The organism is Nitrobacter sp. (assembly GCF_051535235.1).
Taxonomy (GTDB): Bacteria; Pseudomonadota; Alphaproteobacteria; order Rhizobiales; family Xanthobacteraceae; genus Nitrobacter.
The window spans coordinates 1-56,211 of record NZ_JBPPLZ010000014.1 but is presented as its reverse complement, the minus strand read 5'-3'; the positions used below and the strand labels follow the sequence as shown (position 1 = coordinate 56,211).

Genomic DNA, 56,211 nt, shown 5'->3' with positions numbered 1-56,211 from the left:
TTGGAGCCGGCGGCGGCGCGGCCGCGTCGGTATCGATCGCGGGCTTTAACGGCGGGCGTGCTGTCGCGACCTGCTTGGGCTTGCCTGACTTGTCAGCCGTTTTTTCCGTCGTTCCGTGCGCGGGGCGCTTTTCCGCCACGGCCGGACGAAGCGGAGCGGTATGCGCCGCGGCAGCAGCTGTCTTCGGCTTGGCCGGAGCCGGCTGCCTGGTTGCGGTGGCGGTCGTTGCGGTGGCGGTCGTTGCGGTGGTGTCTGCGGTGCCGAAACCGATCTTGCGCGCAAGGTTGCTGAAAATATTGCTCGACGGCGAGGGGGCGAGCAGCGACGAGGACGGTCTCGTGGCTTCGGCCTCCGGTTCGAACGGGGTTGCGACCGTCGCCGCTGCCGAATCGCGCGGCGGATTGACGGTCGGTGGAATGGTCCCCGGCGCCGTCGAGTACGCCGTGAGCTTCAGCCCGGGTTCGGCCGGATCCGACAGCCCCGTCTGACCCTCCGGGATTTTCGCGGCGAACACGCGGTTCATGCCGCCGTCGATCCCGGTGTTGAGCCTGGCCACCGGCGTTCCCTTCGAGATCAGCCTGGCGAGTTCGGTATTGTCGCGCTCCTGCTTTTCGCGCACGGCGCTCGCGATGTCGTCGGGGATCACATAGGCCGGGCACTGCGCGGATGCGTTGAACTGCAGCGGCTTGGTCGAGCCCGGAGGGGCTACCGGATCGAACACGTATTTATGCTCGCAGAACTCGACCTTCGGCTCCTGATGGGTCACCTCGAAATGATCATTGCCTTCCTTGATCATCTTCCAGAAGGGCATGTTCGGATTGTTGCGGTGCTTCGCAAGGTTCACCGGCGTCATGTGGAACGGATAGGCCTGGAACTGGAAGGCGCGTTGCCCGCCGAAAAACGACTCGCGCCCGACGGCGTAGATCTCGGCGATCTGCTCGTCGGTCATGGCGTAGCAGCCGCGCGAGGAGCAGTCGCCATGCACCATCAGTTCGGATCCGGTGCGTCCCAGCGACTTGTCGAAGGCGTTCGGATAGCCGGTATTGAAGGAGAGGTAGTAGGCCGAGCGCGGATTCATCTGCGCCGGCGTGATGCTGTAGAAGCCCTCCGGCGCCTGGCGATCGCCTTCGCGCATTTTCGGGCCGAGATCCCCGGACCAGCGGCAGATCGGATAGGTCTTGAGCAAGGCGAATTTGCCGGACCGGTTCTGCTTCCAGACTTCGAGCTCGGCTTCCTGCTTGAACAGCCGGATCAGGATCGGCGACTGCAGATCCATGTCCTTTTCGGTCATGGCGGCGACGAGCTTGGGCGGAACGGGCTGGTTGGCCTTGGCGTTGCTCGCGAGTGAAGCGTCCTCGCCGTTGCAGCTGGCCAGAAGCACGGCGCCCGCCAGCAGCACGGCCGACGTCAGGATCGCACGACCGGGCGTGCGATGGATCAAAGCCGAGCGATGGATCAAAGCAAAGCTCCGCAAGCGACGGGCAAGCCTGCACCCCGAATTCATGGCGTCCGTGCCCCAAGCCATTGAATAAAATATTATCCTTAAGCCTGCGGCCCCGCAAGCCGGGCCGGCCGGCGCGACCAGATCCATGACGACGATGGTGAAGGGAGGTTAAATATTCGGTACCGGGCTGAAATAGGGCGGTTCGGCGGGTGTCCATAAAAAGCCGCGATTTCGCAGCCATCCGAACCTCGGAGAACGGAAATACGGTCGTCGTCCGTCACGAATCCTGGCGGGAACGGGCCTGCTCAGCCCAGTTTGCGTCCGATATCGAGGAATTTCTGACGGCGCTGCTTGCGAAGCGCGTCGCGGTCGAGATTGCGCAGATCGTTGAAGGCGTCGGCAATGGCGTCGCCGGTGAGCGAGACGATTGCCGAGGCATCGCGATGGGCGCCTCCCGGCGGCTCCTTGATGATGGCATCGATCACGCCGAACCGCAGCAGGTCCTGCGCGGTGATCTTCATGTTGGTCGCGGCTTCCTGAGCCTTGCTGCCATCCCGCCAGAGAATCGACGACGCCGCTTCCGGGGAAATGACGCTGTAGATCGCATGTTCCAGCATCAAGACGCGGTTGGCGGTCGCGATCGCGATCGCGCCGCCCGAGCCGCCCTCGCCGATGATGACGGCGATATTGGGGACGCCGAGCGACAGGCAGGCATCGGTCGAGCGCGCGATCGCTTCGGCCTGGCCACGTTCCTCGGCGCCGATGCCGGGATAGGCCCCGGCGGAATCGACCAGCGACAACACGGGGATGTCGAAGCGGTCGGCCATTTCCATCAGCCGGACCGCCTTGCGATAACCTTCCGGTCGCGCCATGCCGAAATTGTGCTTTAGCCGGCTTTCAGTGGTTGCGCCTTTTTCCTGGCCGATAACGCAGATGCTTTCACCGCGGAAGCGACCGAAGCCGCCGATCAACGCCTCGTCCTCACCGAACTTGCGGTCTCCCGCAAGCGGCGTGAACTCGGTGATCAGGCCGTTGATGAAATCGGAGAAGTGCGGCCGCTGCGGGTGCCGCGCCACCTGGGTTTTCTGCCAGGGCGTCAGGTTGTCGTAGAGATCCTTCAGCGCCTGCGCGGCCTTGTCTTCGATGCTCGAAATCTCCTCGCCGATGTCGCTGCCGGAAGCCGCGAGTGCGCGCAGTTCGTCGATCTTGGAATCGAGTTCCGCGACAGGTTTTTCGAAATCAAGGTAGCTGCGCATGGGGTCCGGCATTCCAGCAATATAGGACGAACGTGTCGAGGGACGAAAGCTATCAGCGGGAAGGACAAAAAATCCTTTAATTCAAACGTTTAAGGGGGACGATAGAGGTGGCCGGGCCGGTTCGCTGCCGGGAGATGCTGCGCTCTTTCGCGGCTGATTGGTGCGAAGTCAAGACCCGAGTAGAACAGGTTTTCCGCCCGGAGCGTCGCACGACAAAAAAACCCCGGCGGTGCCGGGGCTTCGAGGTGGATCTGAGGTAGCCGGACGGTTCGGCTGATGTGGGTCGCCGAACCGGCGACATGAGGCCGATGCGAATCGACCTTTTCAATTACCTACAGATTAGAGCGGCTGACGCGGGATGGAAGGTGGAACTTGGCCGAGGCAAGATTTGGTGCGGCCGTGTGATGGTCCGGTAACACCCGGACGCCGCCGACGTTTCGCACGTTCAATGTCTTGAACCGCATCGTCTTGCACCAGCAGTCAGGCCTTCGCCAGTGGATGAAGATCGCGCACCAGACTCTTCAACCGTTCTTCCACGACGTGCGTGTAGATTTGCGTGGTCGAGATGTCGGTGTGGCCGAGCAGCGTCTGCACGATTCGCAAGTCCGCCCCGTTATGCAGCAGGTGGCTCGCGAAGGCGTGACGCAGCACGTGGGGCGAGACCAGCCGAGGTGCGAGACCCGCCGCGGCGGCCAGTTCCTTCAGTTCGCGTGCGAAATGCTGCCGCGTCAGGTGACCGCTTTCGCCGAACGAGGGGAACAGCCATTTCGGCTTTGCTGTGGCTGCTTTGCCCGCGCCATGCTGATCGGCCATCGCGGCGAGATAATCGGCCATCGCCTGCCGTGACCCCTCGTTCAGTGGCACCAGCCGTTCCTTGTCACCCTTGCCGCGCACCACGATCATGCGCGCGTCGCGCCGCGCGGCCGACAGCGGTAGCGACATCAGTTCGGACACCCGGAGCCCGGTGGCGTAGAGCACTTCGAGCAGGCAATACAGCCGCGCGGCGCGCAATCGCTGGGTGGTTGAGGCGCCGGGCGCGTCAATCGCAGTCTTCGCCCACGCGAGCAGGCGATCGACATCGGCGATCGACAGCACTTTCGGCAGGCTTCGTCCGCGCTTCGGCCCCGACAGGATGGCGGCAGGATCGTCGCTCCTGATCCGTTCGCTCAGCAGAAAGCGAAACAGATGGCGCATCGCCGAAAGACGGCGAGCGACGCTCGAAGACTTGAAGCCACGCACGTCGAGATCGCCGAGATAGTCCCGCAGGGTCTGGGTGCCGGCGGTGACGAAATTTTCGCCAGCGCGCGTCAGGAATGCGGAAAAGTCCTCGAGGTCGCGACGGTAGGCGCCAAGCGTGTTCTCGCCGGCGCCTTGCTCGGCCGCCAGCATGTCGAGGAACAGGTCGGTCAGCCTGGGGTCGGATGATTTGTCGGATGTCATGCCGCCGCCTATAGCGTTTTCGAGCGAAGTGGATACCGTTTCGCATAAGGAAAACGCATCAAAACAAAAAGCTGGAGCTTTGATTCCATCAAAGCCGGAATAGCTCTAGCAGCTATTTCTTGAGAAATTTGTCCGGGTGGATGGTCACAGTCATTTCCCGCGGCGCGGGATTGACGAAATTCGCCAGCGCGAAGATCACGCCGTAGCCGATCGCGCCAATCGCCGCGACGACAGTCAGGAAACGGAGCAGGCTGGGCATTGGCGGTCCGGAACGCGATAGTGACCCTCGGGACGAACGCAATGAGTACCAACATGTTCGCCGGATCGGTGCAAGAGTCTCTGGCAACCCCCTCGACGAGAGTAGTATAGCTGGCGGGAAGAGATGGTCCAATCTGACGTCGGCATCCGTTTCAGCGACCCGCCGTTCGGATGTCAGAACCGTGGGGCCAGTTCATCCACGCTTGCAACCGCGTTCCGACAGGTGTCTTTTTGACGTCCGAAACCGTTTCACAGGCCAGTGCGGGCACGTCCCCGGAGAGCGCGATCGTGGCGGCGCTCGACGGCCGGTCGCTGGTGCTTGTCGGCATGATGGGAGCCGGAAAGTCCACGATCGGCCGGCGTCTCGCGACGCGTCTCGCGATGCGGTTCGTCGACGCCGATGCCGAGATTGAACTCGCCGCCGGCATGTCGATTCCCGAAATTTTCGAAACCCATGGCGAGGCGCATTTCCGGGATGGCGAAGCGCGGGTGATCGCGCGGCTGCTGGGCAACGGTCCGATGGTGCTTGCTACCGGCGGCGGCGCCGTGCTGCGCGAACAGACCCGCGCGCGCATCGCTGAGCGGGCGATCTCGATCTGGCTCAAGGCGGACGCCGAGGTGATCCTGCGCCGGATCAGGCGACGCGCCGATCGACCTCTGCTGCAAACGGCCGATCCCGCCGCGACGATCGGGCGCCTTATCGCCGAGCGTGAGCCCCTCTACCAACTGGCGGATCTTACGATCGCCTCGCGCGACGTGCCGTATGAGAAGATCGTCGATGAATGCATCGACTTGCTTCACCACCGGCTGACCCTTGCGGACCGGCGGAACTGAAGCCGCGGTTCGCCACGAACGATTGAAAGACTTTGACATCAAAGGATTTGGCACCACGCGATGACCGCTTCGCTGAAAACTCCCGACCCGATCACAGTCGATGTCGCGCTCGGCCACCGTTCCTACGACATCGTCATCGGCCGAGGCATTCTGCCCTCGCTCGGCGAGCGAATCGCTGCGCTGCGCCCGGGCGCGCGTGTGGCGATCGTCACTGATGAATATGTTGCGACCCATTGGCTGCGGCGGACCGAGGCCTCGCTGCAAGGCGCCGGCATCGCGACATCGCAGATCGTCGTCGATGAAGGCGAGGTTTCGAAAAGCTACGAAGGCATCGAGTTCGTTTGCGAGGAGCTGATCGCCGCGAAAATCGAGCGCAACGATCTCGTGGTCGCGCTCGGCGGCGGCGTGGTCGGCGACCTCGCGGGCTTTGCCGCCGCCATCGTCCGCCGCGGCGTCGATTTCGTGCAGGTGCCGACGTCGCTGCTGGCGCAGGTGGATTCCTCGGTGGGCGGCAAGACCGGCATCAACTCGCCGCGGGGCAAGAACCTGATCGGAGCTTTTCATCAGCCGATTTTGGTGGTCGCAGACACCGCCGTGCTGGACACGCTGTCGCCGCGCCAGTTCCGCGCCGGCTATGCCGAGGTCGCCAAATACGGCCTGCTTGGCGACGAGCCGTTCTTCGCGTGGCTGGAAACCAACCATGCCGAGATCGTCAGGGGCGGCGCGGCGCGCGAATACGCGATCGCCGCCAGTTGCCGCGCCAAGGCCGCCATCGTCGCCCGCGACGAGCGCGAGACCGGCGAGCGGGCGCTGCTCAATCTCGGCCACACCTTCGGCCACGCGCTGGAAACCGCGACCGGGTTTTCCGACCGGCTCTATCACGGCGAGGCGGTGTCGATCGGCATGGTGCTGGCCGCCGAACTGTCGTGCCGGCTGGAGATGATCGCGGAAACCGATGTGTCCCGCATCAAACGGCATCTGGCGGCGGCGGGCTTGCCGACGAGGTTGCAGGACATAGCCGGCTTCAAGCAGGAAGGTCTGGCAGACGCGGACGGGCTTATGGCGTTGATGGCGCAGGACAAGAAGGTGAAGCGCGGCCGCCTCACCTTCATCCTGCTGAAAGCGATCGGCCAGGCGGTCGTAACGTCCGACGTCGAACCGGCGACGGTCCGCGACTTTCTTGCCGGCAAGCTCGCAGACGCGCCGGCTTAGGATTTTCAAATCAAAGCAGTGGAAATAGCAGCGGGACTCTATTCTGACGTGACGCTTTTTCTTCGCGCGAACCGGTACCCACCTCTCGGGAAGACGTTATAGTCCGGCATGGTCATGGGCCCCCGATGAGTTCGACGCTCCTCCAGATATTGCTTGCATTGCTGCTGCTTGCCGCCAATGCGTTCTTCGTTGCGGCCGAATTCGCGCTGGTGAAAAGCCGCGGCTTCCGCGTCAAGGCCATGGTCGAGCGCCGCGCATTCGGCGCGCGGCTCGTGCATGACATCGTCGGCAACATCGAGGCCTATCTCGCCTGCTGCCAACTCGGCATCACCATGGCGTCACTCGGTCTCGGCTGGGTCGGCGAGCCGACGGTGGCGACGCTGCTCGAACCCTTGCTGAGGCCGCTCGGCATGCCGGAACCGGCACTGCGCCTGACCTCGTTCCTCACCGGCTTTCTGGTGTTTTCCTCGCTGCATATCGTGATCGGCGAACAGGTGCCGAAGACGCTGGCGATCCGCCAGCCCGAGCCGGTGTCGCAATGGATCGCCTATCCGCTTCACGCGTCCTACCTGCTGTTTTTTCCGCTGAACTGGCTGCTCAATTCGGCGTCGCGCGCCATCCTGCGCGTGCTTCGCGTCAAGGAAGTCTCGCAGCATGACGTATTGACCGGCGCGGAGCTGGAAGGACTGGTCGGCGAATCCGCCGAGCACGGCGGGATCGAAAGCGGCGAGGCCGAATACATCCAGAATGTGTTTCGCTTCGGCGATCTCGCCGTGTCCGACGTGATGGTCCATCGCACGGCGATGGTGACGATCAATGCCGACTTGCCGCCGGAGGAGCTGGTGCGCGAGGTGCTTGCGAGCGAATACACCCGGATTCCGCTCTGGCGCGACAAGCCGGAAAACATCATCGGCGTGCTTCATGCCAAGGATCTGCTAAGGGCGATCCTGGCTTCGGACGGCGACCTGTCGCGCATCAACGCCGGCGCCATTGCACTGCCGCCGTGGTTCGTGCCGGAAATGCGTCCGGTATCCGATCAGCTCAAGGCGTTTCGCCGCCGCAAAACCCATTTCGCGCTGGTGGTCGACGAATACGGCGAAGTCGAGGGCATGGTGACGCTGGAAGACGTTCTGGAGGAGATTGTCGGCGACATTTCCGACGAGCACGACGTGGTGGTGGCCGGGGTCCGCCAGCAGGCCGACGGATCGGTGGTGGTGGACGGCTCGGTGCCGATCCGCGATCTCAATCGGGCCATGAACTGGCATCTGCCGGACGAGGAGGCGACCACGATCGCGGGCCTCGTGATCCACGAGGCGCGCTCGATCCCCGAGCGCGGTCAGAATTTTACCTTTCACGGTTTTCGCTTCCGGGTTTTGCGCCGCGAGCGCAACCGCATCACCGCGCTGCGCATCCAGCCGGTGCCGCGCGGGGCGGAGGCGATGGAAAACAGACCAAAGCAGGCGCGAACGCCGACCTGACGACCGAAGCGGCGTGCGACCTTCGGAAGGAAGGCGCAAAAGCGGAGCGTGGCTGGTTATGCGGGCCGGCGGCTCAAACGCGGATACGCGGCGCGTCACGTATCCGATCTGGCGAGCGCACGCCCTTTTTTCTTCTTGCCTGGATCCTTGTCCTCGACGAATTTGACGCCGATCTCGTCGCCATTGATGCGTACGAGTTCGCAGCGGCGAAAGGCCAGTCCGGTCGACGATAACAGCAGAAAGAATTCCTTGAGGTTCAGCCCTTCGATCGAATCCTTGACATGAAGCCGCGCGCCGGTTTTCGAGATGTCCAGCAGGATGCACGACCGTTGCCATGTTCCGTCGATTGCCATCATCAGGACGGTATGGCCCGTGGCAAACGTCACCCGGTCGGCTTTTCGGTTACCCCAACTCACGGCTTAGATGTCCGAAATGGCGACCGCCGTGTTCGGCGCGTCGGCTTTCCTCGCCGAACCGCGCGCCGACCAGAACCGGATCGTGCGTTGCGCCGAGGACAGCGAAAGCGCCTCGAACACTTCCCGGCCGTTTTCGAAGTCCTGCTTGCTCAGGGGACGGCAATGCGGGCGATTGCGCAGGATCATGCTGGTCGTCGACCAGTTCAGCCGGGCGGCCTTGCACGCGACAATCAGCCCGTCGGGGCGGGGGTTTGTGATCAGCGGCTCGATCGCTTCGATTTTTACCGAATTCAACAGCGAGAGCGCTGCGACGATGTGGATGTATTCGCCCTGCATCGCAAACCGGTTGATGGTCTGATCGCCAAGTTTTCCGGCCCGGTTCATGGCAAGGACCATCGATTCCGATTCGGTGTAGTCTTCCGGCACGAGCGCCGGGGCGGCGATCTGTTCGACGACCGCCCGGATCGCTTCCTGAATCTTCGCGCGCATCTCCGGCGGCGCGACCTTGAGCAGGCGGTCGCGGACGGCGGCGCTGGCTCTGGAAAGAAGTTCGCGCAGCACCTTGAGCGGGATGTCGATCCGCAGCCCCAGTTTCTCGGCGAGCGCATCGTCTTTTTCGGAGCTTTCGACCAGGGTGGCATAGCCAAAGTCGGAGAAGCGAGCGCCCGCATTCTTGGCGAGTGCGTGGGAGACTTGCGAATCGCCGCGTCGGAGCAGGACGTCTGTCACGCCTTCGCTCAGCGAGTCGCGGTGCGAAATGGCCAGCAGATGCTGCGGCCCACGCAGATTCGCGATCTCGATCAGATCGCCTTCGGAAAGCCGGGCGGATTTCGTCAGAACCGGGACCGCGACGGATACTTCCTCATGATAGGCAAGCTGCCGGATGGTTTCCTTCGGAGCAGTCTTCGAACCGGAAAGCGTCGTGCCGAGTTGCGCCAGCGCCCGCGTTTCCATCTGCTCCATGAGCCGGACGAGGACGTCATCGAAAACGCCGATCTGATTTTCGTTCAGCCTGTCCGCATCGGACAGGAACAGATCGGTGACCTGGCGAAGCATCTGGAGCCGCCGCTCGGACGAGCCGCCCTGCACCGCACTTTCCAGTTCCTCGATCAGCGCCGTTGAGGCTGCTTCGGACATTGCATGATCCCAGCGAGTCAATCCCGGCGCGCTACGCTCCATTGCGTTCGCGTTCTACCGTACGACGGCGGTATTTTGCTCCGATGTTCTAAGTAGCGGGTTAATTTCCCATAAAAACAACGTCGAAATTATCGGCGGACCGCTCGCTGGTCGTGCGTGTCCAATATCTTTTTTAAGAAGGATGCGGGCGGAAGACCGCCAAAGACTTTCTTAATCCGCTCCGGATGCGCCCATGCGCAATCTCGCAGGATTGTTGACGGCCGGGACGGGGGCATTCGGCGGGCGTTGTTTGACGCGAAAGGCGCAAGGCAGGCCGTTTTCGCTCCGATCCGGATCCAGGCAAAGTGTCCGGCCGCCCGTTCAGTGCCTCTGTTCGTCCGGCGCCAGCGCCCGAATCGCCAGCGCGTGAACGCTGCCCGCCAGTTCCTCCGCGAGCAGCGTATTGATCATGCGGTGGCGATCGATCCGGCTCTTCCCTTCGAACGCTCGCGACACGATATTAACGCGGAAATGCGTTTCGCCGCCCGGCCGATGGCCGGCGTGACCCTCGTGAAGATGTGATTCGTCGGCGACGTCGAGGCTCTCCGGCGTGAAAGCCTCGTTCAGTTTCTTTGCGATGCTGTCCCTGACGCTCATGGCGAGCGACTTAACGCCCATCGCTCTCGTCCGTCAATGGCGCGGGCGATGGCGGAATAAATCCGATGTCAAGACTTGAAGCGTAAAGCGTTGCGGTGTCAAAGATGGTCATGCCGATCGATACATCAAAATTCTTCGACAGCATCCGCATCAAGCCCAGGGCCGGCCCGAAGGCTGGTGCGAAGCAGCCGCGCGCGCGCGACGAAGCGGTCGCTTGCGAGTGGCCCGACTGTCAGAACCGGGGATCGCACCGCGCGCCGAAAGGCCGCGGCAACGAGCGCGGCTATTTCCATTTTTGCCTCGATCATGTCCGCGCCTACAATCAGTCCTACAATTTTTTTCAGGGCATGAATGCGGAAGCGGTCGCGCGTTATCAGAAGGATGCGCTGACCGGCCACCGTCCGACCTGGAAGATGGGTGCCAACGGCACCCGCGGCAAAGGCAAGACCGACGCCATCGATCTCGACGGCACGGCCGATCCCTTCAGCATGCTTGGCGAACTCAATGGTCGCGGAAGGTGGCGGCCCGGTCCCGGGGCGGGGTCCGAGGCCAAACCCGAGACGCGCAAGATCTTCAATGCGGAGCGTAAAGCGCTGCAGGTGATGGGACTCGGCGCCGACGCGACGCTCGAAACCGTCAAGGCCAAATACAAGATGCTGGTGAAGCAGCATCATCCCGACGCCAATGGCGGCGACCGCTCGACGGAAGATCGCCTGATCGAGATCATCAAGGCGTACAACTATCTGAAGACGGTTGTGCGCGGCGCCTGACGTTTAGCCGGCTACTTTTTAGCAGGCTCTACTTCTTTTCCAGCATCAGCGTGCCCTTTTTCTGGATGACGCTCTGAATTCCGTGGGCCAGGCTGTTGAGCAGCCACGGCAGGGTTACTTCGAGGCGGACATGGTCCTCGAACACATCCAGGATTCCCGACACCTGCTGCTTCATGGCGGTGACGGCGAACGCCAGGCGGTCGCCGCTCCACACTTCCTCGTTGACCTGGATGAACTGGGCGTACTGCGTTCGGGCACTGCCGAGCCCCGCCTTCATCCGGCGCAGTGCTTCATCCTTGCCGAGGCGATGCGGGATGGAAACCACGAGAGGTTTGGTCATGATTGATCCAATGGTTAGAGCGTTTTCAAGCGAAGTGGCTACCGGTTCGCGTCAAGAAAACGCGTCAAATCAAAAATATAGAGCTCGGCTTCTGATTCCATCAGAAGCGGAGAGGCTCTAGTGGAGTGGATTTGACATTCGTTTCCCAACTGCTGCGGGCGCGCAATGCGAATGTCAAATCCAGAACTCCACCAGAAGCTTATAGTTGCCAGTGGTTCTAACATTCGTAAAAGCGTCTGTTGAAACGGGATGCGAATGTTGGAACCGGACCACTAGCCGGGTCGTTCAGATGCGGGTTTGGCGCGTAAGTTAATGCCGCGCCGGCGGCGCCGCCACCATGTCGCGGCGCCGGCGATCGCGGCTATGACGAACACCGTCGGAATCCAGATCAGCTTGCCGACGTGAGTGTGGTGGGGCAGCCCGCTGTATTCATGCAGCGCCGTAACTGCCAGCACGCCGGGCAAGACATGCGCCGGAGCCCAGAGCAGGATCGCCGGAATGTTCACCGCATAAAATCGCGACGGCGGCATCGCCAGCGCGCCGGCCGTGATCGGCACGAAGGCGCGGACCGGTGGGACAAATCGCGCGAAGAACACCGCGAGCGTGCCCCAGCGGTTGAAGAACGTTTCGCTTTGTTCGATCACGCCGGGATACCGGGACATCGGCCAGGAACTGAGGATTTCGCGTTTGGAGCGATGGCCGGTCCAGAACGCCGTTCCGTCGCCGAGCATGGCGCCGGAGACGGCGGCGGCCAGCACCGCCACCAGTTGAAGGTCGCCACCGGGAATCAGCGCGCTCAGCGCGAGAATGATGGTCGAGCCTGGCACCAGCGAACCCAGCACCGGAACCGCCTCCAGCAACGCTGCGAGAAATATCGTGAGATAGGCGAGCCAGGCGTGGGCCGAGACGAACGCAACCAATGGGTCGATCAGTGAACTCACGAATATCCCGTTTTCAGCTTCCCGGGGGACGGATTTCCGGTCCCCCATTAGCACACTCTGCGGTCGGCAACGTTCCCGACGGTTGATGGTTCGGTTCCGTACGATTGTCCTCGCAGCCTCCCGCTGATTCGCAGGGCAGCCCTTAAAAATCCGCCGCCAGCATATATCTTGATGATATCACGAAGGAACTTTGATCGCGCAGCGGGCTTCTGCCGGCTTCCGCTCTCTGCTAAATTTCGTGCGACCCACTCATCCGCAAGCCACGCAGTTCTGGTTTCGGGAGCGCGCCCGAACCTCGGAGGATTGATGACGACCGCCGCCATGACCAAAACCGAAACCTCCGCAGGTTTGCCAGACATGAAGGTCTCGGTACGGCAGGTGTTCGGGATCGACAGCGATCTCGAGGTCCCTGCCTATTCCGCAACCGATCCGCACGTGCCCGACGTCGATCCGGATTACCGCTTCGATCGTGCGACTACACTCGCCATTCTGGCGGGTTTCGCCAGGAATCGCCGGGTCATGGTCACCGGCTTTCACGGCACCGGCAAATCGACCCATATCGAGCAGGTGGCCGCGCGGTTGAACTGGCCCTGCGTGCGCGTCAATCTCGACAGCCACATCAGCCGGATCGATCTGGTCGGCAAGGATGCGATCGTTGTGAAGGACGGCAAGCAGGTCACCGAATTCCGCGACGGCATTTTGCCGTGGGCCTATCAGAACAACGTTGCGCTGTGTTTCGACGAATACGACGCAGGCCGCCCCGATGTGATGTTCGTGATCCAGCGCGTGCTGGAATCCTCAGGGCGCCTGACGCTGCTCGACCAGAGCCGGGTCATCAAGCCGCATCCGGCGTTCCGCCTGTTCGCGACCGCGAATACCATCGGCCTCGGCGACACCTCGGGCCTTTATCACGGCACCCAGCAGATCAATCAGGCGCAGATGGACCGCTGGAATATCGTCACCACGCTGAACTACCTGCCGCACGACAACGAGGTCGAGATCGTTCTGGCCAAGGCCAAGCATTATCGTACGCCGGAGGGTCGCGACATCGTCGGCAAGATGGTGCGGCTCGCCGATCTGACGCGCAACGCCTTCGCCAACGGCGATCTGTCCACGGTGATGAGCCCGCGTACGGTCATCACCTGGGCGGAGAACACCGAGATCTTCGAAGACCTCGGTTTTGCCTTCCGCGTCACGTTCCTCAACAAGTGCGACGAACTTGAGCGGCCGCTGGTCGCGGAGTTCTATCAGCGCTGCTTCAATGTCGAACTGGCGGAATCGGCGGTCAACGTGGCGTTGAGCTGAGCTTTTCTTCCCTCTCCCCTTGTGGGAGAGGGTGCCGAGCAGCCACAGGCTGCGAGGCGGGTGAGGGTGTCCTCCCTCATGATCTAGATACCCCCTCATGCGGCACGGACTTCGTCCGCGTCACTTCTCCCCCAGGGGAGAAGGAAAAGAGGCTCCAAACCGCGATGAGCACCGCACCGCCGAACAACAAATTTCGTACCGGGCCGAAGGAAGCGCCGAGTGAGCCGTTCAAGCGCGCGGTGGCGTCCTGCCTGCGCGCGATCGCCCGGCGGCCGGAACTCGAGGTGACGTTTGCGGTCGAGCGGCCCGGCCTGTCGCCTGGCAAGGCGCGATTGCCGGAGCCCGGCCGCAAAATGAGCAAGCGCGACGCGGCCGTCGTGCGGGGACATGCGGATTCCATCGCGCTGAAGATCGCCTGCCACGATCCGAAAGTGCATCGCAAGCTGATGCCGGGCAATCCGCAGGCGCGCGGCGTGTTCGACGCGGTGGAGCAGGCGCGGGTCGAGGCCATCGGTTCCCGCCGGATGACAGGCGTCGCGAAGAATCTCACCGCGATGCTCGATGATCATTTCCATCGCGGCAAGTACGACGAGATCACCGACATCGCCGACGCGCCGTTGTCGGATGCGCTGGCGATGCTGGTGCGCGAGCGGCTGACCGGCCTTGCGCCGCCGGCCGCCGCACGCAAGATCGTCGATCTGTGGCGTCCGTACCTGGAAGACAAGATCGGCGCGCGGCTGGATCAGCTCAGTCGCCTGACCGAGGATCAGGCGAAGTTCGGCGACGTGGTGCACGACCTGCTGTCTGAGCTCGATCTCGGCGACGACACCAGCGCCGAGGCCGACAGGGACGAGAACCAGGACGACAACCGCGAAAGCGAGAGCGATCAGGCCGGGGCCGAGGGTTCGCCCGACAGCGATGCCGTGCAGGAGATGAGCGCGGATCAGGCGCAGGAGACCGGCGACGAGATGTCGGACAGCGCGGTCGAAAGCGCTCAGGCTTCCGCGAGCGATACCTTCGATGACGGCGAACTCGGCGACGACGAGACGCCGGGCGAGGCGACGCGGCCGAACGTCAGGGGCGCCAATGAGCCTCGGGGTCCGGAATATCATGCTTTCGCGCCGAAGTTCGACGAGGTGATCGCGGCGGAAGACCTCTGCGATCATGACGAGCTGGAACGACTGCGCAGCTATCTCGACAAGCAGCTCGCGCACCTGCAGGGCATCGTGGCGCGGCTCGCCAACCGCCTGCAGCGCCGTCTGATGGCGCAGCAGAACCGCGCCTGGGAGTTCGATCTGGAGGAAGGTATTCTCGATCCGGCGCGGCTGTCGCGCATCGTGATCGATCCCTATCAGCCGCTGTCCTTCAAGCACGAGAAGGAGGCGACCTTCCGCGACACCGTGGTGACGCTGCTGCTCGACAATTCCGGCTCGATGCGCGGGCGCCCCATTACGGTGGCGGCGACCTGCGCCGACATCCTGGCGCGCACGCTGGAGCGCTGCGGCGTCAAGGTGGAAATTCTCGGCTTCACGACTCGGGCGTGGAAGGGCGGGCAATCGCGGGAAGCGTGGCTTGCCGCCGGCAAGCCGGCCACGCCGGGCCGTCTCAACGATCTGCGTCATATCATCTACAAGGCCGCCGATGCGCCCTGGCGGCGCTCGCGGAAAAACCTCGGACTGATGATGCGCGAGGGCCTGCTGAAGGAGAACATCGACGGCGAGGCGCTGGACTGGGCGCACAAGCGGCTGCTTGCGCGCGGCGAGCAGCGCAAGATCCTGATGATGATCTCGGACGGCGCGCCGGTCGACGATTCCACGCTGTCGGTCAATCCCGGCAACTATCTCGAACGTCACCTGCGCTGGGTGATCGAGGAGATCGAGACCCGTTCGCCGGTCGAACTGATCGCGATCGGCATCGGTCACGACGTGACGCGCTACTATCGCCGCGCGGTGACCATCGTTGATGCGGAAGAACTCGGCGGCGCCATCACCGAACAACTCGCCGAACTGTTCAGCGAGACGCACGATCCGCCAGCGCCAGTGCGGCGGCCGCGCAGGCTGCATTCATGAAAGCCGCGCGCTTCAAAAAGGCAATGGAGCTGCCGCGATGACTGTGTTTTCCCTCCCCCCTTTTGGGGGAGGGTTAGGGAGGGGGGTCCAAAAGGCCGAGTCTTCCGCAACGCTTAACCCCGCCCCTGACCCCTCCCCACGAGGGGGAGGGGAGCCGACTACCCGGCGTACCGTGCTTAAATGGGGAGTGATGGCCGCTTCCCTCGCGGTCGCGCCCACCGCCGCCCGCGCGCAATTCGCACCGCACCCGCCGACGCGGCCGCCACCCGACGAACTGACACAGCCGGCGCCGGTGTCGATCACCGTCAATGCGCGGCCGATCCCCTCCTTCGACCTGCGCGACCGCTCGCGCACGCGCTTCGGTGCGCTCGCCTTTCGCAGCGGCCTGATCCTGACCTCGTCGTTTCCCGGCTTCGGAGGACTGTCGAGCCTGCGCGTTGATCCGAAAGGGCGGCAATTCATTTCAGCAAGCGATAAGGGCACCTGGATCACCGGCCGCATCGTCTATGGGACCGCCGGCGAGATGACCGGGCTGGCCGATGTCGAAGCCGCGCCGATGCTGGGTCAGGACGGCAGGCCGATAACCACTCATGGACGTTTCGATACCGAGTCGATCGCGCTCGACGGATCGTTCGTGTATGTCGGCATCGAGCGCGTCAACCGCATCATGCGGTTCGATTTCGCCAAGGACTTTACGCGCGCCCGCGGCGAGGATGTCGAGACGCCGCCGGCCGTGCGGAGGCTGCCGTTCAACCGGGGGCTGGAGGCGCTGGTGGTCGTTCCACCCGGCAGGCCGCTAGGTGGTACGCTGATCGCGATCTCCGAGCGCGGGCTTGATGCCGGCCGAAATATCATGGCGTTCCTGATCGGCGGCCCGTCGCCGGGCCAGTTCGCGATCCGCCGCACCGACAATTTCGACATCAGCGATGCCTGCCTGCTGCCCACCACGGGCGATCTGTTGATCCTCGAACGCAAATTCTCGCTCACCGGCGGCATCGGCATCCGCATCCGCCGCATTGCGATGACGGCGGTCGCGCCCGGCGCGTTGGTGGACGGCCCCTCGATTTTCGACGCGGACCTCGGGCAGGAGATCGACAATTTCGAAGGGCTGGACGCGTTCGTCAATAACAACGGCGACGTCGTCGTGACACTTGTGTCCGACGACAATTTTTTGCTGATTCAGCGCACGCTGCTGCTGCAGTTCACGCTGGTCGAATAGGCGGGGCGGCGGCCGGCGCTGCAACCACGACTTGGATGTTAGGATCAGGCCACCAGAAGGAGCCGCGGGTTTGTCAGCTTCAACGCCATCGTCCGGTAATTCATCCGGCAAAACAGCTTTCGTGTTCGCGGGCGGGGGGAGTTTCGGCGCCATCCAGGTCGGGATGATGCAAGCACTCGCCGCGCACGGCGTCGCTGCCGACATTGTGGTTGGATCGAGCGTCGGGGCCTTGAACGGCGCTTATTATGCCGGCGTTCCGACCCTCGACGGCGTGAAGCGTCTCGCGGAAATCTGGCGGAGCCTCAGCCGTCGGGACGTATTTCCGGTCTCGGTCATGACCCTGCTCGGATTTCTCTGGCGGCGGGATTTTCTGATCTCGCATGAGGGCGTGCGCAGGCTAATCGACGATCACCTGCCTTACAGGAATCTTCAGGATGCGAAGCTGCCGGTGCATATCGTCACCACCAATATCCTGACCGGCGGCGCCGTCGTGCTGTCCGAAGGCTCGGCCACCGAGGCGATCGTGGCGAGCACGTCGATTCCCGGCGTGTTCGCGCCGGTCCGCTACAGAAAGATGTTTCTTGCGGACGGCGCGATCTCGAGCAACACGCCGATCAGGGTCGCTCTCGAGAAGGGCGCGCGGCGTCTCATCATTCTGCCGACCGGAACGGCGTGCGCCGGCGAGGTGCCGCCGAAGGGCGCTGTCGCCAACGTGCTTCACGCGGTGACGCTGCTGATCGCGCGGCAGATGGTCGATGATCTGGAATATATCGATCCGTCGATCGAGTATCACGTCGTGCCGCCGCTCTGCCCGCTGGTCGGCTCGCCCTATGATTTTTCGCGCACCGAAGAGCACATCGAGCGAGCAACCCGGAAGACCGAGCGCTGGATCGCGGCAGGCGGGCTCGAACAGCGCGGCGTGCCCGGCGAATTGCGGCCTCACGAGCACTGAGCATCACAACCTGCACGATCGAGGGCGTCCGCAGGCGCAAAAGCAAAGGCCGGGTTCGGCTCGCCCGATCCCGGCCCGTATGTTCTCGCGGCGACGATGAACGTGAGCGAATGACGGCTCGCCGTTGTCAGCCCGCTTTGGCGGCCTGCTTTTTCTCGATCTGGCGCTTGATCTCGATCGCTTTCGGCGACAGCTCCGAGTCCCTCGCCTTCAGCAGGAAGGCATCGAAGCCGCCGCGATGGTCGACGCTCTTCAGCGCGTTGGTCGATACCCGCAGCCGCACCGGACGGGCCAGCGCTTCGGACAGGAAGGTGACGTTCACCAGGTTCGGCAGGAAACGCCGCTTGGTCTTGATGTTGGAGTGGCTGACCCTGTGGCCCACCAGGGGAGCCTTGGCCGTCAGTTCGCAGCGCCGGGACATGGCGAAAATCCTCTGTCGTCCCCGGCATCGGCCCTCAGGGCGGGCTCGGGGGTTCGAAATCGCGTCCATTTCAGGAACGGCGGACGTATAGGAGGAGAGCGGCGGGGCGTCAAGACATGGAGGGCCAAAGGCGGGTCGTTTGCGGCGCAAATGAACGCCAAATGCTTCATTCAGGCCTGTTTTCGGCGAGCCACCGTCCGGTCTCTCCATCATATAAAGGGCGCAATCCGTATCGACATCATGGCCCTCGACCGGCGGTTGAGAGCCGGATCTGCAAGCCGCGTGAACCCGAAACGCGACGAGCAGGACCATCCCATAAGTGAGCTTATCCCGAATGTGGTTGCCCCGGTCGATGCCCGCTTTGGTCTGGACTCCGGCCACCGCATTCCTCGCACTCCTTGCCGCGACGTTGGCGATGACCGCTCCGGCGGCCGCGCAGGGCAAGCTGGAGGCTCACTACGACGTCACTTTGGCCGGGATTCTCGTGGGAACCGGCGCCTGGGCGGTCGACATCTCTGACGATCAATATTCGGCCGCCGCTAGCGGCGGCACCACCGGACTCCTCAAGGCATTTGCCCATGGCACCGGCAGCGGCAGCTCACAAGGCCGCATCGTCAACGGCGCGCTGGCTCCTGCGACCTATACCGCGACCATCTCGTCGTCGAAGAAATCCGAGACCATTCGCATGTCGCTGGCCGGCGGCAATGTGAAGGACTTCGTCATCGAGCCGACCCCGCCGGTGGATACCAAGCGTACTCCGGTCACCGACGCGCATAAGCGCGGCGTGTTCGATCCGATGAGCGCGACGCTGCTGCGCGTGCCCGGCACCGCCGATCCGCTCGGTCCGGAAGCCTGCCATGCCGCGACCGGGGTCTTCGACGGTCGCATGCGCTACGACCTGCGCCTCGACTTCAAGCGCATGGAAACGGTGAAGTCGGAAAAGGGCTATCATGGCCCGGCGGTGGTCTGTGCGATCTATTTCGCGCCGATCGCCGGCTACGTCCCCGATCGCCTCGCGATCAAATATCTCGCCGCCCAGCGTAATATGGAGATCTGGCTGGCGCCGATCGCCGGCACGCGCGTGCTGGTGCCCTATCGCCTGACGATTCCGACGCCGCTCGGCACCGGCAAGCTGGAAGCGACCCAGTTCATCACGACTGCGACGCCGAAAGCCGCGGCGAAGGCGCAATAAAGCAGCAACCCAGGCTGATGGTGCGCTGTTCTGAATGGAAACGACCGATTCGCAGAGAGTTCCAAAGCGCCCTCGATCATCTTGCGCACATTCAAATCGCAAACCGATATCCGCATACGCGCAACGGAATCCTGTTGACTCCTGCCACGGAATTCATGCGCCGTACGGATTCATAATTTGGGAGACATAACCGCTCTTGTTGATAGCTATCAAACTTGATCTAGTTGCCGCCGGTCGATCCGAACGCGACATGTTGCGGTGAACGAAGCCGGAGAGGCCGGGAGTCAGCGATTCGGGCGCGATTCGTTCCGGACTCGTTCCAAAGTTTAAGTAGCGGCCGTGCAGGCGTCGCATTGTGAAACACCTTTGATCCCGGCGGTCCGATCCCCGCTTCACCAACGCTGCGAAAACCCTCGGAAAACATGGTCTTTTCATCTTCGACATCTCCGCCCGGCAATGACCGCGCGCCCGGTGCGGGCGTGACGGCGGTGCTCGGTCCGACCAACACCGGCAAGACCCATCTCGCGATCGAGCGGATGCTGGCGCATTCCTCCGGGATCATCGGCCTGCCGCTGCGGTTGCTCGCCCGCGAGGTCTACAACAAGATCGCCGACCGTTCCGGCGCGGATTCCGTCGCACTGATCACCGGCGAGGAGAAGATCAAGCCGCCGAAGCCGCGCTTCTGGGTCTCGACCGTGGAAGCGATGCCGCGCGACCTCGACGTCTCGTTCCTCGCCGTCGATGAAATCCAGATTGCCGCCGATCTGGAGCGTGGCCATGTGTTCACCGACCGCATCCTGCATCGGCGCGGCCGCGACGAAACGCTGCTGCTCGGCGCCGCCACCATGCGTCCGATCATCGAGCGGCTTTTGCCCGGCGCGAGCATCATCACCCGCCCGCGGCTGTCGCAGCTTGAGTTCGCCGGAGACCGCAAGATCACCCGGCAGCCGCGCCGCACCGCGATCGTCGCTTTCTCGGCCGACGAGGTCTACGCCATCGCCGAACTGATCCGCCGCCAGCACGGCGGCGCGGCAGTGGTGCTGGGATCGCTCAGCCCGCGCACCCGCAATGCGCAGGTCGCGATGTTTCAGTCCGGCGACGTGGATTATCTCGTCGCCACCGATGCGGTCGGCATGGGCCTCAATCTCGACGTCGATCACGTCGCCTTCGCTTCCGACCGCAAATATGACGGCTACCAGTTTCGCAGGCTGAATCCGGCGGAATTCGCCCAGATCGCCGGCCGCGCCGGCCGCGCCACCCGCAACGGCACCTTCGGCACCACCGGACGCTGCGCGCCGTTCGAGCCCGAACTCGTCAATGCGCTGCAGAACCACACGTTTGAGGCCGTCAGGACGCTGCAGTGGCGCAATTCCGCTCTCGACTTCTCCTCGCTCAGCGCCTTGCAGGTGTCACTGGCGCTGACGCCTTCGCACGAGGCGTTGACCCGCGCGCCGATCGCCGAGGATCTGCGCGTGCTCGATCACGCCGCGCGCGATGTCGAGGTGCGCGCCATGGCGCAAGGCGCGACGGCGGTGGAGAGACTGTGGGAGGCCTGCCAGATTCCGGACTATCGCAAGATCGCGCCGGCCGCCCATGCCGAACTGGTGACGACGTTGTTCGGCTTCCTGATGCGCAAGGGTCGCGTTCCTGACGACTGGTTCGCCGCTCAGGTCGCGCAGGCCGATCGCACCGACGGCGACATCGACACCCTGTCGGGACGGATTGCGCAAATCCGGACCTGGACCTTCGTCGCCAACCGGCCGGACTGGCTGACCGACCCTGACCACTGGCAGGGAATTTCGCGCGAGGTCGAAAATAAATTGTCTGATGCGCTGCACCAAAGGCTCACTGAGCGTTTCGTTGATCGCCGGACCAGTGTATTGATGCGCCGCCTGCGGGAAAACACGATGTTGGATACGGAAATCGGCAAGACCGGCGAGGTGATCGTAGAGGGCCATGTCATCGGCCGCCTCGACGGCTTTACGTTCGCGCCCGATGCGACTGAGGCGGGCTCGGAAGCCAAGGCGTTACAGGCAATCGCGCAGAAGGCGCTGGCCGGCGAAATCGAAGCGCGCGCGGAAAAGCTGTCCGCCGCGCCGGACGATCAGTTCGTGCTGACCTCGGACGGCACCATCCGCTGGACCGGCGACGCCGTGGCGCGGCTGGTCGCCGCCGACGATGTGTTGCGACCCCGGATCCGGATCATTTCCGACGAGCGTCTGACCGGCGCTCCGCGCGATGCGGTGCAGGTCAGGCTCGATCTGTGGTTGAAGACCCACGTCGAGAAATTGCTGGGACCGCTGTTCGAACTGACCAAGGCGGAGGACGTCACCGGCATCGCGCGCGGCATCGCATTCCAGTTGATCGAGGCGCTCGGCGTGCTGGAGCGATCGAAGATCGCCACTGAGATGAAAGATCTCGATCAGCCCTCGCGCGCATCCTTGCGCAAATACGGCGTGCGCTTCGGCGCCTATCACATCCATTTCCCGGCGCTTTTGAAACCAGCCGCGCGTGCGCTGGCCTCGCTGTTGTGGGCGCAGAAGCAGGACAATGTCGATCTGTCCGCGCTGTCGAGCGCGCAGCATCTGGCTGCCAGCGGCCGCACCTCGTTTCCGGCCGACAAGCTGCTCGGTCAGGATGCCTATCGGGCCCTCGGTTATCGGCAATGTGGCGAGCGGGTGGTCCGCGTCGATATCCTCGAACGGCTGGCCGATCTGATCCGGCCGGCGCTGGCGTGGCGGAAAGGCGCTCTCGGCATGATGCCGGCCGGCGCATTCGATGGCCGCGGTTTCGTCGTGACCCAGGCGATGACGTCGCTCGTCGGAACCGCCGGCGAGGAATTCGCCTCCATCCTGCGCGCGCTTGGCTATCGCATGGAGCGCTGCCCGGCGCCTCCACCCGTTACGTCTCCACCCGTTACAGAGGCCGCTCCGGCAACTGAGGGCGCGGAGGCGGCGTCCGCCGAGGTGTCGGAGTGCGCGCCGGAGGAATCGGCTGCGCCGGACACTATGCTTAAAGGGCAGGAAGATGCGCCGGACAGCACGGGCGCGCCTGATGCCGGATCGGTTGCGGACGCGCCGCCAACGGCTGATGCGGGTTCGTCGGAGGCGATCGCCTCAGCGACCGAAGCCGCGGCTGCGGCCGAGGATATGCAGGCCACGGTGTCGTCCGACGTCGCGGTCTCACCAGTTTCCGATACCCCTGAACCCACACCATTTGACGCCGCCGCGCAGGCCGAATCGGGTGCCGTCGATGCCGGGAGCGCGCCGGAGGGCGAGGCATCCGCCGCGAGTGCCGCGGATGTCGCTGCGAGTGAAGTCGAGCCAGCGACGGTCGAGGTCTGGCGGCCAGGCGGCCGTCCTGCCGACCGGCGTCCGCGCCACGATCGCAACCGTCATCGCCGGCCTCAGGCGGGGCAGGATGGCGTGCAACAATCCGCGGTCGCGGATGGCGAAGCGGGCGAGGGGACGCAGGGACGCGAGCGGCATGGGCGGGGACGCCACAGGCGATCCGCCGATGCGCCAGCCGAAGCCGGGTCCGCCGGGAGCGAGCGTGCGCCCAGCCGCGAGTCGCGCGAGGGCAAGGGACGTCCGCCGCGCGAGCGGTTCCAGGGCAAGGGCCGGGATCGGGACAGGGATCAGGACAAGGGCCGCTTTCAGGGCTCGCGCAAGGGGGGTGGCCGCGAGGGACGCCCCGACGCCGGACCCTCGCACCGCCCCTACGCCAGCAGCGCGCCGCGCGAGCGTGAGCGCGCGCTGGACCCGAACTCGCCGTTTGCGAAGCTGGCCGCGCTCAAGGAGCAGCTTTCCGGCCGCAAGGATTGAGCGAAGGATTGAGCGGGCGACCAATCTGGTCGGCTGTGGAACGGTTCGCGATTTTGGCGTGGCCTCTTCAGGGCCTTTCGCTTCTGATAGGATCAGAAGCGGGCTCAAGAATTTGATCTACGCGTTTTCTTCACGCGAACCGGCATCCATCCTCGGGTCAAGTCCGAGGACATGCCTGGTTCGAAAACGCTGTGAGTGTGGAGCTATTTGGCAGTCCTGGAGCGCCAGCGTCTCGACAAGTGGTTGTGGCATGCGCGGGTGGTCAGAGCCCGGACCCACGCGGCGGCCCTGATCGAGTCCGGCCATGTCCGTGTCAACGGCGCGCGCGAGAAATCTCCGGGACATCCCCTCAAGGTCGATGACGTGCTCACGGTCAGACTGGACCGCGGTGTCCGCATTCTCCGGGTCACGGGATTTGCCGAACGGCGCGGGAACGCTACTGCCGCAAGAGCGCTTTATGATGACGTGTCAGACGCTTCCGACGGAAGTCAATCGCACATATAGGGCCACTCCACGGCTTGCAGCAACGCTGTTCCTGCGGTACCCCAGCCGGCAAATCTGACCTTCCCGGAGCCCTGGATGACTTACGTCGTCAACGATGCCTGCATTAAGTGCAAATACACCGATTGCGTTGAGGTTTGCCCTGTCGACTGCTTCTATGAAGGCGAGAATATGCTCGTCATTCATCCCGACGAGTGCATCGATTGCGGTGTCTGTGAACCGGAATGTCCGGCCGAAGCCATCAAGCCCGACTCCGAGCCGGGGCTGGAGAAGTGGCTCGAGGTGAACGCGGAATATGCCAAAAGCTGGCCCAACATCACGCAGAAGAAAGATGCGCCGCCGGACGCCAAGGAATTCGAAGGCCAGGAAGGTAAATTCGAGAAGTATTTTTCGTCCAACCCCGGATCGGGAGACTGAATTTTATCCCGGGTCGGCATCGCAGCGGGAGGGCCGGGCCAGCAGCGGCAATCCCGGCCTTAACCTTGTTTTTGACCGGTCCTGCCAAAAGCGGTCCCGAATAAGGTTCCTCGGGTATAAATCATTGATTTTTGCGGAAAATGTGCTATATTGATCGTGTTTTCGGAGCTGGATTACGTTTTTACCTGCTTGTAGCCCTGATGGGCTCCCGTGAAAACATCGAACAGGGCGTGGCATGTCCACGCGCAGGTTGTGTCACAGAAAACGCGTAAAAAAAATACTTCTAGGGCATCTGCGGCTCGCCGCGGTGCAGCACGGGTTCGTGCCCGGACCGCTGGCACGAACGCCCGAACGGCTGCCAAGGGCACGGCCGGAAAATCCTCGAGAAATAAAAGAGGCGAAATGCCAAGCAAGACTGCCAAAGTGGCCGCCAAGACCGCTGCTTCGAAAACCGCCGGGGTGAAGACGGCTGCCTTGAAGGCTGCCGCATCGAAGGCCGCATCAGTTTCCAAGGTTTCTTCCAGGACCGCGAAGCCGGTTGCAAAGTCCGCGGCGAAAACCGCGATGGCCGGCAAGCCGGTCGCGAAATCTCCCGCCAAGGCCGCCGCGCTCCGGGTCGAAGAGCCGAAGAAGGTTTTGACCCAGCGCCAGGGGTTCAAGACCAACGAGTTCGTGGTCTATCCGGCGCACGGCGTCGGCCAGATTCTGGCGATCGAAGAGCAGGAGATTGCGGGCGCGAAGCTCGAACTGTTCGTCATCAACTTCATGAAGGACAAGATGACGCTGCGGGTTCCGACCGCGAAGATCGCGAATGTCGGCATGCGCAAGCTGTCGGAGCCGGGTCTGGTCAAGCGGGCGCTTGAAACGCTGAAGGGGCGCGCGCGCATCAAGCGCACCATGTGGTCGCGCCGCGCGCAGGAATATGAAGCCAAGATCAATTCGGGAGACATCGTTGCGATCGCCGAGGTGGTCCGCGACCTCTATCGTTCGGAATCGCAACCCGAGCAATCCTACAGCGAACGTCAGCTCTATGAGGCCGCGCTCGATCGTCTGTCGCGCGAGATCGCTGTCGTCCAGCACGTGACGGAAACCGAGGCGGTCAAGGAAATCGAAGGACAGCTCGCCAAGAGCCCGCGCCGCGGCGCCAAGGCGGAGGCTGACGCCGAGGCCGATGGCGATATTGACGCCGACGCCGATGGTGACGACGCGGCGGTCGCCGACGAAGCTGCGTAACCGGCCTTTCGACTGCAATGGACAAGAAAACCCGGCCGAGTGGCCGGGTTTTTCATTTGGAACGTTCTTCTGGAACGTTCTTCGTCGAAGCGATGCGAATTCCTTCCCTCTTGCCTTCGGATGGAGAGGGTCTGGAGGAATAGGGCCTTTTCGCCTCTGACGGTGCTTCTTGATGCGACCCGGTATCCGTGCCGTATCAAAACGCTACAGGCCGACAATGAGTCCTACCCGCGCGACTTCGGCCCACCGCAAGCGGGAGTGGCGAAGCGGCGTTCGTTGCGGTTCGTTCGGACCGTCCTTGATGCGTGACTGGCAGATCAATCCACCACGATCTTGACCCGGCTGCGCACCTTGACCTGCGCATGCGGATCGAGACCGTTGAGCACGCGGAAACGCTCCGCGGGATGATCGACACCCGCCATGCGATGCGACAGCGATTCCACGGTATCGCCGGGTTGTACGGTGATGACCTTGATCCGCAGCGGGCGCGCGGCCTGAATCTCGTCCAGCGTCAGGCGGCGGAAGGATGCGACAGTCTCGCGGGCGTTGCGTTCGCTCTCCGTGGTCTTGTGGCGGGTCGCGAAGATAAAACGATAGACGTCGCTGCCGAAGCGCAAGGCATAGACCCGGAACTGCCATTGCTCGCCGCTGGCGACCGCCGAGGCGGCCGGAAAACCGTTGATGGTCAACTCCTCGGTCGAGCCTTTGTCGACGTTCTCCATCCAGCCGGAGTTGAGATACTCGGTGAGCTTTTGCTCGGCGGGCACGCGAACGACGTCGAAGCGCATCGCCTGACTGCCGCCCTCGCGGACGCCGATCACCGCCTGGGCCGTATTGTCGAGCGAAAAACCTTCCGGCGCCTGGAAGGTAAAGCCGAGCTTGGGGTGCAGGAAGCGCCGGCCGCGAACGAATCCCTCGCTCGGATCCTCGCCGTAGACGATGTTGTCGATCGCGTCGAGATAGGTCTCGCCGTCGCGCTCGCCTTGTGCGGGCGCACTGTATTGCCGCGCATTGGCCTTTGCGTTCTCGACGCGCTCCGGCGTGGCGGGGTGCGACGACAGGAAGTCCTGCGAGCGCGGGTCCAGCGACGGCTTGCCGGCCTTGAGCGCCGCATTGCGCTCCATCGCCGCCAGGAAGCGCGCCGCGCCATAGGGATCGAAATGTGCCCGCGCGGAAATCCCGACGCCAATGCCGTCGGCCTCGAATTCCTGGGCGCGCGAAAAGCTCGCCAGCGTCAGCTTGGATTTGGCGAGCGCCAACGCCGTCAGATCGGGGTCGGTGCCCATCTCGGTGACGACGTGGCTGACCAGGGCGGCCTGCCGCGCCTGGTCCTCGCGGATCGCCGCATGTTTGGCGAGAACGTGCGCCATTTCATGCGACAGCACCGAGGACAGTTCCGAGGTGTCGTTGGCGAGCGCGACCAGGCCGCGCGTGACGTAAAGCTGGCCGGTCGGCAGCGCGAAGGCGTTCACCGCGCCCGAATTGAGGATCGTGACCTTGTAGGTGAGATCGGGCCGCTCGGAGGCTGCGACGAGCCGCTCGACCGTCTTGTTGATCAGCGCTTCGAGTCGAGGATCGTCATAGGCACCGCCGTAAGAGGCGAGGATGCGCTCATGCTCGTGTTCGGCTGCCGGGGTTTGAACCGCCGCCCGCGCCGGTTTTGCAGGCTTGACGGAATGAGGGGCGGCGGTCTGGAACCGGTTCACGTCCCCACAGCCGGCCAGGACGAGCATCGCGCCCACCAGCACGACAGGCGCAACCAAAAGGCGGCGGCCTATTCCAGTCCCGCGCTGTTCCGCGCTCCCCGCCATCGTCGCAACATCTCCGCCCGATCGGTGACTCTATTCCAACACTCGCAACCTTCCCAGCAGGCTTGTTTGCGAATGCCGGAATTCGGAACCGCCAGTATCTTACCATTTCCGCGCGGCCAAGGCTCAGAAGTCCGCTCGAGGCGAGTTTCCGACCGCCAGATCGATTCCAATATTCCAGCGCGGGATGCAGGCGGGGAAGGTCGCACCACATTTCCCTTATCCATCCCGCTCTAGTCGCCGATCACTTCGATCTGCCCGACCCGGAGCACATTGATCCGCGGTCCGCCGCGCCGTTCGACCCAGCCGCGGACACGAACGCGGCGATTTGCCAGAGAGGACGGAGTGATGCCCGCCGCCTCCAAATATGGTACCACGCGCCTTGAAATAGTCGCAGCAAAGTCTCGTGTCCAGCGTCGGCCGAAGTTGACATAGACTGTTCCGCCGGCCTGTCTGACAGACACGACTCTCCCCTCGACGACGGCGAATCGACCAGCGCGGGTCAAAATATCGGCGGGGTCTTCAACGGTCTTGACCACAAAGGAATTCGCCCAGGTTCCACGCCGGGCCTGCCGCGCCGCAGCCTCGGCGGCCGCAAGTTCCGCTGCGCAGGATTTGTCGGCGACGTCGGCGGATGCGATCGCTTCGCCCTGCGCCAGCAGATCGAGCTGCACCGAACCGGCGGACGGTTCGAGATAATATAAAAAAACGGATTGCCGGCCGTAGCGATCCGGATCGTCACGTTCGCCGCGCAGGATCACATGCCGGCCTATCAGCGCCGTGAGCGCGGCCTTGCGATCCTCCGACTCTCCCGCAACGACTTCAACGCCGGCGAGGCGGACCTCGCGGCCGTCTTCGAGACGGAGTGTCCGAGCATCGATCACGGCGCTCACGACGCCTTCACCCTGGATGTCGAACTGGCATCCGGCCGCCAGCGATGTTGAGGGTGCGCCGAACCACATTCCGCAGAGCATTGCTCCGAGCAGACTATTGCGCGTGCAAAACAACCGCGCCGTCATCGTCAAGCTTTATCGGCAGCTTCGTGCAAGGCGACGCCATGCGGATGGCTTTCGGCCCTCGGACATCGCCCGAGGGCCGTTCGCCTCACTTCGACCCGGGGTCGGCGATGACGCGGGCCGCGACCAGCCTGTTCCAGATGAACAGCACGATGATCGCGCCGATGGTCGCCGTAATGAACCCGGCGCCCTGATTGGGGCCGTAATGGCCGATCGACTGTCCGATGAAGGTCGCGAGAAATGCGCCTGCAATCCCGAGCACCGTTGTGAGGATGAATCCGCTCGGCTTGTTCGGACCGGGAGACAGAAACCGTGCAATGATCCCTGCGACGAAACCGACGAGAATAATCCAGAGAATGCCGCTCATGATGAAAGTCCTTCCTCAGAATAACCGTGACGTTGAAGCGTTGCGCAAGTCGGCCGTCAGCCGGCCGATTCCGCAACGGTCGGCAATTCCATCAAAGCATCCGTGACAGTTCGTTCTCGGTCGGCAGGCGCCCTTCCGGTGTCAGATGGTTGACGACCTGAGGCAGGTGTTGACTGAGTCCGGTGAGCAGTTCCTCGCGCGATAGGCCGGTCTGCGCCGTCAGGGCGTTGATCTGGTCGGCGCCCAACGCGTCGGCAAGGTCGCGTGGCGCGATCTGCTTGTTGGGCCCCGGACTGACCCACGAATTTGCGGTATCGCCATGGCCTTTCTGCTGAAGCTGGTTCAGCAGATCGCCGAGACCGCCGCTCAGAATGCTTCCGGCCGCCCCGCCCGCCAGCAGGCCGCCAAGCCCGCCCTTGAGCAGATCGCCGAGTCCGCCCCCGCTGCCGGGCAGGCCGGCATTGACCGTGCTTCTCGGCGCAGGAGCCGGCGGCGCGGACGGGCTGGCTTCAGAATGGCTTCCGGTGAAATGTTTCAGTGCCTTGTAGCCCAGCAAGGCGAGGATCGCCAATGTCATCGGCGACATGCCGCCGCCGCTTTCGCTTGGCGCGCTGGGCTCGCTTGGACCGCGCGGGCCGTTCTGCATTCCGTTGAGGACGTCGAGCAAACCCATGATCGTCTCCTGTTACGCTCCAGCCCCGTGGCCGAAGATAATGTCGCCACATGACGGTCACAAGGCACATCCGGCGAGCGTGCCGCGCCGCCGCTTCCTCTTGCTATCGGAACAAAAATGACTGCGGCATGAATGGAGGCCTAAGCAAGGGGCGGCGCGCGTGCTTGGGGCTTGCCCGATGCGCCTGAGTACCGGATAAGTACCGGAGTTGCGTGGCGTTCAGTCCCGGTAGCTCAGCTGGATAGAGCACAGGTTTCCTAAACCTGGGGTCAGGGGTTCGACTCCCTTCCGGGACGCCATCCACGAAATTTGCCGTTGTATTTGGGGCAGAATTTCTATCCCACTTCTGTTTCCGGTGAGACAGTTTATCGCCTGATAATCGGACGGATAATCTCCCATATTTTGGCGGTTGAGATGCGCTCTCGCTTTGTGGTTGCTTCCCTGATCATCGCCGTTCGCAAACTCTCACGTTCGCAGCATAGTTCTTTCGTGCACCGTCCGTCAGCGCACGACTCGCCCGTTTCAGGGCAATCAAAATTCCGTACCATTGGAGCGTTCCTCTTTGCGAAGGTCTACTCGGAGGGCTTGGTGACTTGCGCAAGCCGCCATTCCGCGCACTTTTGCGCGTGAGGGCCAAACTCGCCAGGAAACTTGGTAACTGCGGCCTCGATCGTCCACTCTAGCAGGTTCAATTGTTGCAGCCGTTTGAACCCGCTTTGAATGTCGCCACTTAGGACCAATCGTTCGATTGCCTCGATAGTCCCGCGCTGGCGACGCATTCTGGTGAATATCACTGGATTGTAGCCCCGCGCCTTCGAAAGCTCGATGCTCTTATCAATGAAGGCCTCAAGGGTTGGACTGCCAATGCGCTCTGTTCCCATTCACTCGTCCCCGCAATTTCCATATCGCGGCGTCGGTCGTTTTCTTCCGACTCGCTGCTTTTGTATAGCGCCCACTTCCTTCATGGTTTGGTGACCTGTCACCGCCATGATCTCGTGCGGCGTAACACCGGCTTTGCCCATGTCACAATGCGAATCTTGCCGTCCGCCCCTTGGTAACTTTGTTCGCGAACCACGAGTTCAAGAACTCAAATGGCATCGTCCGTACCGGTCATTGACTGGCCCATGCGGCTGCTCATGCACAACCATCGCTTGACCGCCAAAAATCACCAGCGCGTAGCTACGGTTGATTCTTCGACATCGAAGCCCCAAGAGCGCGGGGACGCGGTCGGCGTATCCACGGCCGCCCCACCATCGCCTTGCACCCCTCCGGGGCGGCGCTGGCAGGCGTCGCATAGTGGCGAAGCCCGACAGATCAGTTTCGTCGTCGCTCTCGAAAAAGCGCGCGATGCGCTCGCACGGCGATATGTCGCCGGAAACGGGCATCGTCGCGGCCTCGGGAAGGCCACCGTTTACGGGATCCGTCATGTCGGATTCTACCCTTCACGGCGGCTCATTCGAGCGCCGCTAGTGAGACGGTGGCGTTAGAAACTCTAACGATTACGTGGAACTGTTTTCAGTCCAACCGCCGCCTAAGTGGTTGATGTCCATGGGGACAGGGACGCCATTTCTTTCAGGCGGCCAATTGCCAGGTCGATCAGGGATGCGAGACATGACGCGATAGCTGCCTTGCAGCGATCACGGCCGGCAGGTCTCGACCGAAAACGTTATTCAGTTTGCTCGCGTGATTATCGTGGGGCGATGACGCGGAATACGGCTCCCGCGCCGGCCCGTTCATAACAGCAATTCTATTTTCGTTGGATCAATCACGTCTGCTGGTCTGGTAGGTGCCATAAGCCATGCTGAAGATCAGCACCAGAAAAACCGCAAGGAAGCCTCCGATAACGAGCCAGAAATCATGTGGCATGATTTAGGGTCTCCTGAGATTAAGGATCGCCCCCGGCTCGATAGGTACGCCGCTATCGCGGTTCATGCCAGTCACAGCTTCGGGACTGATAATGCCGCGCCTTTCGATTGCTGCGTGACTGCCGCCAGTCGAGCATGCAAACGACGTGGCGTTGCGCTCGCACAGCGCAGCCGCCGATGCCTAATGCGCCGCGCCCGTCTTGTGATGCCCTTTCGCAGCAATACGGAAGAAAGTCGCAGAAATCAGCCACAGCGCTGTGAATAAACCGCTGAACAACAAAGCCCTGAACGAGCCATCCGGCGTGCTCGCGCTCGACGGAGCGGTCGCAATGGCTACACCCAATAATGCCTGCATGATCGCGACGCCGAGCATGGTCCGGGCCATGCCTGCGGGCCGAAACCAAGCGGAGAACCCACCTACCAACGCCGCCATGATCAGCAGGAAAAAGCCGATGCCATTGCCATCGTCGCGTACAATCGTGGTCCACACCGTCAGGAACGACGTCACGAGTGCGACAGCAGCTCCCGCGCGGTAGGCCCGGCTTCCGCTTGCGCCGGTCCCCTCGCTCGGTCCAGTCATCAGCTTGCCTCTATGAGAAATACAGTCGTGTCTTCGCACGAGCCAGGCTGATCGGCCGCCCCGTCAGAGCCGTCAGCGAAGCGAGCTGACGTGGGACAAAGAAAATGGCGGAGAGGGAGGGATTCGAACCCCCGATAGGCTTGCACCTATGCCGCATTTCGAGTGCGGTGCATTCGACCACTCTGCCACCTCTCCTAAGGTGCCATGCTGGCGGTGGACCGCCTTTAGCGCGTTTTCAGGCGAAGTGGAAACCGGTTCGCAAGAAAAGGGCGCGTCTTGATACATCGCCGCCCGTTCAAATGCAAAACCCAAACATGATCGGAATGGTCGGGGCGGTTGCCCGTGGAGGGGCCCGCCCGGCGTACTGGAAAAGTGGGACCGCCGGACGCGATAATAACCGGCGGTCCCGTGCCGCGTCATTAAAACCGTGGCCGGAAGTGCGGCTTCGCGGACCACCTGCGCGGCCATGCGACCGTAGCGGTCTTTGCTAAACCGGCAACGCGATCCTGATTTTAACCTCACCAATCAAGGTTACTTTGTCGGGAGAACGCGATCGGCACGGCGGCATATCGGAGCGCCGCGGCATGTTCAGGCAGCGAAAGGGCCACGCGCGGGCAATTTGTCACTCCTTCGCTTTCTTGTCCTTCTTGTCCTTGCCGTCGTCGGACTTCTTTTCTTTCTTGTTGTCCTTCTTGCGATTGGTGAAACGCGCGTTGCCAAGGCCGGTGCCGATGGTCAGAACGCCCCAGCGGGTGACGTCCTGCATGTAGGGCATTTCGCTCAGGCCTTGCGCCAGACCGTCATTGTGCATCAGCACGGTGGTGTCGTGGCCGCCGATCTCGGGAATGGCCTCGATCAGTGATCCCGGCAGGTTGAATCGGCTGCTCTCCCAGTTGCCGGGAAGATTCTGCGCTCCCTTCTCGATCGAGCCGTCCTCGTCGATCACGCCCGGGCATGAAATGCCGATGAACGGCGCGAGCTTCAGTCCCTCCTTGCCCGCCTGCGAAATGAGGTCCTTCAGCATTTTCACGAGCTTCTTCACCGCACCCTCGCGGGTAGGCTCGTCGTCGGCGTGGCGCCACAATTCGGATTTCCACACCCCGGCCTTTGAGAGGTCCGCGGCCTTTTTCCAGCGGGTCTCGACCACGCCGCAGCGGATGTTGGTGCCGCCGATGTCGACCGCCAGGATGCTGTCGAACGCCTCGAAGATCCACGACGGCGCCAGATGCAGGCAACCGATCAGCCCGGCCTCGTCGGGATCGAAGCGGATCGGGATCAGGCGGATCTTGTGGCCCTCGCTTTTCAGCAACAGGTCGGCGCGGGCGATCGCGATCTCGCCGACCCGGCTCTTGCGAAACCCGCCGCCGACCACGATGCATTCGGTATCGGCCCATGCCTTGGTCTTGAGGAAGCGTCCCGTCACATAGGCGAGTTCCTGCGCGAACTCCTCGATGGCGCCGTGCACCAGTGCGGCCGCCTCGATGTCGTCGCCGACCAGCGCCTCGTCCAGCGAGCCCTTGCCGATCTCCTCGGAGGGAGTCTTGCCGAGCGGGTCGTCACCGTTTTTCTTCAGCGGCTTGCGCAGGCCGTCGAGAATCTTGCGGAAGGCGCCCTTGCAGGCGCGATCGCCGAGGAAGCCCTCGTCGTCCTTCAATTCGATGTTGTAGCTGTCGACATCCACCGATGGCAGCCGCAGAACGCCGTGCTTGCCGATACCCGCCGTCGTCAAAGTGTCTTCAGCCATCGTTGCCCCGCTCGCTGGTCGATTTGGCGGGGACCAACGGTCAGGGAACCTTTTTGTTTCATGGCCATCGATTTGGAAACGGGGGAAGGCGAGCCGAATCGCTGATAATTGGCCGTTTTCGCACCGCTTGCCTTGACTCCCCGCCCTCGCCGGCTATAAGTCGCGCAGCCGGCGCAGGGTTACCCCCAGCGCCGCTTGTTTTTGTGTGACCGCAAGGGCATTTCCCCGGTTACGTGAAAAACCTATCGGGCATTTCTGGGCAAAGCGGCATCCGGTTTGTCGTTCGAAAATGCTCTTGACCTAACGACTGACAAAAAGCCGGCCCGGACTTGTCCGAGGCCGGGATCGAACACGAAGGAATAGAACGATGTTCGCAGTCATCAAAACCGGCGGCCGCCAATATCGCGTCGTTCCGGATGATGTGCTCGAGATTGGCAAGATCGCCGGCGAGGTCGGAACGATCGTGCAGCTTGGCGAGGTTCTGGTGCTGGGCGGCGACACGCCGGTGCTCGGCGCGCCCACGGTGACGGGAGCCTCGGTTGCCGCGGAAGTGCTGCAGCACAAGCGCGGTCCGAAGGTGATCGCGTTCAAGAAGCGCCGCCGCAAGCATTCGAAACGCAAGCGCGGTTACCGCGACGAGATCACGGTGCTGCGGATCACCGAGATCCTGGCTGACGGCAAGGCCCCGACAGTCGGGCCGCGCCCTAGGAAGGAAAAGGTCGTCGAGCCGGCCGCAGGCGAGGGCGACGACGAGGCGCCCAAGGCCGCGAAGAAGAAGGCCGATTCGAAGACGTCGGCCAAGACGACCGCGAAGAAGGCTCCGGCAAAGAAGGCGGCCGCCAAGAAGCCGGCGGCCAAGAAAACCGCAGCCAAGAAGGCGAAAAGCGACGAATAAGAGCGATTAAAAATATCCGTGAGAAAAAGTGAATGATTCTGTCACGGAAATGATCTAGAGATACGGACGAGACTGGAGACGAGCGATGGCTCACAAAAAGGCAGGCGGTTCTTCGCGGAATGGACGCGATTCGCACGGCAAGCGCCTTGGGATCAAGGCGTTCGGCGGCGAGCACGTGATTCCCGGTAACATTATCGCCCGCCAGCGCGGCACCACCTGGCATCCCGGCCTTAATGTTGGCATGGGCACCGACCACACCCTTTTCGCCAAGGTAGAAGGCCGCGTTGCATTTCGTGCGAAAGCCGGCGGCCGCACGTTCGTATCGGTAGTCCCGATGACGGAAGCCGCGGCCGAGTAGACGGTGGATGACATTGCGTCCGCCGGTCCCTGTTGAACCGGCGGAGCATGAACGGCTCCAAGGGGGAGGCGGGAAACCGGCCTCCCTTTTTAGTTTGCGTTTGCATATGGACCTGCGTTCGCATCACGGAGCCGACCATGCTGCAGGACATTCCGACCTTGACCCTCGCGCTGCGCCAGACGCGGCCGTTCTTTCTCGAGACCGAGCGGCTGAGCCTGCGCAAACCGACGCTGGCCGACGCCAGGGTCATCGCCGCTCTCGCCAACGATCGCCGGATCGCGGAAATGGCGCGCCGCCTGCCGCACCCCTACACGCAGGAGGAGGCGGTTCGCTTCGTCGAAGCCGTCGCGGGCGACAGCAGCGAGACCGTGTTTCTGATCGAGCACAATCACGTTCCGGTCGGGATGGCCGGCGTCGACTGGAGCGAGCCGGACGCGCCCGAGCTTGGCTACTGGGTTGGCGTCGACTACTGGGGCCGGGGTTTCGCCACCGAGGCGGCGCGCGCGGTGATCGACTACACCTTCGAGGCGTTTGCGGTCGACCAGTTGCGCTCCGGCGCGCGCGTGGTCAATCCGGCGTCGCGTAACGTGCTGGAGAAGTGCGGATTCCAGTGGACCGGTGTCGAACTGCATCGCTCCAGGGCGCTGGGATCGTCGACGCCGGTCGATCGCTTCCGCCTGTCGCGAGGCGTTTGGTCGTCGCTGAAGAACTGGAGCAGCGCCGCGCGCCGCGAGCGGTAACTGCGCGGCGCCAGGGAACTTCACCTTTCCCGCCGCCGGAGAGAGGTTGGCCGCTAAAAAAGCAGCGGAAACAGCCGGGTGAGGGGTACGGCATCAAGGTCAACCCCTCACCCTAACCCTCTCCCTATGAGAGGAGGGGCGCGCAACCTGTCCGGAACGAGGACATCCGAAGTTCCGCTGGCGCGCCGGTTGCAATCATCCGGAAGTTGACGGCTGTCCCCGTCGGGTCGGATGATATAACGTTGCGGTTGTTTCGCTGCGTCGAAGTCAAATGACCCTGGTCCTGATCCTCGCGTTCGCAATTGCCGTCGTCTCGTTGGCGGAGCGTAGCGTTGCGCATCTCGGGCTGGCCGTCGCAGGACTGTGTTTTAGCGCCGCGCTCCTGCTGTTCGCCGTTGACGATATTGGACGAGCCATCCTGCTGGCGTCGATGCTGGCCGCCGCTGTATCGGGCGCATCGGTCGTCAAATACAAGCACAGCGGGCTGAAACTGATCGTGACGGATTTGCCGCTGGCGTTCGCGGGCACCGTGCCGTTCTTTGTGGTGCAGTATCCGCTGGCGGTGGCGGAGGTTGTCGCCGGGGGCGTCGCGCTGGCCGGCGCGGGTATCGCTACGCTGCTCTATGTGCCGGGCTCGCCGGTTTCGTTTGAATGGCGGATCGCTATCTTCATCGCGGCGCTGGCCGGTCTGGTCGCGGCCTACCGGGCGGGCGGTGGCGCGGTTGTTTTCCAGCCCATCGCAGCCCAGCGCCGCTGTTTCCTTTCGGCGCTCATTGCCTCCGTGCTCGATCCGAGGTCCTGGCGGCAGTCCGGCGGTTTGGCGCTCTGCGATATCGCCAGCGAGCGGTTACCGCTGATGCCGCCGGTTCCCGCGCGCGCCCTGATCTATCCCGACATCATCGTCATCCAGCATGAATCGATTTTCGATCCGCGGACTTACGGGCTGCCGGTGGAGCCTGGTGTCGCGGCCTTTCTGTCCCCGGCGCATGGCTGCTATGGAAGTCTCAACGTCGATATATTCGGCGGCGGATCGTGGCAGTCCGAATTCAGCCTGCTGACGGGCCTGTCCAGCGCGAGCTTCGGCTCCAACGCGTATTATCTGTTCAAGCGCGGCGTCGGCCGATTCCACCACAGCCTGCCACTTTGGCTCGCATCGCTGGGTTACAGGACGGCGCTGGCGTCAAGCTGCCGCCGCGATTTTCTCAATTACGATGCGTTCTATCGGGCCATCGGAATCAACGATCGCACGTTCACCGATGATTTCCCCGCGCCGTTCGAAGCCAGTCAATTCGAGGCGACGCATTCAGACGAGATGTTTCTGGAGGCCACTATCGCAGCGCATATGAAGCGAATTGCGGATGATGGTGCGCCACGGTTTCTCTTCGCGCTGACCAACTTCAATCATGGCCCGCACAGCCGGCGGCTGGTCGCACCCGGACATTTTGAGAGCGAGCGGGCGTTTGCATATGCCAGCACCCCCGATCCGAATTACGCGGAATACTACGCGCGGCTTGCGGAGACCGCCGCGACCTGGAGCAGGCTTGAGGCCATCCTCGCTGCGCGTTTTTCCGATCGGCCGATGTTGGTCGTTCACTATGGCGATCATCAGCCCGTCATGACGCGAAGGATCGAGGCGAAATGCAGACTGGCCCCTGACCCGCGCCGTCAGTTCCGCACCTTCTATGCCGTCGAAGCACTGAACGGCGCCGCCGACGGACTTGTCGCCGGGCGGGGCCGCGCGCTCGATATCGCTTTTCTCGGAACCGTTGCCTTGCTGCAGGCGGGTCTGCCGCTGGATGAGGTTTTCGCCACGCGCGCGAGCCTGCTCGATCAATGCGGCGAGACCTACTTCGCGTGCTTGTCGGAACGCAAGCGCCGTTTCCACCGCACGCTGGTCGAACGCGGTGCGATTGATGTGGCAGGCGCGCGGACTATCGGCATTAGGCCGCAAGTCAGTCTCTCGAAGTCCTGAAAACGGCCGCGTTTCGCTGGATCGCCAGTGAAACGGGATACGAATGTCGAAATCGCACCCCTGGAGCTTGACGGTTGCCTCGCGACCGCGCGTACCCTACCTATCCACCATGAAATTTCTCGATGAAGCCAAGGTCTATATCCGATCCGGCGACGGCGGTAACGGCTGCGTGGCGTTCCGCCGCGAGAAGTTCATCGAGTTCGGTGGTCCCTCCGGCGGCAATGGCGGGCGCGGCGGCGACGTCATCGTCGAAGTCGCCGACGGTCTCAACACGCTGATCGACTATCGCTATCAGCAGCACTTCAAGGCGCCGAAAGGCGCCAACGGCATGGGCTCGGACCGCCACGGCGCCAACGGCAAGGACATCGTGCTCAAGGTGCCGCTCGGCACCCAGATCATCGACGAGGACCGCGAAACCCTGATCCACGACTTCACCAGGGTCGGCGAACGTTTCGTGCTGGCCGAAGGCGGCAATGGCGGGTTCGGCAACGCGCACTTCAAGTCGTCCACCAATCGCGCGCCGCGTAATGCCAATCCCGGCCAGCCCGGCGAGGAGCGCTGGATCTGGTTGCGGCTGAAGCTGATCGCCGATGCCGGTCTGGTCGGCCTGCCCAATGCCGGCAAGTCGACGTTCCTGTCCAACGTCAGCGCGGCGAAGCCGAAGATCGCGGACTATCCGTTCACCACGCTGCACCCGCAACTCGGCGTCGTGAATGTCGACGACCGTGAATTCGTGCTGGCCGACATTCCGGGGCTGATCGAGGGCGCGCACGAAGGCGCCGGTCTCGGCGACCGGTTTCTGGGTCATGTCGAACGCTGCCGCGTGCTGCTGCATCTGGTCGATGCCACCTGCGAGCATGCAGGCCGCGCCTACAAGACCGTGCGCGGCGAACTGGAAGCCTACGCCGGAACGCTCGCGGAGAAGGCCGAGATCGTCGCGCTCAACAAGATCGATGCGGTTTCGGCCGAGGACCTGAAGAAGCAGCGTGATCGTCTCAAGCGCGCCGCGAAGAAAACGCCGCTGCTGCTGTCGGGCATCACCGGCGAGGGCGTGGGCGAGGCGTTGCGGGCGCTTGTCGCCGTGATCGGCGAGGCGCCGGTGTCCGACAAGGCGAAGGGCGCCGAGGGTTCGGCTGCGTCGGCTGGCGCAACGCCGGTGGCGCAGGCCAAGCCGTGGTCGCCATAGAGCCTTTCCGCTTCTGATGGAATCAGAGGCGGGGCTCCATGATCTTGATTCGACGCGTTTTCTTCACGCGAACCGGTTCCCATCCTCGGGTCAAGCCATGCCGCGGCCCGGTGTTGTCTGCCATTCCAGCAAAGTCACGAACTGGCGGGTTCTAAGGAAACTATCCGGACCGGCATTCCGCTTTCCAAGGCGTCGCTTTCATGTGATGAAAGCGGCGCCTTCGCCCGATTGATCGCCGACCGCCATGTCCAGCCTGCATCTCAAGAGATTTCGTCGCATCGTCGTCAAGGTCGGCTCGTCGCTTTTGATCGATTCGGAGGCCGGCGAGGTCCGCGCGGCGTGGCTGACGGCGCTGGCCGCTGATATCGCCGGTCTTCATGGCGAGGGCCGCGACGTGCTGATCGTCTCGTCAGGCTCGATCGCGCTGGGCCGCAGCCGGCTCAAGCTGCCGCGCGGCGCGTTGAAGCTGGAGGAGAGTCAGGCCGCCGCCGCGGTCGGGCAGATCGCGCTGGCGCGGATATGGTCGAAGGTGCTGGGCGATCACGGCATCGGCGCCGGTCAGGTTCTGGTGACCCTGCAGGACACGGAAGAGCGCCGCCGCTATCTCAATGCGCGCTCCACCATCGCGAAACTGCTCGAATGGCGCGCCGTGCCTGTCATCAACGAGAACGACACGGTCGCCACCAACGAAATCCGCTACGGTGACAACGACCGTCTCGCCGCGCGTGTCGCCACCATGGCGAGCGCCGACCTGCTGATCCTGCTGTCGGACATCGACGGGCTTTACGATGCGCCGCCCCATCTCGACCCGGATGCGAAACTGATTCCGGTCGTCAAGCGCGTCACCGCCGACATCGAGGCGATGGCGGGCAGTGCGGCTTCCGAATTGTCGCGCGGCGGCATGCGGACCAAGATCGAGGCGGCGAAGATCGCGACCACCTCGGGCACCCACATGCTGATCGCCTCGGGCAAGATCGATCATCCGCTTCAGGCCGTCATGGACGGCGGCCGCTGCACCTGGTTTCTGACGCCGGCGAATCCGGTCACGGCGCGCAAACGCTGGATCGCCGGCTCGCTGGAGCCGAAAGGGACGCTGACCATCGATGCCGGCGCGGTCGCGGCGCTGCGCGCCGGCAAGAGCCTGCTGCCCGCCGGCGTGATCCGTGTCGACGGGCAATTCGCGCGAGGGGACGCCGTCATCGTGCGCGGCCCGAATACGCATGAGATCGGCCGCGGGCTTGTCGCTTATGATGCCGACGACGCCGAGAAGATCAGGGGACGCTCGTCCTCCGACGCGGCGCAGATCCTCGGCATCAGCGGCCGGGCCGAAATGATTCACCGCGACGATCTCGTGGTCGGCGGCCCGCGCGGCGACGCCGGTGGCGTTGAAAAAGTCTGATTGCAGCGTCAGGCCCGGCTTTGTGCCGGGCCATGACGAGTCCTGAACCTTTCGCCCAGGTAAAAAGCGCATCAGCTAACGATGCCGGGGCCGATCATGCTGCTGGAGATCAGGTAGATCGTTCCCATCGCCGTGATTCCGAAAGCGGCAGCCGCCATCGGCAACAATATCTCGGTGGCCGCCTGTCCGGCGCTCTGCTGACTGCCCCAGACCGCGAATTTGCCCCTGATCCAATCCCGGAACGGGACCTCGTTCGGATGTCTGTCGTAGTCCGGCTGATGTCTGTACCACACCAGGAACGACGCGCTGAAACACAGGCCGGCCACCAGAAACAGAACGGTGATGAAGGCCAGCGGAAGTGCGACAAGGCTCTGCCTGTCAAAAAACAGCCATGCCATCAGGACGAACCAGGTGACGAAGCCTGCGGCGATCTTTGGAATCGTGGAGTGAAGCTGGGTGTACGTCTCGTTCGCCGGGTGATCATGAGCGACATGTTCTCTAGTCATGGAGAATGCCTTTCTTGAGATGGCGCGCAATGCGGGCTTGGCGGGTTGAGGTGGCGGGACGCCACGCCGCGTCAAGAGGGACTGGCGCGACCTGCATTGAGCTAGCCAGCCGTACAAATTATAAAACGGCGTCGAACCCGGCGGGTTTCGCTTTCACGAAGAATTGGACGGATGCGATGGCGCGTGATGCCGTGAACCGGCTCGCGCGCGCGACTTGCGCGGCCTGTCTCCATTTGGAAGGACCGATGGCCGGACCACGTCGCGCCGAGCCTGATTCATAACAGCCGAAAGACGTCTGGCCGCGGCTTACGCTGCATCCGCGATCGGATCGAGACCGAGTGCGATGCGGCCGGTGAACCGCTGCTGCCGTTTCGCGGGGAGCGGGTGGAATTGCGCGCCATGCGCGTCGCGCAGCAGGCGTTCAAGCCCGGCCTTGCGATAGAAGCCGGCGCCGCCGGCCACTTCCAGCGCCTTCTCGACGGTTGCCAGCACACCGTCTGCGACGATGGTCTTGCGCACCAGCATGGGACTGGTCACCTCCAGGCCCATGGTGACGTCGAAGTCGTTGGTCAGGCGGACCATATCGTCGATCGCGAGTTGAACTTTGGTCAGTTCATTGGCGAGTTCGCCGAGAAGATAAGGCACTGTGGGATCGTTCATGCGCTTTCTGGCAAGCCCGATGCCGATCGCTGCCGCCGCCTCGGCGATACCGGCATAGACCGACATGATCAGGGGCATCGCAACCGTGAGGATCACGTTCCAAGCGGGATGGAAGTGGCCGCGCGGCCGTCGCAGCGCGACCGCGTCATCCGGCACGAACACGTTATCCAGAATGATGGTCTGCGATCCCGTCGCGCGCATGCCGAGCGTCTGCCAGTCGCTGCCAAGCGACAGGCCCGGCGCATCGAACGGAACCGCGAAATGCAGCACCTGCCAGCCTTCGACCGGATCTTCGAACGGCGTCGATGTCATCAGCAGGCCGCCTTTGGGCGAGCCGCTGCCGAACGGCTTTCGCGCGTTGACCCGGAAGCCGCCATCGGCGCGCTGCGCCAGACCGTTCGATTCCATCCAGTCGCCAGCGCCGGTGGAGATCAGCACCAGTTCGGACGCTGCGATCCGTTCCAAAAGCTTCCGCCCCGGCCGGCCCTGGCGGTGATTGTAGACCGCCGCCGCGACGAGATGCTGGTGCATCGACAGCGCAAGCGCCGTCGAGGGACAGTAATGTGCAAGCTCGCGCAGGAAACGGCACATGGCGCTGTACGCAACGCCACCGCCGCCGAACTCTCTCGGCACAAGTGCGGAGAACACCTTGTGCTGTGTCAGCACATCGTAGTGTTCCGCAACGAAAACATCCCCCGCATCGCGCTCCGCGGCACCTTCTGCAAAACGCGGCCCGATGATCTGCACGAGCGCCTGAAGGTCGAGATACCCTGTCATGACCGGCTCCTGTTCTTGATGTGGAGGGATCGTGCGCCGGTACCGTCGAATTTCAACTTCAATATGTGAAGTTGCCTGACACGAGACCGGGGGATAAGATTTGTCCATGCGCGAAACACGGAGTTACGGCCAGTTCTGTCCGGTCGCCATCGCCAGCGAAGTGCTGGCGGAACGATGGACGCCGCTCGTGATCCGTGAACTGCTGTGCGGCAGCGTCCGCTTCAACGACCTGCAACGCGGTGTGCCGCGAATGTCGTCGGCGCTGCTGGCGCGTCGGTTGAAGGAACTACAACACGCAGGCATCATCGAGCGCCGCAGCGGCCTGAATGGCAGCGCCGAATATCATCTGACGCCAGCGGGCAAGGAATTGTTTCCGGTCATCGAAGGCATGGGATTGTGGGCGCAGCGCTGGCTGCGCCGCGATCTGGTGGATGCAGGCAATCTCGACCCGAACCTTTTGATGTGGGACGTCCGGCGCAATGTCGCGGCCAGAATTCGGCATCACGACCGCCGTCACGTCACCGAGTTCCGACTGTCCGGGGTGCCGGCCAACCAGCGCTGTTACTGGCTGGTGTTCGAGGGCGACGCCGTCGATCTCTGCTACAAGGATCCGGGCTTCCAGGTGAACCTGTTTGTGGCCGCCAGCCTGCGCCTGCTCACCGAGGTCTGGCTCGGCCACATCGCGATCGACCGCGCCATTCGCGACGATCAGCTTCGTCTCGACGGAGCGCGCAGGGATGTGGCGGCCTTTCGGTCCTGGTTCGCGCTCAGCACGTTCGCGCCAGCCGGTGCAAGGCCGACCGGCCAGGCGGAGCTGGCTGCTCAATAGCCGGCCGGTCACGAGTGTGCTAGGATATGGCCATAAGAGAAAACTGAACCGCCAGGATTTCTGCCTGACATGACGGCCTCCCTGAAGGCGGTCGGCGCCTCCGCCGATCTGCCCACTTTGATGAGTGAGCTTGCAACGCAGGCGCGCACCGCCGCGCGCGTGCTCGGCCTTGCGTCGACGGCACAGAAGAATCAGGCGCTCGATGCGATGGAGCGCGCGATCCGTGCCAACGCGGCCGCGATCCTCAAGGCCAACGCCGAGGACGTCACCGAGGCGCGCTCCGGAGGCGCTGCTTCCGCGTTCCTCGATCGTCTGACGCTGACGCAGGCACGCATCGATGCGATGGCCGATGGCGTCAAGGTGGTGCGCGAGATCGACGATCCCGTCGGGCGCGTCACCGAAAGCTGGCAGCGCCCCAACGGAATGACGATCGAGCGCGTGCGTGTGCCGCTCGGCGTCATCGCCGTGATCTTCGAGAGCCGCCCCAACGTCTGCGCCGATGCCGGCGTGCTATGCCTGAAGTCCGGCAACGCCGTGATCCTGCGTGGCGGTTCGGACAGTTTCCGCTCATGCCGCGCCATCCATGATTGTCTGGTGCAGGGCCTGCGCGAGGCGGGTCTGCCCGAAGCGGCGATCACGCTGGTGCCGACGCGCGACCGCGCCGCCGTCGGCTTGCTGCTCGGCGGGTTGAACGGCGGCATCGACGTGATCGTGCCGCGCGGCGGCAAGAGCCTTGTCGCGCGCGTCGAGGCTGAGGCGCGCGTGCCGGTGTTCGCGCATCTGGAAGGCGTCAATCACGTCTATGTCGATGGCGCTTCCGATCTCGCGATGGCGAAGTCGATCGTGCTCAACGCCAAGATGCGCCGTCCCGGCATCTGCGGCGCGGCCGAGACGCTGCTGGTCGATCGCGCTGGCGCGGCGAAGGCGCTCAAGCCGCTGGTCGAAATGCTGATCGATGCGGGCTGCGAGGTGCGCGGCGACGCCGCCGTGCAGGGCGTCGACGCGCGGGTCAAGCCCGCAACCGATGACGACTGGGATACCGAATATGAGGCTGCGATCATCGCCGCGCGCGTCGTTGATGGTGTTGGCGAGGCCATCGATCATATCCAGCGCCACGGCTCGCACCATACCGATGCGATCGTGACCGACGATCCAAAGATTGCCGCGAGGTTTCTTGACGAAGTGGATTCGGCGATCGTGCTGCACAACGCCTCGACGCAATTCGCCGACGGCGGCGAATTCGGCTTTGGCGCCGAAATCGGCATCGCGACCGGCAAATTCCATGCGCGCGGGCCGGTCGGCGCCGAGCAACTCACCAGTTTCAAATATCGCGTTCACGGCACCGGGCAGACCCGGCCGTGAACGCAATGTCATTCAGACGCGCATGATCCTCTCGCCAAACCGCATGCCTCACGGCGGATCGCGCGCCTGCCTGCGCGGAGACTGACTTGGGGCTGCGTTCAGTCGCTTCGTCCTGCGCCCTCCCGCTTCATTCCGACGGCATGCGCATCGGGCTGTTCGGCGGCTCGTTCAATCCGCCTCATGCCGCGCATCGCGCTGTCAGCCTGTATGCCTTGAAGCGGCTGAAACTCGACCGTGTCTGGTGGCTGGTTTCGCCCGGCAACCCGCTCAAGGATCGGCGCTCGTTGTACGATCTCGCCGAACGCGCCGCAGCGGCGCGGGCGACGGCCGGGGATCCGCGGATCGATGTCAGCTGTCTCGAGGCTGTCATCGGAACGCGCTATACCGTCGATACCATCACCTATCTGCGGCGCAGGTGCGCCAATGTGTATTTTGTCTGGATCATGGGCGCTGACAATCTGGCGCAGTTCCATCGCTGGGAGAATTGGCAACGGATCGCCACCGAGGTGCCAATCGCGGTGATCGACCGCCCCCCGCAGAGTTTCCGTGCCCTCGCGGCGCCCGCCGCCCAGGCGCTGGCAAGGTGGCGTCTGCCTGAGGCCAGGGCCACCGGGCTGGCAACCCATCGCCCGCCCGCCTGGGTCTTCCTCACCGGGATGAAGTCGAGTTTGTCCTCGACGGGGCTGCGGAACGGGGATGGAACATGGAAGACTGCAGCCGGAAAACGTGAAACTGCCGCACCACTGGAATATTGAAACCGTCAGGTCTACATGCGTAATATAAACCCATCGGCCGCCCGGATTCGGCGTTCCGATACAGCGAAAGGAAATGGTCCCTGACCGCACCTGTATTGTCTAGGTCCTCCTCGCCCAGGCCGTCGAAGAGAGCGACATCGAAGACCGCGGGGTCGAGAGCAGACAAGACTTCGGTAGACGCCGTCGTTTCAAAGGCGCGACCCGATGTCGACGAGACCCTCAAGCTGATCCTTTCCCGCCTCGACGATATGAAGGCGGAAGACACGGTCACCATCGACCTCCGCGGCAAATCGGCGTTTTCGGATTACATGGTCGTTACCAGCGGCCGATCCAACCGGCACGTCGGCGCGGTGGCCGAGAACGTCGCCAAAGGCCTCAAGGAAACCGGAATTAAGAAGGTTCATGTCGAGGGCCTGCCCAATTGCGACTGGGTGCTCATCGATTCCGGCGATGTGATCGTGCACGTCTTCAGGCCTGAGGTGCGCGAATTCTACAATCTGGAGAGGTTGTGGATCCAAAACACGGCGACGGCGAAGACGGTCTGAACCCGCGCCGTCGCTGATTGGTCGGGTCGCTCCCATTAAAATGGAGCGCGTGCGTTTCCGCTTCTGATGAATCGGCAAGCGGGGCGCCATGGTTTCGACGTGACGCGTTCTCTTTGAGGAGAACCGGCACCCGCTGGAAAACGCTGTAGCTTGCGCCGATGCGACTCGCCGTCATTGCCATTGGCCGTCTCAAGCAGGGTCCGGAGCGGGAGCTCTCCGACCGCTATCGCGGACGCTTCGACGATATCGGGCGCAAGCAGGGCTTCCGCGGCCTCGATATCCACGAAATCCCGGAAAGCCGTGCCCGCGATGCCGAACAACGCATTCGCGAAGAGGCCGCGGCAATTGTTGCCCTGGTCCCTGAGGGAGCGATCCTGGTGGCGCTGGACGAAAAGGGTAAAAACATCGACAGCGCCACATTTGCGGGCCATCTTGGCCGCTGGCGTGATGAGTCGGTGGCGAATACAGTTTTCGCCGTGGGCGGTGCGGACGGACTTTCGCCCGAATTGCGGCGCAAGGCTAGGCTGAGTGTTGCGTTCGGCGCGGCCACTTGGCCGCATCAGATCGTGCGCGTGATGTTGCTGGAACAGATCTACCGGGCCGCGACCATCCTGGCCGGCCATCCTTATCACCGCGGCTAGTGGTCCGTTTCTAACATTGCATCCCGGGGCGGAGGCGTTCTTGCAAATGTTAGAAATATGAGGACCACGAGCAAATATAAGTTTCTAGTGGAGCTTTGGATTTGACCTTCGCTTCTCGCGTTCGCGGTAAACTGGGCAGCGAATGTCAAATCCACTCCACTATGCGCCAGCGCGATCATGCGCCAGCGCGATCGGATCGACATGGTGCAAGCAGACGAGTGCAGACTGTCTGACATGCGATTGACCCAAGGCATCGTTGCAAGACAAGCGGCAGTGCGCGACGGACAGCAGCCTGCTGTTCTGGTCCTTGCGGTCTGTCTGCTCGCCGGCGTTTCGTCCGCGGGTCCGTCCGTTGCCAGGGCGCAGGCGGCCGGAACGCCTTCGCCGGCTGCCGCCCCGTCTGCCGATGACATCAAGCAGCGCGAGCAGGAGCTGGAAGTGGTGCGTGCGCAGCAGAAGAGCACCGCCGAACTCCAGGAGCGGCTGAAGGTCGACATCGCGGCGATCGGCCAGAACCGCGCCAAGCTCAATCAACAGTTGATCGAGACTGCCGCCGCAGTTCGGGACATCGAGACCAAGATCACAGAGGCCGAAGCGCGCCTGCTGCCGCTCGACGCGCGCGAACAGGAAATCCGCGGCTCGCTGGATTCGCGGCGCTCGGAAATCGTGGAGGTGCTCGCTGCCCTGCAGCGGGTCGGCCGCCGCACGCCGCCGGCTCTGCTGCTGCGGCCTGAGGATGCGCTGCAATCCTTGCGGACTGCGATCTTGCTCGGCTCCGTGGTGCCGGAGATGCGCGGGCGCGCGGAAAAGCTTGTGGCGGATCTCGATGAACTCGTCGGCCTGCGCAAATCCATTGCCGCCGAACGCGATCGGATGGCAGCCGATCGCGACAAGCTCAAGGCCGAACAAACCCGCCTGTCGACACTGGTCGGCGAACGGCAACGGCAGCAGAGCAGCTTCGAAAAGGATATGGCCGCTGAAGGCGCGCGCGCGATCGAGTTGTCGCATCAGGTCGACAGCCTGCAGGGCCTGATCGCGAAGATGGAGCAGGACCTGAAGAGCGCGGCCGAGGCGGCGGCGATAGCCAGCCGGAAAGGCGCTCCCGCGCCGCTCAACGGCAAGCCGAATCTCGCTGCTCTCAAGGATCCCAGCCGGCTCAGCCCCGCCGTTGCATTTGCGTCCGCCAAGGGTTTGTTAGCACTTCCGGTTAACGGTACGAAGATCCGTGACTTTGGCGGTTCCGACGGCGTCGGTGGTGTGGAAAAAGGCATTTCGTTGGCGGCCCGCCGGGGCGCGCAGGTCACGACTCCGTGTGATGGCTGGGTTGTGTATGCCGGGCCATTCCGCAGCTATGGACAACTCTTGATCCTCAATGCCGGTGGCGGGTATCATGTCCTCATCGCCGGGATGGAGCGTATTTCGGTTAACATCGGCCAGTTCGTGTTGACCGGAGAGCCGGTAGCGACAATGGGATCGACCTCCCGCGTCGCCTCGATTCTCGCGGCAAACCCGAGTCAGCCCGTTCTCTATATCGAGTTCCGTAAGGACGGCACTCCGATTGATCCAGGCCCATGGTGGGCCGCAAATAACGACCAAAAGGTTCGCGGATGATGCGCAAGGCTTCCCTTATTCTTCTCAGCGCCGCCGCGGGTGCGGCGCTGACGCTGTTCGTGACGCAGCCGCGCTCGGTGCTGATGGGATCGAGCGCGCGAGCCGCGACGTCGGATACCTACCGACAACTCAACCTGTTCGGGGATGTGTTCGAGCGGGTCCGCAGCGACTATGTCGAGAAGCCCGACGACAGCAAGCTGATCGAATCGGCCGTCAGCGGCATGCTGTCGGGTCTCGATCCGCATTCGAGCTACATGGATGCCAAGAGCTTCCGCGACATGCAGGTGCAGACGCGCGGCGAGTTCGGCGGTCTCGGCATCGAGGTCACGATGGAAGACGGCCTGGTCAAGGTGGTCTCGCCCATCGACGACACGCCGGCATCCAAGGCGGGAATTCTTGCGAACGACGTCATTACCAATCTGGACGACGAGGCGGTGCAGGGACTGACCCTCAATCAGGCCGTCGACAAGATGCGGGGTCCGATCGGCACCAAGATCAAGCTGAAGATCATCCGCAAGGGCCAGGACAATCCGATCGACGTGACGCTGGTGCGCGACAACATTCGCGTCCGCTCGGTGCGTTCGCACGTCGAGGCCGACGACATCGCCTATATTCGCATCACCACCTTCAACGAGCAGACCACCGAAGGCCTCAAGAAGGCGATTGCCGACCTTCGCAGCCAGATCGGCGACAAGCTCAAGGGCTACATCATCGATCTGCGCAACAATCCCGGCGGATTGCTCGAAGAAGCGGTTACCGTGTCCGACACCTTCCTCGATCGCGGCGAGATCGTATCGACGCGCGGTCGCAACGCCGAGGAAACCCAGCGCCGCAGCGCGCATCCCGGCGACCTCACCAAAGGCAAGCCGGTGATCGTCCTGATCAATGGCGGGTCCGCTTCGGCTTCCGAGATCGTCGCCGGCGCGTTGCAGGACCACAAGCGGGCGACGCTGATCGGCACCCGCTCGTTCGGCAAGGGCTCGGTGCAGACCATCATTCCGCTGGGTTCGGGCAACGGCGCGCTGCGGCTGACCACGGCGCGCTACTACACGCCATCGGGCCGTTCGATCCAGGCCAAGGGCATCGTTCCGGATATCGAGGTGCTGCAGGACGTGCCCGACGAACTGAAGTCGCGGACCGACACCAAGGGCGAGGCTTCGCTGCGCGGCCATCTGAAAAACGGCAACGACGAGAAGACCGGTTCGCAGTCCTACGTGCCGCCGGACGCCAAGAACGACAAGGCGCTCAAGATGGCCGATGACCTTTTGCACGGCGTCAAGATCAATGCCTCGTCGCAGGCTTCCCGCGACAAGGCGGCGATCGAGAAACCGGCGGACAAGGCCGCGAACTGACGCCCTGAAACAAGCCGGACTTGCGGAAACGGACATTCCCCGAATGCCCGTTTCCTCCGCGCCGGAGCCGATAGCCCCGGTGTGAGCACGATTGCAGCCTGCCGCCTTTGCGGGCGTCCATGGTATCGTCGAATCCGATGATTCGGGGAGTTCCATGGTCGATACGACGGACGATCTCAGCGCGCCGCTCGGACAGAACCCCGCGCCCAGGCGCAGATTGCGGCTTCCCTTCACGCTGCCGCAGGCGATTGCGGCTCTGCTGGGATTGGTCCTTGTTGCTTTCCTGGGCTTTGCCCTTTTCAACCACGATCCGCTCGGCGGCGAACCCACGGCGCGGGTCGCGATCCGGCAGCCCGCAACATCCGAAGAGAAGCCTGCGGCGGTCCCGCCTGCATCGAAGCCGGCCGGCGCCGCCGCCACGGCGAACTCTCAACCTGAGGCCGGTCAGAAGACCATCACCATTATCGACGGCTCCAGCGGCGCGCGTCAGAACGTCGTGGTCGCCGGCGGGGATTCCGGCATGGCCGGCGGCGACGTCGCGCCGTCGACAATGGCCGGGATCGATCAGCGTCTGCTGGAGAAGTCCCGTTATGGAATGATACCGGTCGCTGCCGCCGATGGCTCGAAGCCCTTCAAGGCCTACGCCATGGGCACCGATGCCGATCGCGCGAAGGCGGCCACGATGCCGGTCGTCGCGATCGTGGTCGGCGGCCTCGGGGTCGGCGCGGCCAAAACCGTCGATGCCATCATGAAACTGCCGTCCGCCGTGACGCTCGGGTTTACGCCGTACGGGTCCGATCCGGCCAGGCTGGTGGAGCGGGCTCGCGCGCAACGTCATGAGGTTCTGCTGGAAGTCCCCATGGAGCCTTATGATTATCCGGACAACGATCCCGGACCGCAGACCCTGCTGACGACGCTCGGCACCGAACAGAATATCGACCGCCTGTATTGGCACCTCAGCCGGTTTCAGGGCTATGTCGGTCTCGCCAATTTCATGGGGTCCCGTTTTGTCGCCGCCAACGCCGTGATGCAGCCGGTCATTCGCGAAGCCGCCAAGCGCGGCCTCGGCTATCTCGACGACGGTTCCACTCCGAGGAGCGTCGCTGCTCAACTCGCGGAGGGGCAGGCCATGCCGTTTGCCAAGGCCGACCTGACCATTGATACCGTCCCGACCTCGGTGGCGATCGACAAGGCGCTCGCCCGGCTTGAAGATCTGGCGAAGGAGCGGGGGGTTGCGATCGGCATGGCGTCGGCGCTTCCGGTTTCCATCGACCGGATCGGAATCTGGACCAAGGCTCTCGAAAGCCGGGGCATGATGCTGGTGCCATTGACAACCGCGATGCTGAAATCAAAATCGAGTTGATCTTCGAAAATCCGCGTCCTGTCCGCTTTCACGGCGCCGAGACGCGAAAGGCATTGACGGAATGGCGCGCTACGACGATCTACCCTACCGCACGTGCGTCGGGATGATGCTGATCAACGAGAGGGGACTGGTCTTCATCGGTCGCCGCGTCGGTGGCATCGAGCATGTTGACGACAGGCATGTCTGGCAGATGCCGCAGGGCGGCGTCGATCCCGGCGAGGACACCTGGCTCGCGGCGAAACGCGAACTCTACGAAGAGACCAGCGTTCGCTCGGTCGAGAAACTCGCCGAGGTATCCGACTGGCTGATCTATGACATCCCGCGCACCGTGGCCGGACGGGCCTGGAAGGGGCGCTATCGCGGCCAGCGCCAGAAGTGGTATGCGATGCGCTTCACTGGCAGCGACAACGAGATCGACGTCGCCAATCCGGGTGACGGCCACAAGCCGGAATTCATCGCCTGGCGCTGGGAGCCGATGCAGAACCTGACCCGGCTCATCGTGCCTTTCAAGCGCCCGGTCTACGAGCGCGTGGTCAGGGAATTCGCGAGCCTCTCGGGCGATTAGAGCGTTTCACGTTTTGACGGAAACGCAGTCACTTGACGTCATTGCGAGCGAAGCGAAGCAATCCAGCCTTCTTCCGGAGCTTTCTGGATTGCTTCGGCGCGATGCGCCTCGCAATGACGGCGCTTGATTCCATGTCACGATGAATGGCTATAGAGCACGTTTGTCATTGCTCGACGTGTGCCCATCGAAACCGATCGCCGGTTATACAGCTCAGTGCAGCGCCGTCGTATTGAGCTGGCTCTGGATGCTCTTGAAATGATCCAGCCGCTCGATCGCCTTGTCGAGTTCGGAGCCTTCCTTTTCCGCCAGCTTGGTCTCCATGCTCGCGATCGTATCCGCGAACTGGGCGCGATCGATCTCCTCGATCGAGGTCGCCACGTCAGCGAGCACGGTCAGGCCCTTTTCCGAGACCTCGGCCAGACCGCCGAGCACGATGATCTTCTGATGCGTGCCGCCAGCGGTGACGGTCAGGATTCCGGGACGGATCGCCGCCACGACGGGTGCGTGACCGGCGAGGACGCCGAAGTCGCCCTCGACGCCGGGGACGTCGACCTGATCGACTTCACCGGAAAAAGCCAGTTTCTCCGGCGAGACGAGATCGAAATGGAAGGTGGCCATGGCACACGGTCTCTTTCTTCACCTCTCCCGCTTGCGGGGGAGGTCGACCGGCGAAGCGGTCGGGTGGGGGCTCTCTTCATGCGGAGGAGGTTAAGACCTCCTCTCCAATCCTCCCCCGCAAGCGGGAGAGGGGGGCGCTGCAAACGTTGCAGCGCGATCTTCTGTTAGCTTAGGCCGCTTCGGCCGCGAGCTTCTTGCCCTTCTCGACGGCTTCCTCGATGGTGCCGACCATATAGAACGCCGCTTCCGGCAGATGGTCGTATTTGCCCTGGCAGAGGTCGCGGAAGCCCTTGATGGTGTCGGCAAGGTCGACGAACTTGCCCGGCGAGCCGGTGAACACCTCGGCGACGTGGAACGGCTGCGACAGGAAGCGCTCCACCTTGCGGGCGCGGGCGACCGTCAGCTTGTCCTCTTCCGACAGTTCGTCCATGCCGAGAATGGCGATGATGTCCTGCAGCGACTTGTAGCGTTGCAGCACCTGCTGCACCGTGCGCGCCGTCTGGTAGTGCTCCTCGCCGACAATCAGCGGCGAGAGCATGCGCGAGGTGGAGTCCAGCGGGTCCACCGCCGGATAGATGCCTTTTTCCGAAATGGCGCGGTTCAGCACCGTGGTCGCGTCGAGGTGCGCGAACGAGGTCGCGGGCGCCGGGTCGGTCAAGTCGTCGGCCGGCACGTAAATGGCTTGCACCGAGGTGATGGAGCCCTTCTGCGTGGTGGTGATGCGCTCCTGCAACGCGCCCATGTCGGTGGCGAGCGTCGGCTGATAACCCACGGCGCTCGGGATGCGTCCGAGCAGCGCCGACACTTCCGAGCCGGCCTGGGTGAAGCGGAAGATGTTGTCGACGAAGAACAGCACGTCCTGGCCCTGGTCGCGGAACTGCTCGGCGACCGTGAGACCGGACAGCGCGACGCGCGCGCGCGCGCCCGGCGGTTCGTTCATCTGGCCGTAGACGAGGGCGCATTTGGAACCTTCGCCGCCGCCCTTCTTGTTGACGCCCGACTCGATGAACTCGTGATAGAGGTCGTTGCCCTCGCGGGTGCGCTCGCCGACGCCGGCGAACACCGAGTAGCCGCCGTGCGCCTTGGCGACGTTGTTGATCAGTTCCTGAATCAGCACGGTCTTGCCGACGCCGGCGCCGCCGAACAGGCCGATCTTGCCGCCCTTGGCGTAAGGCGCGAGCAGATCGACGACCTTGATGCCGGTGACGAGAATTTCCGCCTCGGTCGACTGGTCGGTGTAAGAGGGCGCCTCCGCGTGGATCGGGCGCAGATCGTCGGCCTTGATCGGACCGCCTTCGTCGACCGGCTCGCCGATCACGTTCATGATGCGGCCGAGCGTGCCTGCGCCGACCGGCACCCGGATCGGCGCGCCGGTGTCGGTGACGTCCTGGCCGCGCACCAGACCTTCGGTGGTGTCCATCGCGATGGTGCGCACGGTGGATTCGCCGAGATGCTGGGCGACTTCGAGAACCAGGCGGTTGTCGCCGTTCTTGGTCTCAATCGCGTTCAGAATGGCCGGAAGATGCCCTTCGAACTGCACGTCGACGACGGCGCCGATGACTTGCGTGATGCGTCCGGTCTGGTTGGCGGGGGATGCCATTAGAAATATCTCCTTCGAACTCGTTCTAGTTGGCGCGTGGCCTGTTCGGAAAACCGGTCTTCGCTTTTGGGACCAATCGCTTCAGACGGCGGTCAATTTGACCGGCACATTACCCCTGGTCGCCTTGGAATAGGGACAGATGGTGTGGGCGTCTTCGATCAGCGCCTGCAGCTTGGTCTTGTCTGCGCCCGGCAGAGCGACCTTCAGTTCGGCAGCCAGCGAGAACGCGCCGTCGTCGACATTGAGCGTGACTTCGCAGGTCACCTTGGCGGCCTGTCCGTCGAGACCATGCTTTTTCGCCAGAACAAGAATGGCCTGTCCGAAGCAGGAGGACCAGCCAAGCGCGAAAAGCTGTTCGGGATTATGGCCGTCGCCGGCGCCGCCAAGATCCTTCGGGAGCGCCATCGCCAATGCCAGTCCGCCGCCGTCGATAACGGCGCGGCCGTTACGGCCTCCGCTTGTCGTCGCCTTGGTGACATAAGCCATGCTGCGTCTCCTTCGACTAGACCGCCTCGGCGCCGGAGATGATCTCGATCAGTTCCTTGGTGATCATCGCCTGTCGGGTGCGGTTGTAGATCAGGGTCTGCTTGCGGATCATTTCGCCGGCGTTGCGGGTGGCGTTGTCCATCGCTGTCATCTGCGCGCCGTAGAACGAGGCGTTGTTTTCCAGCAGCGCTCGGAAGATCTGCACCGCGAGGTTGCGCGGCAGCAGCCGGGTGAGAATTTCATCCTCTTCCGGCTCGTATTCGTAGGACGGCGCTGGTTCGCCATTCGCGGCCGAGGCCTCAATCGCCAGCGGGATAATCTGCTGGGCGGTCGGAACCTGCGCGATGACGGACTGGAAGCGCGAATAGAACAGCGTGCAGACGTCGAATTCGCCGGCCTCGAATCGCGCCAGCACCTTCTTCGCGATCGCCTCGGCGTTGACGAAGCCGAGCTGCCGCACCGAACGCAATTCCACGGTCTCGACGATCTGTTTGTCGAACGTGCGTCGAAGCTGCTCGAAACCCTTGCGTCCGACGCAGAAGAACTTGACCTCCTTGCCCTGGTTCATCAGGGCAAGCGCCTTGTCGCGGGCGAGGCGGACGATAGCCGAGTTGAACGCTCCGGACAGGCCGCGCTCGCCGGTGCAGACCAGCAGCAGGTGAACCTGATCCTTGCCGGTGCCGACCAGAAGCGGCGACGCATTGGGCGAGCCGGCCGCGGCGCTCGCGATGTTGGAAATCACCGTGTCCATCTTCTGGGCGTAGGGTCGCGCAGCTTCGGCGGCGTTCTGCGCGCGGCGGAGCTTGGACGCCGCCACCATCTGCATCGCCTTGGTGATCTTCTGCGTCGCCTTGGTCGAGGCGATGCGAACCCGCATGTCTTTTAGAGAAGCCATTTCGTCGGTCTCTGCTCATCCCCTTGGGCACAGCTTGTCCCCTCTCCCGCTCGCGGGGAGGGTTAGGGAGGGGGCATCCCATGCAGGAGCGCCCCACCCGACCGGCTGCGCCGGTCGACCTCCCCCGCGAGCGGGAGAGGTTAAGAAATCAGGCAAACGTCTTGGCGTAGCCCTCGACCGCGTTCTTGAGCTTGGCGGCCGTATCGTCGCTGAGGTCGCGGCTTTCGCGGATAGCCTTGAGAATGTCCGCGTGCTGGCCCCGCAACAGCGACAACAGTCCATCCTCGAAGGCGCGCACCTTGTTGAGCGGCAACTTGTCCAGATAGCCGTTGGTGCCGGCCCAGATCACCACCACCTGCTCTTCCATCTTCAGCGGCGAGAATTGCGGCTGCTTCAGGAGTTCGGTGAGACGCGAGCCGCGGTTGAGCAGGCGCTGGGTCGAGGCATCGAGATCGGAGCCGAACTGCGCGAACGCCGCCATTTCGCGGTATTGCGCGAGCTCGCCCTTGATCTTGCCGGCGACCTTCTTCATCGCCTTGGTCTGCGCCGACGAGCCGACCCGCGACACCGACAGACCGACGTTCACCGCCGGGCGGATGCCCTGGAAGAACAGGTCGGTTTCGAGGAAGATCTGGCCATCGGTGATCGAAATCACGTTGGTCGGAATGTAGGCCGACACGTCGTTGGCCTGGGTCTCGATCACCGGCAACGCGGTCAGCGAGCCGTTGCCCTGGCTGTCGTTCAGCTTGGCGGCGCGCTCCAGAAGGCGCGAATGCAGGTAGAACACGTCGCCCGGATAGGCTTCGCGGCCCGGCGGACGGCGCAGCAGCAGCGACATCTGGCGATAGGCGACGGCCTGCTTGGAGAGGTCGTCATAGATGATGACGGCGTGCATGGCGTTGTCGCGGAAGTACTCGCCCATGGTGCAGCCGGTGAACGGCGCGAGATACTGCATCGGGGCCGGGTCGGACGCGGTTGCCGCGACGACGATCGAATATTCCAGCGCGCCCTGTTCCTCGAGCACCTTGACAAACTGCGCGACGGTGGAGCGCTTCTGGCCGACCGCGACGTAGACGCAATAGAGTTTCTGGCTTTCGGGGGCGCCCGCGACGTTCAGAGGCTTCTGGTTGAGAATGGTGTCGAGCGCGATGGCGGTCTTGCCGGTCTGGCGGTCGCCGATGATCAGTTCGCGCTGGCCGCGGCCGATCGGGATCAGGGCGTCGATGGCCTTGAGGCCGGTGGCCATCGGCTCGTGCACCGACTTGCGCGGAATGATGCCGGGAGCCTTGACATCGACGCGCTTGCGCTCGGTGGCCTGGATCGGACCCTTGCCGTCGATCGGATTGCCCAGCGCATCGACGACGCGGCCCAGCAGACCCTTGCCGACCGGCGTGTCGACGATGGCGCGGGTGCGCTTGACGGTCTGGCCTTCCTTGATCTCGCGGTCGGCGCCGAAGATCACGATACCGACGTTGTCGGTCTCCAGGTTCAGCGCCATGCCGCGCGTGCCGTTTTCGAACTCGACCATCTCGCCGGCCTGGATGTTGTCGAGGCCGTAAACGCGGGCGATGCCGTCGCCGACGGACAGCACCTGTCCGACTTCGGAAACTTCGGCCTCCTTGCCGAAATTCTTGATCTGGTCCTTCAGGATCGCGGAAATTTCCGCGGCGCGGATGTCCATCAGCCTGCCTCTTTCATCGCGTGCTTGATCGAATTGAGTTTGGTGCGGAGCGAACTGTCCACCATGC

53 protein-coding genes, 2 tRNA genes and 1 pseudogene (1 of these 56 only partly in view) are annotated in these 56,211 nt (G+C 63.3%); 29 read left to right on the top strand and 27 right to left on the bottom strand.

The annotated features are described in order from the left end of the window. From ACS3WA_RS14615 to ACS3WA_RS14600, 4 genes are all read right to left on the bottom strand, one after another. Positions 1-1,441: the 5' portion of a L,D-transpeptidase family protein gene (locus ACS3WA_RS14615; RefSeq protein ID WP_438279238.1), read on the bottom strand. Its footprint begins 59 nt before the window's first position; the window shows 1,441 of its 1,500 coding nt (coding positions 1-1,441); the start codon lies at positions 1,439-1,441; its stop codon lies beyond the left edge, outside the window. Between the two features lie 308 nt (positions 1,442-1,749). Next, positions 1,750-2,712: an acetyl-CoA carboxylase carboxyltransferase subunit alpha gene (locus ACS3WA_RS14610; RefSeq protein ID WP_438279229.1), complete on the bottom strand. Its 963-nt coding sequence runs from the start codon at positions 2,710-2,712 to the stop codon at positions 1,750-1,752. Positions 2,713-3,180: 468 nt separating this feature from the next. Beyond that, positions 3,181-4,140 carry a site-specific tyrosine recombinase XerD gene (gene xerD / locus ACS3WA_RS14605; RefSeq protein ID WP_438279228.1) on the bottom strand — a complete coding sequence of 320 codons (960 nt, stop codon included), beginning with the start codon at positions 4,138-4,140 and terminating at the stop codon, positions 3,181-3,183. A 112-nt stretch (positions 4,141-4,252) separates the two neighbouring features. Then, positions 4,253-4,399: a histidine kinase gene (locus ACS3WA_RS14600; RefSeq protein WP_438275774.1), complete on the bottom strand. Its 147-nt coding sequence runs from the start codon at positions 4,397-4,399 to the stop codon at positions 4,253-4,255. A 230-nt stretch (positions 4,400-4,629) separates the two neighbouring features. On the opposite strand from ACS3WA_RS14600, the gene ACS3WA_RS14595 reads away from it, so the two are divergent. The 3 genes from ACS3WA_RS14595 to ACS3WA_RS14585 all read left to right on the top strand — a co-directional run bounded on the left by ACS3WA_RS14595 (position 4,630) and on the right by ACS3WA_RS14585 (position 7,922). Further along, the gene (locus ACS3WA_RS14595; RefSeq protein ID WP_438279227.1) at positions 4,630-5,232 is read left to right on the top strand and encodes a shikimate kinase; all 603 of its coding nucleotides are present in this window, start codon (positions 4,630-4,632) and stop codon (positions 5,230-5,232) included. 60 nt (positions 5,233-5,292) lie between these two features. After that, positions 5,293-6,444, top strand: a complete 1,152-nt coding sequence (gene aroB, locus ACS3WA_RS14590) for a 3-dehydroquinate synthase (RefSeq protein WP_438279226.1) — start codon at positions 5,293-5,295, stop codon at positions 6,442-6,444. Between the two features lie 125 nt (positions 6,445-6,569). Further along, the gene (locus ACS3WA_RS14585) at positions 6,570-7,922 is read left to right on the top strand and encodes a hemolysin family protein (protein ID WP_438279225.1); all 1,353 of its coding nucleotides are present in this window, start codon (positions 6,570-6,572) and stop codon (positions 7,920-7,922) included. Between the two features lie 95 nt (positions 7,923-8,017). Here ACS3WA_RS14585 and ACS3WA_RS14580 read toward each other — a convergent pair whose 3' ends face one another. The 3 genes from ACS3WA_RS14580 to ACS3WA_RS14570 form a co-directional block, all read right to left on the bottom strand. After that, on the bottom strand, positions 8,018-8,338 hold the full coding sequence (locus ACS3WA_RS14580; protein ID WP_438279224.1) for a PilZ domain-containing protein: 321 nt from the start codon (positions 8,336-8,338) through the stop codon (positions 8,018-8,020). A gap of 3 nt (positions 8,339-8,341) precedes the next feature. Continuing rightward, complete coding sequence (locus ACS3WA_RS14575) at positions 8,342-9,475, bottom strand: DUF2336 domain-containing protein (RefSeq protein WP_438279223.1); 1,134 nt, start codon at positions 9,473-9,475, stop codon at positions 8,342-8,344. A gap of 360 nt (positions 9,476-9,835) precedes the next feature. Further along, positions 9,836-10,111, bottom strand: coding sequence for a BolA family protein (locus tag ACS3WA_RS14570; RefSeq protein WP_438279237.1), 276 nt, complete (start codon positions 10,109-10,111; stop codon positions 9,836-9,838). A 110-nt stretch (positions 10,112-10,221) separates the two neighbouring features. On the opposite strand from ACS3WA_RS14570, the gene ACS3WA_RS14565 reads away from it, so the two are divergent. After that, the gene (locus tag ACS3WA_RS14565; RefSeq protein ID WP_438279236.1) at positions 10,222-10,881 is read left to right on the top strand and encodes a J domain-containing protein; all 660 of its coding nucleotides are present in this window, start codon (positions 10,222-10,224) and stop codon (positions 10,879-10,881) included. A gap of 28 nt (positions 10,882-10,909) precedes the next feature. On the opposite strand, the gene ACS3WA_RS14560 is transcribed toward ACS3WA_RS14565, so the two are convergent. Together ACS3WA_RS14560 and ACS3WA_RS14555 are read right to left on the bottom strand one after the other, a co-directional pair. Continuing rightward, entirely contained in the window at positions 10,910-11,221 is a 312-nt protein-coding gene (locus ACS3WA_RS14560; RefSeq protein WP_438279222.1) for a polyhydroxyalkanoic acid system family protein, read from the bottom strand. Positions 11,222-11,493: 272 nt separating this feature from the next. Continuing rightward, complete coding sequence (locus ACS3WA_RS14555; RefSeq protein WP_438279221.1) at positions 11,494-12,162, bottom strand: DedA family protein; 669 nt, start codon at positions 12,160-12,162, stop codon at positions 11,494-11,496. A 306-nt stretch (positions 12,163-12,468) separates the two neighbouring features. On the opposite strand from ACS3WA_RS14555, the gene cobS reads away from it, so the two are divergent. From cobS to ACS3WA_RS14535, 4 genes are all read left to right on the top strand, one after another. Further along, positions 12,469-13,467, top strand: coding sequence for a cobaltochelatase subunit CobS (cobS, locus tag ACS3WA_RS14550; protein ID WP_438279220.1), 999 nt, complete (start codon positions 12,469-12,471; stop codon positions 13,465-13,467). Positions 13,468-13,631: 164 nt separating this feature from the next. Further along, on the top strand, positions 13,632-15,536 hold the full coding sequence (cobT, locus tag ACS3WA_RS14545) for a cobaltochelatase subunit CobT (RefSeq protein WP_438279219.1): 1,905 nt from the start codon (positions 13,632-13,634) through the stop codon (positions 15,534-15,536). A gap of 190 nt (positions 15,537-15,726) precedes the next feature. Continuing rightward, positions 15,727-16,755: an esterase-like activity of phytase family protein gene (locus tag ACS3WA_RS14540; protein ID WP_438279235.1), complete on the top strand. Its 1,029-nt coding sequence runs from the start codon at positions 15,727-15,729 to the stop codon at positions 16,753-16,755. A 70-nt stretch (positions 16,756-16,825) separates the two neighbouring features. Continuing rightward, positions 16,826-17,707, top strand: a complete 882-nt coding sequence (locus tag ACS3WA_RS14535; protein ID WP_438279218.1) for a patatin-like phospholipase family protein — start codon at positions 16,826-16,828, stop codon at positions 17,705-17,707. Between the two features lie 127 nt (positions 17,708-17,834). On the opposite strand, the gene rpmB is transcribed toward ACS3WA_RS14535, so the two are convergent. Continuing rightward, on the bottom strand, positions 17,835-18,128 hold the full coding sequence (gene rpmB, locus ACS3WA_RS14530) for a 50S ribosomal protein L28 (protein WP_292619011.1): 294 nt from the start codon (positions 18,126-18,128) through the stop codon (positions 17,835-17,837). A gap of 352 nt (positions 18,129-18,480) precedes the next feature. Between rpmB and ACS3WA_RS14525 the strand changes: the two genes are divergently transcribed. The 4 genes from ACS3WA_RS14525 to fdxA all read left to right on the top strand — a co-directional run bounded on the left by ACS3WA_RS14525 (position 18,481) and on the right by fdxA (position 24,062). Continuing rightward, positions 18,481-19,320 carry a DUF3108 domain-containing protein gene (locus tag ACS3WA_RS14525; RefSeq protein WP_438279217.1) on the top strand — a complete coding sequence of 280 codons (840 nt, stop codon included), beginning with the start codon at positions 18,481-18,483 and terminating at the stop codon, positions 19,318-19,320. A 422-nt stretch (positions 19,321-19,742) separates the two neighbouring features. Next, complete coding sequence (locus ACS3WA_RS14520) at positions 19,743-23,144, top strand: helicase-related protein (protein WP_438279216.1); 3,402 nt, start codon at positions 19,743-19,745, stop codon at positions 23,142-23,144. Between the two features lie 216 nt (positions 23,145-23,360). Further along, positions 23,361-23,648, top strand: a complete 288-nt coding sequence (locus tag ACS3WA_RS14515) for an RNA-binding S4 domain-containing protein (RefSeq protein ID WP_438279234.1) — start codon at positions 23,361-23,363, stop codon at positions 23,646-23,648. A 75-nt stretch (positions 23,649-23,723) separates the two neighbouring features. Beyond that, on the top strand, positions 23,724-24,062 hold the full coding sequence (fdxA, locus tag ACS3WA_RS14510; RefSeq protein WP_438279215.1) for a ferredoxin FdxA: 339 nt from the start codon (positions 23,724-23,726) through the stop codon (positions 24,060-24,062). Between the two features lie 173 nt (positions 24,063-24,235). Here fdxA and ACS3WA_RS14505 read toward each other — a convergent pair whose 3' ends face one another. After that, positions 24,236-24,637 (bottom strand): hypothetical protein, encoded by a 402-nt coding sequence (locus ACS3WA_RS14505; protein WP_438279214.1) that lies wholly within the window; start codon positions 24,635-24,637, stop codon positions 24,236-24,238. On the opposite strand from ACS3WA_RS14505, the gene ACS3WA_RS14500 reads away from it, so the two are divergent. Next, positions 24,627-25,295 (top strand): CarD family transcriptional regulator, encoded by a 669-nt coding sequence (locus ACS3WA_RS14500; RefSeq protein ID WP_438279213.1) that lies wholly within the window; start codon positions 24,627-24,629, stop codon positions 25,293-25,295. The two genes, ACS3WA_RS14505 and ACS3WA_RS14500, sit on opposite strands and share 11 nt — an antisense overlap. Positions 25,296-25,612: 317 nt before the next feature. Here the strand turns inward: ACS3WA_RS14500 and ACS3WA_RS14495 are convergent, their stop codons facing one another. The 4 genes from ACS3WA_RS14495 to ACS3WA_RS14480 form a co-directional block, all read right to left on the bottom strand. After that, positions 25,613-27,106: a M48 family metalloprotease gene (locus ACS3WA_RS14495; RefSeq protein ID WP_438279212.1), complete on the bottom strand. Its 1,494-nt coding sequence runs from the start codon at positions 27,104-27,106 to the stop codon at positions 25,613-25,615. Between the two features lie 230 nt (positions 27,107-27,336). Continuing rightward, the gene (locus tag ACS3WA_RS14490) at positions 27,337-28,122 is read right to left on the bottom strand and encodes a thermonuclease family protein (protein WP_438279233.1); all 786 of its coding nucleotides are present in this window, start codon (positions 28,120-28,122) and stop codon (positions 27,337-27,339) included. 85 nt (positions 28,123-28,207) lie between these two features. Next, complete coding sequence (locus tag ACS3WA_RS14485; protein WP_438275795.1) at positions 28,208-28,486, bottom strand: GlsB/YeaQ/YmgE family stress response membrane protein; 279 nt, start codon at positions 28,484-28,486, stop codon at positions 28,208-28,210. 91 nt (positions 28,487-28,577) lie between these two features. Continuing rightward, entirely contained in the window at positions 28,578-29,159 is a 582-nt protein-coding gene (locus ACS3WA_RS14480; protein ID WP_438279211.1) for a YidB family protein, read from the bottom strand. Between the two features lie 222 nt (positions 29,160-29,381). Between ACS3WA_RS14480 and ACS3WA_RS14475 the strand changes: the two genes are divergently transcribed. Further along, positions 29,382-29,458 (top strand) — tRNA-Arg (locus ACS3WA_RS14475). A 273-nt stretch (positions 29,459-29,731) separates the two neighbouring features. Here ACS3WA_RS14475 and ACS3WA_RS14470 read toward each other — a convergent pair. The 4 genes from ACS3WA_RS14470 to ACS3WA_RS14455 all read right to left on the bottom strand — a co-directional run bounded on the left by ACS3WA_RS14470 (position 29,732) and on the right by ACS3WA_RS14455 (position 33,348). After that, the gene (locus ACS3WA_RS14470; RefSeq protein ID WP_438279210.1) at positions 29,732-30,040 is read right to left on the bottom strand and encodes a hypothetical protein; all 309 of its coding nucleotides are present in this window, start codon (positions 30,038-30,040) and stop codon (positions 29,732-29,734) included. A 1,165-nt stretch (positions 30,041-31,205) separates the two neighbouring features. Then, entirely contained in the window at positions 31,206-31,604 is a 399-nt protein-coding gene (locus tag ACS3WA_RS14465; RefSeq protein WP_438279209.1) for a hypothetical protein, read from the bottom strand. A 105-nt stretch (positions 31,605-31,709) separates the two neighbouring features. Next, positions 31,710-31,799, bottom strand: a tRNA-Ser gene (locus tag ACS3WA_RS14460). A gap of 427 nt (positions 31,800-32,226) precedes the next feature. Continuing rightward, complete coding sequence (locus ACS3WA_RS14455; RefSeq protein WP_438279208.1) at positions 32,227-33,348, bottom strand: ROK family protein; 1,122 nt, start codon at positions 33,346-33,348, stop codon at positions 32,227-32,229. Positions 33,349-33,715: 367 nt separating this feature from the next. Between ACS3WA_RS14455 and rplU the strand changes: the two genes are divergently transcribed. The 6 genes from rplU (at position 33,716) to proB (ending at position 39,898) form a co-directional block, all read left to right on the top strand. Beyond that, on the top strand, positions 33,716-34,243 hold the full coding sequence (gene rplU, locus ACS3WA_RS14450) for a 50S ribosomal protein L21 (RefSeq protein WP_438279207.1): 528 nt from the start codon (positions 33,716-33,718) through the stop codon (positions 34,241-34,243). Positions 34,244-34,328: 85 nt separating this feature from the next. Further along, the gene (rpmA, locus tag ACS3WA_RS14445; protein ID WP_292618957.1) at positions 34,329-34,601 is read left to right on the top strand and encodes a 50S ribosomal protein L27; all 273 of its coding nucleotides are present in this window, start codon (positions 34,329-34,331) and stop codon (positions 34,599-34,601) included. 137 nt (positions 34,602-34,738) lie between these two features. Then, positions 34,739-35,341 (top strand): GNAT family N-acetyltransferase, encoded by a 603-nt coding sequence (locus ACS3WA_RS14440; RefSeq protein ID WP_438279206.1) that lies wholly within the window; start codon positions 34,739-34,741, stop codon positions 35,339-35,341. A 271-nt stretch (positions 35,342-35,612) separates the two neighbouring features. Continuing rightward, on the top strand, positions 35,613-37,313 hold the full coding sequence (locus ACS3WA_RS14435; protein WP_438279205.1) for a sulfatase-like hydrolase/transferase: 1,701 nt from the start codon (positions 35,613-35,615) through the stop codon (positions 37,311-37,313). A gap of 109 nt (positions 37,314-37,422) precedes the next feature. Then, positions 37,423-38,499 (top strand): GTPase ObgE, encoded by a 1,077-nt coding sequence (gene obgE, locus ACS3WA_RS14430; protein WP_438279204.1) that lies wholly within the window; start codon positions 37,423-37,425, stop codon positions 38,497-38,499. Positions 38,500-38,743: 244 nt separating this feature from the next. Continuing rightward, on the top strand, positions 38,744-39,898 hold the full coding sequence (gene proB, locus ACS3WA_RS14425) for a glutamate 5-kinase (RefSeq protein ID WP_438279203.1): 1,155 nt from the start codon (positions 38,744-38,746) through the stop codon (positions 39,896-39,898). A gap of 71 nt (positions 39,899-39,969) precedes the next feature. Here the strand turns inward: proB and ACS3WA_RS14420 are convergent, their stop codons facing one another. Beyond that, complete coding sequence (locus tag ACS3WA_RS14420; protein ID WP_438279202.1) at positions 39,970-40,404, bottom strand: hypothetical protein; 435 nt, start codon at positions 40,402-40,404, stop codon at positions 39,970-39,972. A gap of 306 nt (positions 40,405-40,710) precedes the next feature. After that, positions 40,711-41,841, bottom strand: a complete 1,131-nt coding sequence (locus tag ACS3WA_RS14415; RefSeq protein WP_438279201.1) for an acyl-CoA dehydrogenase family protein — start codon at positions 41,839-41,841, stop codon at positions 40,711-40,713. A 106-nt stretch (positions 41,842-41,947) separates the two neighbouring features. On the opposite strand from ACS3WA_RS14415, the gene ACS3WA_RS14410 reads away from it, so the two are divergent. The 9 genes from ACS3WA_RS14410 (at position 41,948) to ACS3WA_RS14370 (ending at position 50,864) form a co-directional block, all read left to right on the top strand. Continuing rightward, entirely contained in the window at positions 41,948-42,670 is a 723-nt protein-coding gene (locus ACS3WA_RS14410) for a winged helix-turn-helix transcriptional regulator (protein WP_438279200.1), read from the top strand. Between the two features lie 69 nt (positions 42,671-42,739). Then, complete coding sequence (locus tag ACS3WA_RS14405; RefSeq protein WP_438279199.1) at positions 42,740-44,032, top strand: glutamate-5-semialdehyde dehydrogenase; 1,293 nt, start codon at positions 42,740-42,742, stop codon at positions 44,030-44,032. Between the two features lie 86 nt (positions 44,033-44,118). Beyond that, entirely contained in the window at positions 44,119-44,787 is a 669-nt protein-coding gene (locus tag ACS3WA_RS14400; protein ID WP_438279198.1) for a nicotinate-nucleotide adenylyltransferase, read from the top strand. Positions 44,788-45,011: 224 nt separating this feature from the next. Continuing rightward, positions 45,012-45,332, top strand: a complete 321-nt coding sequence (rsfS, locus tag ACS3WA_RS14395) for a ribosome silencing factor (protein ID WP_438279232.1) — start codon at positions 45,012-45,014, stop codon at positions 45,330-45,332. Between the two features lie 158 nt (positions 45,333-45,490). Then, positions 45,491-45,973, top strand: coding sequence for a 23S rRNA (pseudouridine(1915)-N(3))-methyltransferase RlmH (rlmH, locus tag ACS3WA_RS14390; RefSeq protein WP_438279197.1), 483 nt, complete (start codon positions 45,491-45,493; stop codon positions 45,971-45,973). A 234-nt stretch (positions 45,974-46,207) separates the two neighbouring features. Continuing rightward, positions 46,208-47,584: a murein hydrolase activator EnvC family protein gene (locus tag ACS3WA_RS14385; RefSeq protein WP_438279196.1), complete on the top strand. Its 1,377-nt coding sequence runs from the start codon at positions 46,208-46,210 to the stop codon at positions 47,582-47,584. Beyond that, positions 47,581-48,936 carry a S41 family peptidase gene (locus tag ACS3WA_RS14380; protein WP_438276397.1) on the top strand — a complete coding sequence of 452 codons (1,356 nt, stop codon included), beginning with the start codon at positions 47,581-47,583 and terminating at the stop codon, positions 48,934-48,936. Before ACS3WA_RS14385 ends, ACS3WA_RS14380 begins: the two co-directional genes overlap by 4 nt. 154 nt (positions 48,937-49,090) lie before the next feature. Further along, positions 49,091-50,299 (top strand): divergent polysaccharide deacetylase family protein, encoded by a 1,209-nt coding sequence (locus ACS3WA_RS14375; protein WP_438279195.1) that lies wholly within the window; start codon positions 49,091-49,093, stop codon positions 50,297-50,299. Positions 50,300-50,360: 61 nt separating this feature from the next. Further along, a complete protein-coding gene (locus ACS3WA_RS14370; RefSeq protein ID WP_438279194.1) occupies positions 50,361-50,864 on the top strand; it encodes an RNA pyrophosphohydrolase in 504 nt (167 codons plus the stop codon). Positions 50,865-51,074: 210 nt separating this feature from the next. On the opposite strand, the gene ACS3WA_RS14365 is transcribed toward ACS3WA_RS14370, so the two are convergent. The 6 genes and pseudogenes from ACS3WA_RS14365 to ACS3WA_RS14340 all read right to left on the bottom strand — a co-directional run. Continuing rightward, on the bottom strand, positions 51,075-51,482 hold the full coding sequence (locus ACS3WA_RS14365; protein WP_438279193.1) for a F0F1 ATP synthase subunit epsilon: 408 nt from the start codon (positions 51,480-51,482) through the stop codon (positions 51,075-51,077). Positions 51,483-51,651: 169 nt separating this feature from the next. Next, the gene (gene atpD, locus ACS3WA_RS14360) at positions 51,652-53,082 is read right to left on the bottom strand and encodes a F0F1 ATP synthase subunit beta (RefSeq protein WP_438279192.1); all 1,431 of its coding nucleotides are present in this window, start codon (positions 53,080-53,082) and stop codon (positions 51,652-51,654) included. An 81-nt stretch (positions 53,083-53,163) separates the two neighbouring features. Further along, positions 53,164-53,568, bottom strand: coding sequence for an organic hydroperoxide resistance protein (locus ACS3WA_RS14355; protein WP_438279191.1), 405 nt, complete (start codon positions 53,566-53,568; stop codon positions 53,164-53,166). Positions 53,569-53,584: 16 nt separating this feature from the next. Then, a complete protein-coding gene (locus ACS3WA_RS14350; protein ID WP_438279190.1) occupies positions 53,585-54,463 on the bottom strand; it encodes a F0F1 ATP synthase subunit gamma in 879 nt (292 codons plus the stop codon). A gap of 148 nt (positions 54,464-54,611) precedes the next feature. Then, positions 54,612-56,144, bottom strand: a complete 1,533-nt coding sequence (gene atpA / locus ACS3WA_RS14345; RefSeq protein ID WP_438279231.1) for a F0F1 ATP synthase subunit alpha — start codon at positions 56,142-56,144, stop codon at positions 54,612-54,614. Continuing rightward, positions 56,144-56,211: pseudogene (locus tag ACS3WA_RS14340) on the bottom strand (F0F1 ATP synthase subunit delta); the annotation flags it as partial. The pseudogene ACS3WA_RS14340 and the gene atpA, both read right to left, overlap by 1 nt.

Excerpts from the sequence above, each read along its gene's own strand:
- rlmH (WP_438279197.1), top strand. The coding sequence starts at position 45,491 with ATGCGACTCGCCGTCATTGCCATTGGCCGTCTCAAGCAGGGTCCGGAG.
- ACS3WA_RS14480 (WP_438279211.1), bottom strand. The coding sequence starts at position 29,159 with ATGGGTTTGCTCGACGTCCTCAACGGAATGCAGAACGGCCCGCGCGGT.
- ACS3WA_RS14350 (WP_438279190.1), bottom strand. The coding sequence starts at position 54,463 with ATGGCTTCTCTAAAAGACATGCGGGTTCGCATCGCCTCGACCAAGGCG.
- rpmB (WP_292619011.1), bottom strand. The coding sequence starts at position 18,128 with ATGTCCCGGCGCTGCGAACTGACGGCCAAGGCTCCCCTGGTGGGCCAC.
- cobT (WP_438279219.1), top strand. The coding sequence starts at position 13,632 with ATGAGCACCGCACCGCCGAACAACAAATTTCGTACCGGGCCGAAGGAA.
- ACS3WA_RS14420 (WP_438279202.1), bottom strand. The coding sequence starts at position 40,404 with ATGACTAGAGAACATGTCGCTCATGATCACCCGGCGAACGAGACGTAC.
- ACS3WA_RS14585 (WP_438279225.1), top strand. The coding sequence starts at position 6,570 with ATGAGTTCGACGCTCCTCCAGATATTGCTTGCATTGCTGCTGCTTGCC.
- ACS3WA_RS14385 (WP_438279196.1), top strand. The coding sequence starts at position 46,208 with ATGCGATTGACCCAAGGCATCGTTGCAAGACAAGCGGCAGTGCGCGAC.
- ACS3WA_RS14455 (WP_438279208.1), bottom strand. The coding sequence starts at position 33,348 with ATGGCTGAAGACACTTTGACGACGGCGGGTATCGGCAAGCACGGCGTT.
- atpD (WP_438279192.1), bottom strand. The coding sequence starts at position 53,082 with ATGGCATCCCCCGCCAACCAGACCGGACGCATCACGCAAGTCATCGGC.
- ACS3WA_RS14610 (WP_438279229.1), bottom strand. The coding sequence starts at position 2,712 with ATGCCGGACCCCATGCGCAGCTACCTTGATTTCGAAAAACCTGTCGCG.
- xerD (WP_438279228.1), bottom strand. The coding sequence starts at position 4,140 with ATGACATCCGACAAATCATCCGACCCCAGGCTGACCGACCTGTTCCTC.
- ACS3WA_RS14440 (WP_438279206.1), top strand. The coding sequence starts at position 34,739 with ATGCTGCAGGACATTCCGACCTTGACCCTCGCGCTGCGCCAGACGCGG.
- atpA (WP_438279231.1), bottom strand. The coding sequence starts at position 56,144 with ATGGACATCCGCGCCGCGGAAATTTCCGCGATCCTGAAGGACCAGATC.
- ACS3WA_RS14600 (WP_438275774.1), bottom strand. The coding sequence starts at position 4,399 with ATGCCCAGCCTGCTCCGTTTCCTGACTGTCGTCGCGGCGATTGGCGCG.
- ACS3WA_RS14565 (WP_438279236.1), top strand. The coding sequence starts at position 10,222 with ATGCCGATCGATACATCAAAATTCTTCGACAGCATCCGCATCAAGCCC.
- ACS3WA_RS14380 (WP_438276397.1), top strand. The coding sequence starts at position 47,581 with ATGATGCGCAAGGCTTCCCTTATTCTTCTCAGCGCCGCCGCGGGTGCG.
- ACS3WA_RS14435 (WP_438279205.1), top strand. The coding sequence starts at position 35,613 with ATGACCCTGGTCCTGATCCTCGCGTTCGCAATTGCCGTCGTCTCGTTG.
- ACS3WA_RS14375 (WP_438279195.1), top strand. The coding sequence starts at position 49,091 with ATGGTCGATACGACGGACGATCTCAGCGCGCCGCTCGGACAGAACCCC.
- ACS3WA_RS14405 (WP_438279199.1), top strand. The coding sequence starts at position 42,740 with ATGACGGCCTCCCTGAAGGCGGTCGGCGCCTCCGCCGATCTGCCCACT.
- ACS3WA_RS14495 (WP_438279212.1), bottom strand. The coding sequence starts at position 27,106 with ATGGCGGGGAGCGCGGAACAGCGCGGGACTGGAATAGGCCGCCGCCTT.
- obgE (WP_438279204.1), top strand. The coding sequence starts at position 37,423 with ATGAAATTTCTCGATGAAGCCAAGGTCTATATCCGATCCGGCGACGGC.
- ACS3WA_RS14365 (WP_438279193.1), bottom strand. The coding sequence starts at position 51,482 with ATGGCCACCTTCCATTTCGATCTCGTCTCGCCGGAGAAACTGGCTTTT.
- ACS3WA_RS14355 (WP_438279191.1), bottom strand. The coding sequence starts at position 53,568 with ATGGCTTATGTCACCAAGGCGACGACAAGCGGAGGCCGTAACGGCCGC.
- ACS3WA_RS14570 (WP_438279237.1), bottom strand. The coding sequence starts at position 10,111 with ATGAGCGTCAGGGACAGCATCGCAAAGAAACTGAACGAGGCTTTCACG.
- ACS3WA_RS14410 (WP_438279200.1), top strand. The coding sequence starts at position 41,948 with ATGCGCGAAACACGGAGTTACGGCCAGTTCTGTCCGGTCGCCATCGCC.
- ACS3WA_RS14370 (WP_438279194.1), top strand. The coding sequence starts at position 50,361 with ATGGCGCGCTACGACGATCTACCCTACCGCACGTGCGTCGGGATGATG.
- ACS3WA_RS14500 (WP_438279213.1), top strand. The coding sequence starts at position 24,627 with ATGGCCGGCAAGCCGGTCGCGAAATCTCCCGCCAAGGCCGCCGCGCTC.
- ACS3WA_RS14415 (WP_438279201.1), bottom strand. The coding sequence starts at position 41,841 with ATGACAGGGTATCTCGACCTTCAGGCGCTCGTGCAGATCATCGGGCCG.
- rpmA (WP_292618957.1), top strand. The coding sequence starts at position 34,329 with ATGGCTCACAAAAAGGCAGGCGGTTCTTCGCGGAATGGACGCGATTCG.
- ACS3WA_RS14540 (WP_438279235.1), top strand. The coding sequence starts at position 15,727 with ATGGCCGCTTCCCTCGCGGTCGCGCCCACCGCCGCCCGCGCGCAATTC.
- ACS3WA_RS14465 (WP_438279209.1), bottom strand. The coding sequence starts at position 31,604 with ATGACTGGACCGAGCGAGGGGACCGGCGCAAGCGGAAGCCGGGCCTAC.
- ACS3WA_RS14520 (WP_438279216.1), top strand. The coding sequence starts at position 19,743 with ATGGTCTTTTCATCTTCGACATCTCCGCCCGGCAATGACCGCGCGCCC.
- proB (WP_438279203.1), top strand. The coding sequence starts at position 38,744 with ATGTCCAGCCTGCATCTCAAGAGATTTCGTCGCATCGTCGTCAAGGTC.
- ACS3WA_RS14560 (WP_438279222.1), bottom strand. The coding sequence starts at position 11,221 with ATGACCAAACCTCTCGTGGTTTCCATCCCGCATCGCCTCGGCAAGGAT.
- cobS (WP_438279220.1), top strand. The coding sequence starts at position 12,469 with ATGACGACCGCCGCCATGACCAAAACCGAAACCTCCGCAGGTTTGCCA.
- ACS3WA_RS14470 (WP_438279210.1), bottom strand. The coding sequence starts at position 30,040 with ATGGGAACAGAGCGCATTGGCAGTCCAACCCTTGAGGCCTTCATTGAT.
- ACS3WA_RS14490 (WP_438279233.1), bottom strand. The coding sequence starts at position 28,122 with ATGACGGCGCGGTTGTTTTGCACGCGCAATAGTCTGCTCGGAGCAATG.
- ACS3WA_RS14485 (WP_438275795.1), bottom strand. The coding sequence starts at position 28,486 with ATGAGCGGCATTCTCTGGATTATTCTCGTCGGTTTCGTCGCAGGGATC.
- fdxA (WP_438279215.1), top strand. The coding sequence starts at position 23,724 with ATGACTTACGTCGTCAACGATGCCTGCATTAAGTGCAAATACACCGAT.
- rplU (WP_438279207.1), top strand. The coding sequence starts at position 33,716 with ATGTTCGCAGTCATCAAAACCGGCGGCCGCCAATATCGCGTCGTTCCG.
- ACS3WA_RS14575 (WP_438279223.1), bottom strand. The coding sequence starts at position 9,475 with ATGTCCGAAGCAGCCTCAACGGCGCTGATCGAGGAACTGGAAAGTGCG.
- aroB (WP_438279226.1), top strand. The coding sequence starts at position 5,293 with ATGACCGCTTCGCTGAAAACTCCCGACCCGATCACAGTCGATGTCGCG.
- ACS3WA_RS14525 (WP_438279217.1), top strand. The coding sequence starts at position 18,481 with ATGCCCGCTTTGGTCTGGACTCCGGCCACCGCATTCCTCGCACTCCTT.